General features: G+C 60.5%; 57 protein-coding genes and 1 riboswitch (1 of these 58 cut by a window edge). Of the genes, 31 read left to right on the plus strand and 26 right to left on the minus strand.

Features of this window, described 5'->3' with window-relative positions; translation table 11 throughout:
• The 8 genes from A1WC_RS0125335 to tssE all read left to right on the plus strand — a co-directional run.
• A partial coding sequence (locus tag A1WC_RS0125335; RefSeq protein ID WP_016161741.1) for a T6SS immunity protein Tli4 family protein occupies nt 1-407 on the plus strand: 407 nt, incomplete at its 5' end.
• Nucleotides 408-583: 176 nt separating this feature from the next.
• Complete coding sequence (locus A1WC_RS26645; RefSeq protein ID WP_048268134.1) at nt 584-844, plus strand: PAAR domain-containing protein; 261 nt, start codon at nt 584-586, stop codon at nt 842-844.
• Nucleotide 845: 1 nt separating this feature from the next.
• Nucleotides 846-1,994 (plus strand): hypothetical protein, encoded by a 1,149-nt coding sequence (locus A1WC_RS05320; protein ID WP_016161742.1) that lies wholly within the window; start codon nt 846-848, stop codon nt 1,992-1,994.
• The gene (locus tag A1WC_RS05315; protein WP_016161743.1) at nt 1,994-5,329 is read left to right on the plus strand and encodes an ImcF-related family protein; all 3,336 of its coding nucleotides are present in this window, start codon (nt 1,994-1,996) and stop codon (nt 5,327-5,329) included. The genes A1WC_RS05320 and A1WC_RS05315 overlap by 1 nt, the downstream gene beginning before the upstream one ends.
• Nucleotides 5,330-5,453: 124 nt before the next feature.
• Nucleotides 5,454-7,214 (plus strand): type VI secretion system baseplate subunit TssF, encoded by a 1,761-nt coding sequence (gene tssF / locus A1WC_RS05310; protein WP_009485639.1) that lies wholly within the window; start codon nt 5,454-5,456, stop codon nt 7,212-7,214.
• Complete coding sequence (tssG, locus tag A1WC_RS05305; protein WP_012540697.1) at nt 7,178-8,260, plus strand: type VI secretion system baseplate subunit TssG; 1,083 nt, start codon at nt 7,178-7,180, stop codon at nt 8,258-8,260. The genes tssF and tssG overlap by 37 nt, the downstream gene beginning before the upstream one ends.
• Nucleotides 8,241-8,774 (plus strand): type VI secretion system lipoprotein TssJ, encoded by a 534-nt coding sequence (gene tssJ / locus A1WC_RS05300; protein WP_012540696.1) that lies wholly within the window; start codon nt 8,241-8,243, stop codon nt 8,772-8,774. The genes tssG and tssJ overlap by 20 nt, the downstream gene beginning before the upstream one ends.
• A gap of 3 nt (nt 8,775-8,777) precedes the next feature.
• Complete coding sequence (gene tssE / locus A1WC_RS05295; RefSeq protein ID WP_016161744.1) at nt 8,778-9,203, plus strand: type VI secretion system baseplate subunit TssE; 426 nt, start codon at nt 8,778-8,780, stop codon at nt 9,201-9,203.
• Between the two features lie 225 nt (nt 9,204-9,428).
• On the opposite strand, the gene cobT is transcribed toward tssE, so the two are convergent.
• The 21 genes from cobT to pduF form a co-directional block, all read right to left on the minus strand.
• On the minus strand, nt 9,429-10,484 hold the full coding sequence (cobT, locus tag A1WC_RS05290) for a nicotinate-nucleotide--dimethylbenzimidazole phosphoribosyltransferase (RefSeq protein ID WP_016161745.1): 1,056 nt from the start codon (nt 10,482-10,484) through the stop codon (nt 9,429-9,431).
• 43 nt (nt 10,485-10,527) lie between these two features.
• Complete coding sequence (gene cobU / locus A1WC_RS05285; RefSeq protein WP_016161746.1) at nt 10,528-11,073, minus strand: bifunctional adenosylcobinamide kinase/adenosylcobinamide-phosphate guanylyltransferase; 546 nt, start codon at nt 11,071-11,073, stop codon at nt 10,528-10,530.
• Nucleotides 11,067-12,590, minus strand: coding sequence for a cobyric acid synthase (locus tag A1WC_RS05280; protein WP_012540692.1), 1,524 nt, complete (start codon nt 12,588-12,590; stop codon nt 11,067-11,069). Before A1WC_RS05280 ends, cobU begins: the two co-directional genes overlap by 7 nt.
• Complete coding sequence (locus A1WC_RS05275) at nt 12,587-13,411, minus strand: energy-coupling factor ABC transporter ATP-binding protein (protein WP_012540691.1); 825 nt, start codon at nt 13,409-13,411, stop codon at nt 12,587-12,589. The genes A1WC_RS05280 and A1WC_RS05275 overlap by 4 nt, the downstream gene beginning before the upstream one ends.
• 8 nt (nt 13,412-13,419) lie before the next feature.
• Entirely contained in the window at nt 13,420-14,097 is a 678-nt protein-coding gene (locus A1WC_RS05270) for an energy-coupling factor ABC transporter transmembrane protein (RefSeq protein WP_016161747.1), read from the minus strand.
• Entirely contained in the window at nt 14,084-14,365 is a 282-nt protein-coding gene (locus tag A1WC_RS05265; RefSeq protein WP_008806285.1) for an energy-coupling factor ABC transporter substrate-binding protein, read from the minus strand. Before A1WC_RS05265 ends, A1WC_RS05270 begins: the two co-directional genes overlap by 14 nt.
• A gap of 1 nt (nt 14,366) precedes the next feature.
• Nucleotides 14,367-15,104 (minus strand): cobalt ECF transporter S component CbiM, encoded by a 738-nt coding sequence (gene cbiM / locus A1WC_RS05260; RefSeq protein WP_008806286.1) that lies wholly within the window; start codon nt 15,102-15,104, stop codon nt 14,367-14,369.
• Nucleotides 15,104-15,814 (minus strand): cobalt-factor II C(20)-methyltransferase, encoded by a 711-nt coding sequence (locus A1WC_RS05255; protein WP_012540689.1) that lies wholly within the window; start codon nt 15,812-15,814, stop codon nt 15,104-15,106. Before A1WC_RS05255 ends, cbiM begins: the two co-directional genes overlap by 1 nt.
• A complete protein-coding gene (gene cbiK / locus A1WC_RS05250) occupies nt 15,811-16,605 on the minus strand; it encodes a sirohydrochlorin cobaltochelatase (protein WP_008806288.1) in 795 nt (264 codons plus the stop codon). Before cbiK ends, A1WC_RS05255 begins: the two co-directional genes overlap by 4 nt.
• Before the next feature lie 10 nt (nt 16,606-16,615).
• A complete protein-coding gene (locus A1WC_RS05245) occupies nt 16,616-17,401 on the minus strand; it encodes a cobalt-precorrin-6A reductase (protein ID WP_016161748.1) in 786 nt (261 codons plus the stop codon).
• A complete protein-coding gene (locus A1WC_RS05240) occupies nt 17,398-18,123 on the minus strand; it encodes a precorrin-3B C(17)-methyltransferase (RefSeq protein ID WP_008806290.1) in 726 nt (241 codons plus the stop codon). The genes A1WC_RS05245 and A1WC_RS05240 overlap by 4 nt, the downstream gene beginning before the upstream one ends.
• Nucleotides 18,123-19,178, minus strand: coding sequence for a cobalt-precorrin 5A hydrolase (cbiG, locus tag A1WC_RS05235; RefSeq protein ID WP_016161749.1), 1,056 nt, complete (start codon nt 19,176-19,178; stop codon nt 18,123-18,125). The genes A1WC_RS05240 and cbiG overlap by 1 nt, the downstream gene beginning before the upstream one ends.
• A complete protein-coding gene (locus A1WC_RS05230) occupies nt 19,159-19,932 on the minus strand; it encodes a cobalt-precorrin-4 methyltransferase (RefSeq protein ID WP_004149602.1) in 774 nt (257 codons plus the stop codon). Before A1WC_RS05230 ends, cbiG begins: the two co-directional genes overlap by 20 nt.
• Nucleotides 19,925-20,494, minus strand: a complete 570-nt coding sequence (locus tag A1WC_RS05225) for a decarboxylating cobalt-precorrin-6B (C(15))-methyltransferase (RefSeq protein ID WP_016161750.1) — start codon at nt 20,492-20,494, stop codon at nt 19,925-19,927. Before A1WC_RS05225 ends, A1WC_RS05230 begins: the two co-directional genes overlap by 8 nt.
• Nucleotides 20,484-21,089 (minus strand): cobalt-precorrin-7 (C(5))-methyltransferase, encoded by a 606-nt coding sequence (locus tag A1WC_RS05220; RefSeq protein WP_016161751.1) that lies wholly within the window; start codon nt 21,087-21,089, stop codon nt 20,484-20,486. Before A1WC_RS05220 ends, A1WC_RS05225 begins: the two co-directional genes overlap by 11 nt.
• On the minus strand, nt 21,083-22,222 hold the full coding sequence (cbiD, locus tag A1WC_RS05215; protein WP_016161752.1) for a cobalt-precorrin-5B (C(1))-methyltransferase CbiD: 1,140 nt from the start codon (nt 22,220-22,222) through the stop codon (nt 21,083-21,085). Before cbiD ends, A1WC_RS05220 begins: the two co-directional genes overlap by 7 nt.
• Entirely contained in the window at nt 22,219-22,854 is a 636-nt protein-coding gene (locus A1WC_RS05210; protein WP_012540682.1) for a cobalt-precorrin-8 methylmutase, read from the minus strand. The genes cbiD and A1WC_RS05210 overlap by 4 nt, the downstream gene beginning before the upstream one ends.
• Nucleotides 22,855-22,864: 10 nt before the next feature.
• Nucleotides 22,865-23,824, minus strand: coding sequence for an adenosylcobinamide-phosphate synthase CbiB (cbiB, locus tag A1WC_RS05205; protein WP_008806296.1), 960 nt, complete (start codon nt 23,822-23,824; stop codon nt 22,865-22,867).
• Nucleotides 23,821-25,197, minus strand: coding sequence for a cobyrinate a,c-diamide synthase (locus tag A1WC_RS05200; protein ID WP_016161753.1), 1,377 nt, complete (start codon nt 25,195-25,197; stop codon nt 23,821-23,823). Before A1WC_RS05200 ends, cbiB begins: the two co-directional genes overlap by 4 nt.
• A 92-nt stretch (nt 25,198-25,289) precedes the next feature.
• Nucleotides 25,290-25,468: riboswitch (cobalamin riboswitch) on the minus strand.
• A gap of 280 nt (nt 25,469-25,748) precedes the next feature.
• Nucleotides 25,749-26,660, minus strand: a complete 912-nt coding sequence (gene pocR, locus A1WC_RS05195; protein WP_012967304.1) for a transcriptional regulator PocR — start codon at nt 26,658-26,660, stop codon at nt 25,749-25,751.
• Between the two features lie 202 nt (nt 26,661-26,862).
• Complete coding sequence (gene pduF, locus A1WC_RS05190) at nt 26,863-27,672, minus strand: propanediol diffusion facilitator PduF (protein ID WP_012967303.1); 810 nt, start codon at nt 27,670-27,672, stop codon at nt 26,863-26,865.
• Between the two features lie 523 nt (nt 27,673-28,195).
• On the opposite strand from pduF, the gene pduA reads away from it, so the two are divergent.
• From pduA to A1WC_RS05085, 21 genes are all read left to right on the plus strand, one after another.
• The gene (gene pduA / locus A1WC_RS05185) at nt 28,196-28,480 is read left to right on the plus strand and encodes a propanediol utilization microcompartment protein PduA (protein ID WP_002915737.1); all 285 of its coding nucleotides are present in this window, start codon (nt 28,196-28,198) and stop codon (nt 28,478-28,480) included.
• Nucleotides 28,477-29,289, plus strand: coding sequence for a propanediol utilization microcompartment protein PduB (pduB, locus tag A1WC_RS05180; RefSeq protein ID WP_012540676.1), 813 nt, complete (start codon nt 28,477-28,479; stop codon nt 29,287-29,289). Before pduA ends, pduB begins: the two co-directional genes overlap by 4 nt.
• An 18-nt stretch (nt 29,290-29,307) precedes the next feature.
• On the plus strand, nt 29,308-30,972 hold the full coding sequence (gene pduC, locus A1WC_RS05175) for a propanediol dehydratase large subunit PduC (RefSeq protein WP_016161754.1): 1,665 nt from the start codon (nt 29,308-29,310) through the stop codon (nt 30,970-30,972).
• A 10-nt stretch (nt 30,973-30,982) separates the two neighbouring features.
• A complete protein-coding gene (gene pduD / locus A1WC_RS05170) occupies nt 30,983-31,663 on the plus strand; it encodes a propanediol dehydratase medium subunit PduD (protein WP_016161755.1) in 681 nt (226 codons plus the stop codon).
• A 14-nt stretch (nt 31,664-31,677) separates the two neighbouring features.
• On the plus strand, nt 31,678-32,202 hold the full coding sequence (gene pduE / locus A1WC_RS05165) for a propanediol dehydratase small subunit PduE (protein WP_012540674.1): 525 nt from the start codon (nt 31,678-31,680) through the stop codon (nt 32,200-32,202).
• A gap of 12 nt (nt 32,203-32,214) precedes the next feature.
• Entirely contained in the window at nt 32,215-34,047 is a 1,833-nt protein-coding gene (locus A1WC_RS05160) for a diol dehydratase reactivase subunit alpha (RefSeq protein WP_016161756.1), read from the plus strand.
• Entirely contained in the window at nt 34,037-34,387 is a 351-nt protein-coding gene (locus A1WC_RS05155) for a glycerol dehydratase reactivase beta/small subunit family protein (RefSeq protein ID WP_012540672.1), read from the plus strand. Before A1WC_RS05160 ends, A1WC_RS05155 begins: the two co-directional genes overlap by 11 nt.
• Before the next feature lie 18 nt (nt 34,388-34,405).
• A complete protein-coding gene (pduJ, locus tag A1WC_RS05150) occupies nt 34,406-34,681 on the plus strand; it encodes a propanediol utilization microcompartment protein PduJ (protein ID WP_002915806.1) in 276 nt (91 codons plus the stop codon).
• A gap of 21 nt (nt 34,682-34,702) precedes the next feature.
• The gene (locus A1WC_RS05145; RefSeq protein WP_012967299.1) at nt 34,703-35,170 is read left to right on the plus strand and encodes a BMC domain-containing protein; all 468 of its coding nucleotides are present in this window, start codon (nt 34,703-34,705) and stop codon (nt 35,168-35,170) included.
• The gene (locus tag A1WC_RS05140; RefSeq protein ID WP_008806307.1) at nt 35,170-35,802 is read left to right on the plus strand and encodes a phosphate propanoyltransferase; all 633 of its coding nucleotides are present in this window, start codon (nt 35,170-35,172) and stop codon (nt 35,800-35,802) included. The genes A1WC_RS05145 and A1WC_RS05140 overlap by 1 nt, the downstream gene beginning before the upstream one ends.
• On the plus strand, nt 35,799-36,290 hold the full coding sequence (gene pduM / locus A1WC_RS05135; RefSeq protein WP_012540669.1) for a microcompartment protein PduM: 492 nt from the start codon (nt 35,799-35,801) through the stop codon (nt 36,288-36,290). Before A1WC_RS05140 ends, pduM begins: the two co-directional genes overlap by 4 nt.
• A 3-nt stretch (nt 36,291-36,293) precedes the next feature.
• A complete protein-coding gene (locus tag A1WC_RS05130) occupies nt 36,294-36,569 on the plus strand; it encodes a EutN/CcmL family microcompartment protein (protein ID WP_008806309.1) in 276 nt (91 codons plus the stop codon).
• A gap of 10 nt (nt 36,570-36,579) precedes the next feature.
• On the plus strand, nt 36,580-37,596 hold the full coding sequence (pduO, locus tag A1WC_RS05125; protein WP_016161757.1) for a two-domain cob(I)yrinic acid a,c-diamide adenosyltransferase PduO: 1,017 nt from the start codon (nt 36,580-36,582) through the stop codon (nt 37,594-37,596).
• Nucleotides 37,593-38,978, plus strand: a complete 1,386-nt coding sequence (gene pduP, locus A1WC_RS05120) for a CoA-acylating propionaldehyde dehydrogenase PduP (RefSeq protein ID WP_016161758.1) — start codon at nt 37,593-37,595, stop codon at nt 38,976-38,978. Before pduO ends, pduP begins: the two co-directional genes overlap by 4 nt.
• An 11-nt stretch (nt 38,979-38,989) precedes the next feature.
• A complete protein-coding gene (gene pduQ / locus A1WC_RS05115; RefSeq protein ID WP_016161759.1) occupies nt 38,990-40,102 on the plus strand; it encodes a 1-propanol dehydrogenase PduQ in 1,113 nt (370 codons plus the stop codon).
• Nucleotides 40,099-41,451, plus strand: coding sequence for a 4Fe-4S dicluster domain-containing protein (locus tag A1WC_RS05110; RefSeq protein ID WP_016161760.1), 1,353 nt, complete (start codon nt 40,099-40,101; stop codon nt 41,449-41,451). Before pduQ ends, A1WC_RS05110 begins: the two co-directional genes overlap by 4 nt.
• 2 nt (nt 41,452-41,453) lie before the next feature.
• Complete coding sequence (gene pduT / locus A1WC_RS05105) at nt 41,454-42,008, plus strand: propanediol utilization microcompartment protein PduT (RefSeq protein ID WP_012967293.1); 555 nt, start codon at nt 41,454-41,456, stop codon at nt 42,006-42,008.
• Nucleotides 42,008-42,358, plus strand: a complete 351-nt coding sequence (gene pduU, locus A1WC_RS05100) for a propanediol utilization microcompartment protein PduU (RefSeq protein WP_016161761.1) — start codon at nt 42,008-42,010, stop codon at nt 42,356-42,358. Before pduT ends, pduU begins: the two co-directional genes overlap by 1 nt.
• 4 nt (nt 42,359-42,362) lie before the next feature.
• Nucleotides 42,363-42,803, plus strand: a complete 441-nt coding sequence (pduV, locus tag A1WC_RS05095) for a propanediol utilization protein PduV (protein WP_016161762.1) — start codon at nt 42,363-42,365, stop codon at nt 42,801-42,803.
• Nucleotides 42,800-44,014 carry an acetate/propionate family kinase gene (locus A1WC_RS05090; RefSeq protein WP_016161763.1) on the plus strand — a complete coding sequence of 405 codons (1,215 nt, stop codon included), beginning with the start codon at nt 42,800-42,802 and terminating at the stop codon, nt 44,012-44,014. The genes pduV and A1WC_RS05090 overlap by 4 nt, the downstream gene beginning before the upstream one ends.
• Before the next feature lie 91 nt (nt 44,015-44,105).
• A complete protein-coding gene (locus tag A1WC_RS05085) occupies nt 44,106-44,972 on the plus strand; it encodes an L-threonine kinase (RefSeq protein WP_032691454.1) in 867 nt (288 codons plus the stop codon).
• Nucleotides 44,973-44,975: 3 nt separating this feature from the next.
• On the opposite strand, the gene cobD is transcribed toward A1WC_RS05085, so the two are convergent.
• Together cobD and amiC are read right to left on the minus strand one after the other, a co-directional pair.
• Nucleotides 44,976-46,052 (minus strand): threonine-phosphate decarboxylase CobD, encoded by a 1,077-nt coding sequence (cobD, locus tag A1WC_RS05080; RefSeq protein WP_016161764.1) that lies wholly within the window; start codon nt 46,050-46,052, stop codon nt 44,976-44,978.
• Nucleotides 46,053-46,069: 17 nt separating this feature from the next.
• Nucleotides 46,070-47,323 carry an N-acetylmuramoyl-L-alanine amidase AmiC gene (amiC, locus tag A1WC_RS05075; protein ID WP_008806319.1) on the minus strand — a complete coding sequence of 418 codons (1,254 nt, stop codon included), beginning with the start codon at nt 47,321-47,323 and terminating at the stop codon, nt 46,070-46,072.
• Nucleotides 47,324-47,550: 227 nt separating this feature from the next.
• Between amiC and argA the strand changes: the two genes are divergently transcribed.
• Nucleotides 47,551-48,882, plus strand: a complete 1,332-nt coding sequence (argA, locus tag A1WC_RS05070) for an amino-acid N-acetyltransferase (RefSeq protein WP_004149616.1) — start codon at nt 47,551-47,553, stop codon at nt 48,880-48,882.
• Nucleotides 48,883-49,113: 231 nt separating this feature from the next.
• Nucleotides 49,114-49,434: a hypothetical protein gene (locus A1WC_RS05065; protein WP_016161765.1), complete on the plus strand. Its 321-nt coding sequence runs from the start codon at nt 49,114-49,116 to the stop codon at nt 49,432-49,434.
• A gap of 58 nt (nt 49,435-49,492) precedes the next feature.
• Here A1WC_RS05065 and recD read toward each other — a convergent pair whose 3' ends face one another.
• The 3 genes in view from recD to ptrA are tightly spaced (each overlapping or abutting the next) and all read right to left on the minus strand, a layout consistent with a single transcriptional unit that may run on beyond the window.
• A complete protein-coding gene (gene recD / locus A1WC_RS05060; protein WP_008806321.1) occupies nt 49,493-51,337 on the minus strand; it encodes an exodeoxyribonuclease V subunit alpha in 1,845 nt (614 codons plus the stop codon).
• On the minus strand, nt 51,334-54,870 hold the full coding sequence (gene recB / locus A1WC_RS05055) for an exodeoxyribonuclease V subunit beta (RefSeq protein ID WP_016161766.1): 3,537 nt from the start codon (nt 54,868-54,870) through the stop codon (nt 51,334-51,336). The genes recD and recB overlap by 4 nt, the downstream gene beginning before the upstream one ends.
• Nucleotides 54,867-56,945, minus strand: partial view of a pitrilysin gene (ptrA, locus tag A1WC_RS05050; protein ID WP_016161767.1) — the 3' portion only. Its footprint extends 807 nt past the window's final position; 2,079 of the gene's 2,886 nt are visible here — the last part of the coding sequence; its start codon lies off the right edge, out of view; its stop codon occupies nt 54,867-54,869. Before ptrA ends, recB begins: the two co-directional genes overlap by 4 nt.

The raw sequence follows: 56,945 nt of genomic DNA on the forward strand, positions 1-56,945 counted from the left end.
AGTATGAAACCTCCGTAAGCTATAAAAACGGTAAAAAAGTGTTCGTTGCACTAAAAACAGACAACGACAGTTATATCGGTACACCGCTGCTGGATAAAGACGCCCGGGTGGTGGAAACAGAACACGGAAAAACCCTGTACAAAGGCAAACGTAAGGTCAACGGCCTTGAGATTTCAGAGTGGTGGATTAAAAAACTTGTAGTTAATGACGCAGACCCATCGCTAAGTTATATTTTTTATCTAACTATCCATGAAAATAAAATTAATGGCAGCAAACCACTTGATCTGAAAATGTCTTACCGAATTGATTTCCTAAACCCTGGAGATGTATTAACCGAGAACGAACTGGTAGCGCTGTGGGGAAATATAACCGAAACAATTAAATATTACCCCAGCCAGTGGCAATGACAATAACATGCTTAGCAAGCGTCTGTTTTTTTGAAAATTAAAATACATCAGCGCAATATTACAATACTGTCTACCACAGTAATGAACACGTTGAATATTATAGCCATATCTTCACACCCAGCCCTTTTATAACGCATTATAATTTCTTTTACCAACCGCTCAACAGGATAGAAAATATGTCAGGACTTGTTTGTTTAGGTGATGCTACTACTCATGGAGGTAAGGTCATAACCGCATCTTCAACCATGTTTATTAACGGCGTACAGGTTGCATTGGTAGGAGATTTAGTTTCCTGTCCTAAACACGGGGTTAATCCTATACAGGAAGGTGATTCGACAGCGATGGAACAAGGTAAAAACATCGTCGTGAATAATTGCCAGTGCGCATGTGGATGCCGTGTCATAAGCTCCCAATCGGAAAACAGTATAGAGTCATAATATGGGATGGATGATACCAGTAGTACCGGAAAGAAGCCCTCTTCCTAAACCAAATTACAGACGTTGGATTATATTGTTAATTCCCATGTTAACCATAGGTGGACTGTGCGGGCTATTTTCCTTTAATCTTGTCACATATGGTGACGTATTGATATATGGCATATTACCAGCATTATTCCTCTGGTTATGCATCATGGGCGTTGTGATTAATAAATATGAACAATCCGTTGCCTCCTGCCTGGCGTGGAACACTGAAAAAGAGCAAATAAAAGAACACTGGCGGAAATGGAGTCAAAAACAATTAGCAGTAGTTGGCAATATTATTTACACTCCAGATGGCGAAGGAATAGATTCATTACTGGGACCACTTAAGGATATTCCTGCATATCCACAAAAAGCGAGACCTCTCTCTTTTCCATTGCGCAACACTCTCACTGCAATAACGAGTAACATCCATCAAAACCTGGAGCATCAGTATCCAGGTTATCGCAACTATTTGCAGACAATTTATATATTACAGTCTAAAAACAAAGAGTGTAAAACAATAGAGCAAGCGGTTCTCTCGCAGTGGGATCTGGTTCCAGAGACAGTCAACTCCATTGAATGCATTGAGTCATTCTATGATAATGAAAATTTCGACGGTTTGGTTTTAGTCATTTGCCTACAACGCTGGTCAGGAGATGCCTCTGGCAAACACAGTGAATTAGTTTCTGGTCAGTTAATTTCTTCTTGTTCATTTGCAAAACGACATGCCATCCCCGTTATCGCTGGTATAGGTCGAACCATGACATTAGAACCCGAGGGGCTGGAATCGAATTTAAATACACTAGTTGAATACAATCAATTAAATAAAAACAAGTTACAACACATCTGGGTTTCTAATATTAACAATGAACTAATAGAAAACATTATGCAGTATGCTAACCAATACGAATGGGAACTGCCAAGGAGACAGCCGTTGCACATGATTGACCATTCTTTTGGCCCAGGAAGTGAGTTAGCATTTCCATTATCCCTGGCGATATTAACTGAAGCCACCAGGAAAACGAGCAAAGAACAGTTGGTTATTTGTCAAAAATCACAAAAAATTGAAACAAAGTGGCTTTGCTTAATTACACCAGGCCACTATTTTGAGCGTGAGGAAAAATAATGCATACTGCGCGCTATGGTTTCTGGGGCTATCTTCTTCTTATTATAGGACTGGCAGGAATTTGTGCCTTATTGATTTTCATTAATCAGGATTTGTTGGCAAGGAGAGGAGTATCCGCCCAACAGGCGTGGTCACTATGGGGAGGGATATTTGCAATCCTGTTATTCGGACTGGTGTGTTCACCATTCTGGTGGCTCAGGAAACAAAAGAAAGAGCAGACGATTTATCGGCCTGAAGTGCCGGCCAAAAATGAAAAGCGACTATCTGATGATTTTTACATCCTTCTTAAATCAAAACTTCGGTCCCGCTATGGCCTGCTCTGGCGACATAAAGTCCGCCTGCTATTGGTGATGGGTGAATCGACGCAGGTGGAAGCGATTGCACCAGGATTAACGGCGCAGCGCTGGCAGGAAGGCGAGTACACAGTGTTAATATACGGAGGCTCCGCGTCGGCAGCCCCGGATACGACACTTTTGACATCCCTGAAAAGACTGCGCCATTTCCGTCCGCTGGACGGCATTATCTGGCCGCTGACGGAAAAACAATGTTGCCAGACGGCGCAACTGGATAAAGGTTGGCGTGAGCTGGCTACCTGCGGAAAATTGCTCGGTTTTCAGGCCCCGTTATATCTGTGGCAAGTTTGTGATGACGGTGGTTATCAGGCTGGGCGTACGCTACAAAGCGTCGGTTGCCTGTTGCCTGAACGCTGCGTGCCGGAACAACTGGCGTCGCTGCTGGAAGCGCGGACACTGCAGTTGACCGCACAGGGAGTACAGCAGTTACTGAATAACGACCACCACGATTTCCTGTTACGGCTTGCCCATCAGCTCGCTGAAGGCGGTATTGTTAAATGGAAGACGGCGCTAAAACCGCTCCTTGCCGGTGGCGCGTTTTCTTGCCTGCAACTGCGTGGTCTGATGTTCAGCCCTCCGCTTACCCCCGCGCCAGAGGCCGCGATCCACGCATGGTTGCCATCGCCGGTATGGTTGGGCGTGACTGGCGATAATGCGCGGGGGCGCAGAGTGGGTTTTCCGTGGTGGCGCACTATGTTAGCGATCTGCGCCTGTGTGCTGGCGGTATGGGTGGCCGGAATGATGACCTCCTTTTTCGCCAATCGTGCCCTGATTCAGGAAACCGGGATACAGGCGACGCGGGCGCGTGATATCCGCCTGCCGCTTTCAGAACAACTGGCCGCACTGCATACCTTACAGAGCCAACTCGAGCGTCTGCAGTACCGTATTCGCCACGGTGCGCCGTGGTATCAGCGTTTCGGTCTTGAACGTAACGCGCATCTGCTCAGCGCCGCCTTTCCTGGTTATGCCCAGGCAGCAAACCGGCTGGTGCGCGATGTCGCAGCCGCGTATCTGCAGCAACAATTGAACGCCTTTGTCGCCCTGCCGCCGAACAGTCCGCAACGCACCGCAACGGGAGAACGGCGTTATAAACAGCTTAAGGCGCTGCTGATGATGTCCCGCCCGGAAAAATCTGACGCCGCCTTTTTCAGCACCACGCTGATGGCAGAGCATCTGCGCTATGCAGCTGTACCGGAAGGTACCCGGCAAAGCGTGCTGCCATCGCTGCTGACCTTCTGGATGGCTAATCTGCCGGAGCATCCACAGTGGAAAATCGCCCCGCAGCCGGAACTGACCGGCGCGGTACGCAAAATACTGCTGCGCCAGATTGGGGCTCGCAATGCGGAAAACACTCTCTACCAGAACGTCCTGAAACAGGTCTCCCGTAACTATGCCGATATCACGCTGGCAGACATGACCGGCGACACGCTGGCAGACCCGCTTTTCAGTACCGAACAGACCGTACCGGGAATATTTACCCGTCAGGCATGGGAAGGACAGGTAAAAGAGGCAATAGAACAAGTGGTCACCGCCCGGCGCGAGGAAATCGACTGGGTGCTCAGTGACCGTCGGCAGGACGCATCCGCCGATATCTCGCCTGAGGTGCTGCGCGCCCGCCTGACCACACGCTACTTCACCGATTTCGCCGGTAGCTGGCAGGCCTTCCTCAACAGTATTCGCTGGAAAAAAGAGGACTCGCTTTCCGGCGTGCTTGACCAGTTAACGCTGATGGCTGATGCCCGCCAGTCGCCGCTGATTGCGCTCACGGATACCGTGGCATGGCAGGCGGCAACCGGAAGGGAAAGCGCAGGCCTGTCGGATTCATTGGTAAAGTCGGCAAAAGCACTGTTTAACGGCAAGGAAAATACGTCGCATGTCGTCCGTAAAGATGAAACACCGGCGGGACCAATGGACAAAACGTTTGCCCCGCTGCTGCGACTGATCGGGGATACAACCGGAGGGCGGGGTGATACTCAGCTCAGCCTGCAAACCTGGCTGACCCGCGTCACCCGTGTGCGCCTCAAGCTACAACAGGTGATTAACGCCCCCGACCCGCAGGAGATGACCCAGCAGCTGGCGCAGACCGTATTTCAGGGGAAAACGGTCGATCTTACCGATACCCGCGATTATGGCCGTCTGATAGCCGCCAGTCTGGGTGAAGAATGGAGTGGTTTTGGCCAGTCGTTGTTTGTTAGCCCGGTGGAGCAGGCATGGCGACAGGTGCTGACGCCCGCAGCGGATAGCCTTAACCGGCAGTGGCAGCGCGCTATTGTCAACCTCTGGGAGCAGGATTTTGCCGGGCGCTACCCGTTCAAAGACACAGCGAATGACGCCTCACTTCCCCTGCTGGCGCAGTACCTGCGTGACGACGGGCGGATAAATCAGTTTATTGCCACCAACCTCACCGGAATGTTGAAACGCGAAGGCCGGTACTGGGTGGCTGACACCATGAACACGCAGGGACTGGCGATCAACCCGGCGTTTTTACGCGCCCTGAATCGCCTGCGCGATGTGGCCGACACAGCCTTTGCCAGCGGCGATGCCGGGGTACATTTTGAACTGATGGCAAAACCGGCACGTGACGTGATGAAAACGCATCTGGTGATTGACGGCCAGCAACTGGAATATTTCAACCAGAAAGAACGCTGGCAGCGTTTCAGCTGGCCGCATGAGCAGTGGCAGCCCGGCGCATCGCTGAGCTGGACCAGTACGCAGAATATGGAACGTATTCTGGCCGACTTCCGGGGAAGCTGGAGTTTTATTCGTCTGCTGGAACAGGCGCAGGTCACACAGCTGGACAGCAGCAGCTTTAAGCTGCAGTGGCAAGCGCCGGACGGTCTGCCGCTGCATTACCTGATGCGCGTCGAGCAGGGCAAAGGCCCGTTGGCGCTTCTGACGCTGAAAAACTTCCGCCTGCCAGGGCAGCTATTCCTGACAGAGAAAGGGGCGGCGGACAGGAGGGAATATGGAGAGGATGAGTGACTGACTGCAACTGTAAACCCGCTGGCGGGTAAAGGCCCCTGCAACCAGAAGCCGCCATATGCCTGACAGGGAAAGCCTCCACGACAGGCCATTATCATCACCGGCTATTAAGGAAATGCTCATTATGGATGATTTAACCCAACGCTATTACGAAGCCGAAATGCGCTACCTGCGTGAAGCGGGTAAAGAGTTTGCACAAGCGTATCCTGATCGCGCCGCTATGCTCAATCTCGATAAGCCCGGCGCGCGCGACCCTTATGTCGAACGTCTCTTCGAAGGTTTCGCCTTCCTGATGGGCCGCCTGCGGGAAAAACTGGATGACGATCTACCTGAACTGACTGAGGGGCTGGTGAGCCTCCTGTGGCCTCATTATCTGCGTACAATCCCGTCGCTGTCGGTGGTGGAACTGTTAACCGATCATCGGCAAATGAAGCAGAGCGAAACACTGAGTGATTTTCAGGTGCTCTCGAGGCCCGTCGGCGAACACCGGACACGTTGCTGCTACAGCGCCACGCGGGATATCACCCTGCTTCCGCTGGCTTTACCAGAGGTGTCGTTACAGTACGAACAGGATGGACGCTCGGTTATCCGTCTGCGCTTTGAGTGCAGTCCGCTGGCTGGCGACGGGTCACAGATTGATTTATCGAGACTGCCGCTCTATCTCAATGCGGACAGTCCGCTGGCTTGTGCATTACACCGGGCGCTGACGCTGGGGGTGCAGCAAATCTGGTTTCGCCTGCCGGGGGAGGAACGTCGGACACTGGACGGCTATTTTTCCCCGATGGGGTTCGGTAAGGACGATCCGCTCTGGCCAAAAGGCGAATCGGCCTTCAGCGGCTACCAACTGCTGCTGGAGTATTTCACCTTCCGCGAGAAGTTTATGTTTGTCGCCCTTAACGGGCTGGAGAATGTGGTCTGGCCGGCAGGAATGAGTGGATTCGAAATTGACGTGGTGCTCGCGGAAAGCTGGTCTCACGATCTGCCGTTCAGCACCGAAAATATCCGCCTGCACTGCGTACCGGTGATCAACCTGTTCCCGCTGGAAGCCGATCCACTGCATCTTTCTCCGCTGGAAAATGAATACTTGCTGCGCCCCATGCGTATTCAGGACGGGCATACGGAAATTTACTCCGTCGATAATATTATTTCTTCGCGACACACCGGCAGTCAGGCATATGTGCCCTTTTCCAGTTTTCGCCACCGGGGCGGGATGTTGCGTCACGATTCGCCGGAACGTTATTACCATACGCGGGTAAAACGCGGCCCTTCCGGTTTGCATGATACCTGGCTGATCCTTGGGGGCGACGCATTCGATATCGACCGCCTGCTGGAAGACGAAACCCTGTCCCTGAGTCTGACCGGAACCAACGGTCAGCTTCCGCGTAAAGCGCTGCAGAGCACGGTGCTGGACACCCCCGTCTACGCCACGCAGCATACACTGCGGGTGCGCAACCTGTGCGCGCCGACGCAGCCCTGTTATCCCCCGGCGCGTGACCGTTTCCACTGGCGGGTTCTCAGCCACTTAGGCTCCAACTTCCTGTCAATGATGGACAACGCCGAAATCTTGCGCGGCACGCTGGCGCTGTACGACTGGACGGAAAGCGAAATGAACCGACGCCGTCTGGAGGCAATCGTTGACGTTCAGCATCACCTGATTCAGCGTTTTGAAAAAGGTTTTCTACTGCGCGGCGTGGATATTCAGGTCACGCTGGACAGCAACGGTTTCGCCGGCGAAGGCGATATCACCCTGTTTGGCGAACTGCTGCACCGCTTTTTCGCCCTGTATGCCGACATCCACTTATTTACTCAGTTGACGCTGATTCTGCAACCTACAGGAAAATGTTTGCAATGGACAGAACACCACAGCCAGCGCGTACCGGGCTGACGGAAAGGCTTGCTCCGGACATTAACCGAATTAACTTTTACCGTTTCTGCCAGCTTCTTGAACAAAGCCAACCACAGACGCCACTGCTGGGGAGCACAACCAATCCGGCAGACGATCCCGTCCGTTTTCGTCCACATCCGGGGATGGGGTTTCCGGTCAGCGAACTAAAAAGCGTCGAACAAGATTTGGATCATCCTGACGCGCCACCCACGGTGCGCACCACGTTTCTGGGGCTGTACGGTGTGGATTCACCGCTGCCGACAGCTTATCTCGACTACATCGCGCAGCGCCGGGACGGCCATGAAGCGATGATGGCGTTTCTGGACATTTTTAACCATCGCTTTATCACTCAGTACTATCGTATCTGGCGCAAATATAATTACCCTACGTCGTTTGAACCGGGAGCCGTGGATAATATTTCCCGCTGCCTGCTGGGGTTGATTGGTCTGGGCATTCCCGGCAGCGAAAATCATATCGCCACGCCGGTCTCGCGTTTTCTTGCATTACTCAGCGTGATGCGTCTGCCGACGCGTACAGCAGAAGGCATAACGGCGCTGGTCAGATTACTGGCCCCCCAGACGAAAGCGACAGTTATCCCGCACGATCCACAACAGATTGTCCTGCCTGAACCTGCGGGTTTATCAAAAAGATCGCGTATTTGCCTGAAAACTCGGGCACTGCTGGGCAACACCGGCACTGACGTTAACAGCCAGTTACTGCTGAAGCTATATACCGAAGACGACGGAGAGGCACGCGGCTGGCTGCCGGGCGGGCAACTACATACCGACCTGCTGGTGCTGTTGCGTGTCTATCTAGGCTGGCGCTACCAGGCCCGCCTGCAACTGACTTTGCCCGTCAGTCTGCTGCCTCCGGTACAGTTGGGAAAACAGCGCGTTCAGGTAAGCCGAACGGGCGTGCTGCGGGCGTCTTTTGCTGCCCCAGTCGCTGGTACGGTCACGGTCAGTCTCGGGCGTTATCAGGGACTCATACCCACATCATCCACCCGCAACAGGGAGAGTGTTACTCATGTTTCTTACACCCTATAAACGACATGCTGTCAGCGTACTTGCCGCCGCGACGCTGCTGAGCGGCTGCGGTCTGACCCAGAGAGTGACTGACGGCACTAAAGAAGTAGCATCGGCGATTTTCTACAAGCAGATCAAAACGCTGCATCTCGATTTTGTATCGCGCAGCGCGCTGAATACAGATGCGCAAGACACACCGCTTTCCACGATGATCCATGTCTGGCAACTGAAAACACGTGAGCGTTTTGACGAGGCCAACTATGACACGTTGCTTATGCAGGAAGAAAAAACGCTGAAATCAGATGTACTGGCCAAACATACCGTCTGGATGAAGCCAGCGGGTGCGGTTTCCCTGAATGTCCCTCTGGATAAAGAGACCCAGTTTGTCGCCATCGTTGGTCAGTTTTATCACCCCGATGAACAAAGCAACAGTTGGCGATTGGTACTCAAAAGGGATGAACTGGAAGCTGACAGGCCCCGCACCATAGAGCTGATGAGAAGCGATCTCCGCCTGCTCCCCCTTCAGGATAAGTAACCGATGGCAGCATCTTCTTTATTTGAAATGCTGACTTTCAGCTTCAGTGGTGAGCTGCCGCTGGAGCAGGTCAGCGAGCGGGATCAGCTTATTCTCTCCGTTATGGACAACATGCAGCGCATCATCAACTGCCGGGCAGGAACGCTGGCGCATTTACCGGATTATGGTTTGCCGGACCTCAGCATGATTCATCAGGGAATGACCGCGGGTATTCATGGTTTGATACACCAGATAGAAAAGACGTTACTGCGCTACGAACCCCGCCTGAGCCAGTTGCGCGTGGAGTTGCAGCCGCAGCCCCGTCCGGGGCACCTTAATTATCTTATTTATGCCCAACTTCCCGATACCGGCTGGATACGCTTTGATGGTATATTTTCTGCGGAAGGCCGGATTGTGCTGCGTCATCTCAAACAGCAGGAGCGCATGTGACTTATGTCAGGTAGCGCACCTTCATTGAAGCTTGCAGATTGCGCCAGAAAAGTAACAAGGAAAATCAATTTATTGATTTTCGGCTGATAACCACAAAGGAGGAAAAACCACGCTTTTTCCTTTTTTGCCAGCAACCTGAAACACCCTCAAGGGTGTTTTTTTGTTTCTGCCGCCGGCAAACCTCTGCCGAAAACGGGAACAGCCGTTGCCGCCCCCATCTCCTGCTTACCCCTTAGGTAACATAATATTGCTTGCCGCCAGCATGCCCATGCGATGGTACATCGCGCAGGCTGCCTCGACGATCGGCATCGCCAGCGCCGCGCCGCTGCCTTCTCCCAGACGCATGCCCATATTGAGATACGGTTCGAGGCCCAGGTGCGCCAGCGCGATACGCGCCCCCTTCTCCGCCGAATAGTGGGACGGGATCAGATACGGTTTTACCTCCGGCGCTATCTGGCACGCCGCCAGCGCTGCGGCGTAGGAAAGAAAGCCATCCAGCACCACCGGCAGCCCACAGGCCGCCGCCCCCAGCATCACCCCCGCCATCCCCAGCAGATCGAAACCACCGACTTTGCTCAGCACATCGAGGCCATCCTGCGGGTCGGGCTGATTGACGGCGATAGCCCGCCGCACCACCTCCACCTTGTTGCCAACCTTCGCCAACGGCAGATTGGCGCCAATCCCGACCACCTCCTGCGCATCGCTGCCGGTCAGAACGCTGACGATCGCCGCCGCCGGCGTGGTATTGGCCATCCCCAGCTCGCCGACACCAAACAGAGTAACCCCCTCCTGGGCCAGCGCGCGGGTGTAGCGCATCACCTCCAGCAACAGCTCCTGCCCCTGCTCACGGCTCATCGCCGGACCGCGGGCAATATTGCCGCAGCCCCGCGCCACCCGCATATTCACCACGCCGGGGAGCGGTTCGCTATCGATACCGACATCAATTACATGCACTTTCGCCCCGGCCTGGGCGGCGAGCACGCAGACGCCGGTGGTGCCGCGGGTCATATTTGCCGCCTGGATGGCGGTGACCGCCTTCGGCGAAATCGCCACCCCTTCGTCCCACACCCCATGGTCGGCGCACATCACCAGCAGCGCCTTTTTCGCCACCTGCGGCTGGCCGCCCAGGCCGGGCATTCCCGCCAGCTGAACCGCCAGCGCCTCCAGACGGCCGAGGCTGCCGGGGGGCTTAAGCAAGCCGTCGATATGGTGTTGTGCCCGCACCATGGCGTCAGCGTCCGGCGCGGGGATCGCCCGCAGAACCGTGTTTAAATTTTGCATACAGAATCCCTGCCAGGGCTGGCCCGGTCAGCCAGCGATTGAGTTATTTGATTTTGACGCCGATGCCGGAGACCACCAGCCAGACCGCATCCGCCGCGGCCGCCAGGCGCTGATTGACCCGCCCGGCGATATCGCGAAAATGCCGCGCCAGGCGGTTCTCCGGCACAATGCCCATCCCCACCTCGTTGGTCACCAGCACGACGTGCGCCGGGCAGCGCTGACAGGCGGCAATCAGCACACCAATTTCGTCATCAATAGCCCGCTCCATGGCGGCGTAATCCCAGCCGTCGGGGTCGCTGTCGCCGCCGAGCGCGAACAGCAGGTTGGTGACCATAGTGGTGATACACTCCAGCAGAATCGCCTCCGCTGGGGCGATATCCGGGGTGATCAGTTCATCAAGCTGCTGCCAGCGCTCGGCGGTGCGCCAGTGGGCGGGCCTGCCGTCGCGATGGTGCTGGATCCTTGCGGCCATCTCGTCGTCAAAGATTTGCGAGGTGGCGATATATAACACCTGCGGCGCATCGGCAATCAGCGCCTCGGCATGACGGCTTTTGCCGCTGCGCGCGCCGCCGGTAACCAGAGTCAGCATAGGGGCTCCTGATGTTGGCGCATGATGGCGTAAATTTTATCGATGGCGATATGTTCGCGCATGGCGTCCGCCAGCCGATCAAACTGCCGGGTTTTATAGCGGGCATACTCCAGGGCGCTATCCAGCGGCGCCAGCCCTTTGCGCTGGCGCAGGCCGTTGAGCAGCGCCCGGGTAAAGGCATCGCTATCGAACAGGCCATGGAGATAGGTGCCGAACGCCAGGCCGTCGTCGCTTATCGCCCCGTCCTCTACTGACTGTCCCGCTTTATGCAGCTGCAGCAGCGGCGGGCTGCCGGCCTCGCGACGCGTCTCGCCCATATGAATTTCGTAGCCACTGACATGCAGACCTGCCGCGTCGGCTAACCATTCCGGGAGGTTAGTTCCCAGGGTCGCCTGCACCTGGGTGGTGGTTTTGTGCTGGGCGAAGTGGGTCACGGTCTTCAACACCCCCAGTCCGGGCTGGGTGCCAAGGCCAGACTCCACCTCATCGATAATGGTTTCGCCGAGCATCTGATAGCCGCCGCAGATCCCCAGCAGCGGCACCTTGCGCTGCCGGGCCTGCTCGACTGCATGCGCCATGCCGCTCTCGCGCAGCCAGCACAGATCGCCGAGGGTATTTTTACTGCCCGGGAGAATGACCAGGTCGGCGTCGGCCAGCGCCTGCGGGTCGCGGACATAGCGCACCCGGACGTCTGGCTGCGCCGCCAGGGCGTTAAAGTCGGTAAAATTGGCGATATGCGGCAGGTGAACCACGGCGATGTCGATGTCGCGCCGGTCGGTGCGATGGTATTTCCCGGCCTGCAGCGCGACGCCGTCCTCATCCTCGAGATCCACGTCAAGCCACGGCATAACGCCCAGCACCGGCACCCCGGTCAACGCCTCGATCTGCTCTATCCCCGAGCGCAGGAGCGCCACATCGCCGCGGAATTTATTGATGATCACCCCTTTCACCCGCGCCCGCTCCTGAGGCTGCAGCAGCGCCAGCGTGCCGTAAATCGCGGCAAACACCCCGCCGCGGTCGATATCGGCCACCAGGATCACCGGGCATTGCGCCATCTCGGCCATGCCCATATTGACGATATCGCGGTCGCGCAGGTTAATCTCCGCCGGACTGCCGGCCCCTTCCAGCACCAGCGCCTCATACTCTCCGGCCAGGCTCTGGTAGACCGCGAGGATCTGCTCGCGCAGGCGCGGCTTGTACTGGTGATAGCTCACCGCGTCCATGCTGGTCGCCACCTGCCCCATCAGGACCACCTGCGCCTGACGGTCGCTGGTGGGCTTGAGCAAAATCGGGTTCATGCGGACATCCGGCGCGATCCCTGCCGCTTCGGCCTGGAAAATCTGCGCCCGGCCCATCTCTTTGCCATCCGGCGTAATACCGGAGTTCAGCGCCATATTCTGGGATTTAAACGGCGCGGTGCGCAGCCCGTCCTGATGAAAAATGCGGCACAGTCCCGCCACCAGTACGCTTTTCCCCACGTCGGAAGCCGTGCCCTGTAACATCACTGCCAGCGTCATGACGCCTCCTTTATCGCGCCTATCGCGTTGTTGTGCATCCGCTGAAAAAACTCCGCTTCGGTTTTACACAGCGGCAATCCCAGTTCGCTATGAAGTTTCACCAGCCACGGCTGCGTCAATCCCGCCTGGGCCATGATCGCCGCGCAGGCAAATACCTCGCCGGGATCCCCCGCGGCCAGCACTTCGCCGTGACGCAGAACGTAAACGGCGTCGCTCACCTCATAGATCAGATCGATATCGTGGCTGGAGATCACCACGCGCCGCCCCTGCCCGACAATGCGCCGGATGATGGCGATCATCTGCGCCCGCCCCCGGGGATCGAGGCCCGCGGTGGGCTCGTCAAGCAGCAGGTAGCGCGCCTGCAGCACCAGCGCCCCGGCGATCGCCACCCGTTTTTTCTGCCCATGGCTGAGGCACTGGATCGGCTGCTGGCGAAACCCCTGGGCATCGACGAGGGTCAACGCTTCATCCACCCGGCGGGCGATCTCCTCTTCCGCCACCCCGAGGTTGCGCAGACTAAAAGCGATATCGCTGTCGATATCGGTATAGAAGATTTGCTGATCCGGATCCTGAAACACCGTCGCCACCTGCTGGCGCAGCGCCAGCAGACCGCGCTTGCTGTAATTCAGCGCCTCTCCCTGCCACAGCACCGCCCCCTGCTGCGGGCGCAGCAGGCCGCTCAGGTTCATAAACAGCGTCGACTTTCCGCAGCCGTTGGCCCCCACCAGGCCGGTCACCGCGTGGCGGGAAAAATCCAGCGTCAGCCCTTTGAGTACCGGCTCATCCTGATAGCGAAACCAGAGATCGGTTGTGGCAAGCATACTTATCCTTAGAGGTGAAAATCACCCTGGTACAATTTGATATCCAGCGCCGTGCTCATCTGCTGATAACGAAGGAGGACGCGGGTGAACAGCAGTCCCACCAGCATCGCCAGCGAGCGATAGCCCTGCGGCACGCTACCATAGCCAAAACGCAAAGTTTGCGCGCGGTGAATCGCCATCGCCTCGTCTAACAGAATAAAAATGAAGCGCCAGGTCAGCAGGATCTGCTCCGTCAACAGTCGCGGTACGCGACCGCGCTTGAGCAAGATAATCAGCTGTGGGAAAGGCAGATTAAGCACCAGCCAGAGCGTGGCCGCCATCGCTGCCAGGCTGCGCCAGAAGGTCTCCCCGGCCACGACCAGCCCCGGGGCGGAAATCCCTATAGAGAAAGCGCCCAGTCGGATGCTGGCTAACAGCATCTGCGGGTCGCGGCTGACGCTGAACAGAATGGTCAGCACGCCGACCAGCAAAAAGCCAAAGGGTAGCGCCATCCAGCGGCACCAGCGCCAGAATGAGACCCGCAGCAGCCAGCAGGTCAGCGCGGCGGTCAGCGCCAGCGTCAGCGCCTGGCCCCACGCCGGCAGCGTAAAGGCCAGCACCATCAGCAGCAGCCAGAGCAGAAACTTACGCTCTGGCGCCACCTGCAACCAGCGGCTCTGGTAGCTGAGTCGGTCAAACCCGGTCATCACGGCGCTGCCTGCCCCTCGCATACCCGAGAATGTAAAAAATCACCGCCGCGCCCAGCGAGCCCTGCAGGGTAAACAGCAGGCTCTCAATCTCGCCGCTCGCCGGTTCGTACAGCGGCTGGAACCAGGGTTGATAATCCGGCGCCACCACCTGGATCTGGCTCTCCGCTTCGCCGTCCGAACCGCCAAACTCACCGCCATGATTAATAAAAAAGGGCAGGATCATCAGGGCAACCACCATCGCCAACAGGATCAGGGGCTTTTTCATATTAATGTCCCTCCGCGGCGATCAGCCGCCGTTTGGTCAGTTGATCGTAGATCATCACGGTAAGCAATCCTTCCGCGATGGCGATCGGGATCTGCGTCAGGCAGAAGATCCCCATAAACTTCAGGATCGATCCACCTGCCCCGGTGGCCGGATCGGGAAAGGCCACCCCGAGCTGGACGGAGGTGACAAAGTAGGTCATCAGATCCGCCAGCATGGCGCAGAGAAAGACCCCGACATCGCGACGGATCCCCGCCCGGCAGGCCAGCTTCCACACCAGATAGCCGACCATCGGGCCGATCACCGCCATCGACATCCCGTTAGCGCCAAGGGTGGTCAGGCCGCCATGCGCCAGCAGCAGCGCCTGGAACAGCAGAACGATCGCCCCCAGCACCGCCACCACGCCCGGCCCGAAGAGGATCACCGCCAGACCAACGCCGGTCGGGTGCGAGCAACTGCCGGTCACCGACGGGATCTTCAGCGCCGAAAGAACAAAAATAAACGCCCCGCAGAGGGCCAGCAGCACCTTCTGATTGCTCTCCTCCTGGACGATACGCCGCAGGCGCACCAGGCCGTACCACAGGCAGGGTAAAAACAGCAGCCACCACGCCAGCGCCCACATCGGCGGTAAAAAACCCTCCATGATATGCATGGCGAACGCCTCCTGCGGGACGATGATCAGCAGAACAGCCGCCGCCAGCCCCCCGTACGAAAGCTGCTTCAGCGATTTCACCTGATTCATTACGCCTCCTCCCACTGTTTGTTAACCAGGATGGTCGAGAAATAGGGCAGCGGCTGGTCATCGCTGACCTCGCGCAGACGGCGCCAGCACTGCTCGCCCGGCAGGGTGGCCTCTGACATCATCAGCGCCGCATCCAGCAGCCCCGCCTGCGCCAGCAGCGCCTTAATGCGGGCGAAGCGGCCGTAGACTTTCATCAGCACCAGACTGTCATGCTGGCGCAGCGCCGCGGCAATGTCCGCTTCCGGCGCGGTACAGGAGATCACCGCCAGCGACTGCTGCTCCATAGCCAGCGGGGTTTTCGCCCGCGCGGCAATGGCGGCGAAGGAGGTAACGCCAGGGACAATCTCCAGCCAGTCCGGGCAGCCAATCCGCTGCAGCAGAAAGACCCAGGTGCTGAACAACATGGCGTCGCCGAGGGTGATAAATCCGACCTGCCTGCCCGCCGCCACCTCCTGGGCCAGCGCCGCGGCAACGTCGTTCCACACCGCCTCTTTTTCCGCGCTGTCGGCGCTCATCGGAAAATGGCAGCAGCGGACCTCCGTGTGTGCGCCAAGGTACTCGCGCACGATGGAGAGCGCGAGGCTGTCGCCGCCTTTGCGGCCGGCTGGCGCATACAGCACATCCAACTGGCCGAGGATCCGCGCCGCACGCACGGTGATCAGATCGGCCGCCCCCGGCCCGGTGCTCAGGGCGTAGAGTTTGCCGCTCATGCTGCTTTCTCCATCGCGTTATTCAGCGCCTGCTGCAGATGGGCGACAAACATCGCCCGCACCGCCGGATTTTCCCCTAACCCGTTCAGCCACGGCGTGGCAGGAATACCGGCGGCATTAAAGCGGGTTTTCCACGAATCGTCTTCGTCGGAGGCCATATCATTAATGGCATGATCGCCGGCCACCAGCATCAGGGGCATCAGATGCACGCCGGTCACGCCCTGGCGGGAGAGTTCGTTAATGACGATGTCCACTTCGGGATAGCTTTCCACCGCCCCCACCCGCGCCGGAAAACCCTGCACCGCCATCATATGATCCAGACAAGCGTAGGCCGCGAAGGCGTGGTGGCTGGCGCCGTGCCCCATAAACACCACTCGCTCCGTCGCCGCCAGCGGCGGCATCTGCTGGCGCAGGGCCTGCATCAGCTGAACATAATCGCCATGACCGCTCAGCAGCGGCACGCCCAGCGTCAGGCGCTGAAAGCGCGGGCGCAGGCTCTGCACTTCGCGAACGATCTTCTCGTACTCGTCGCCGTTGATAATGTGCAGGGACTGGATCGCCACATCCTGGTACCCCTGCTCAGCCAGCTTTTGCAGGGCCTGCAGCGGGGTATCGATATGGATACCGTCGCGCTGCCGCAGTTTGCGAATAATCATCCCCGAGGTGAAGGCGCGGAACAGCGTGCGATCCGGACAGCTGGCGGCAAGATCGCGCTCGCAGGCGGTAATGTTCTTCTCGCGGGTGTCGTGATAGCTGGTGCCGAAGCTCACCACCAGAAGTGCTTTTTTCATATCCTGTTCCTCAAGTCGCCGACAGCCAGCGCGTCAGCCGCGTAGCGAAATCGGCCTGGCTTTCCAGTAATTCATCGCCCTTCACCAGCGGCGCCGGGCGGGTAATGACGATGCAGGGGATCCCCGCATCAAGACAGGGTTGTACTTTTTCCTGATAGCCCCCTTCCGCGCCCGAGGCTTTCGTGACCACAACATCAGCCCGGCACTGGCGATAAAAGGCGGCGTTAAATTCGGCGCTGAACGGCCCGCAGAGGGCAAAGATTTCCCCGACGCCAAACCCCAGATCGCTACAGTGCTGAACCACCTCCGGCACCGGCAGCACCCGGGCGAGCAGCGTTTTCTCCGCCAGTCCCGCCCGCCAGGCCGCCAGATCTTTGCTGCCGGTGGTCAGCAGGATCCGCTCCCCGAGGCGACGGGCCAGCACGCAGGCCTCGTTCAGATCGCCGACCACGTGAAGTAGCGGATGGCGCAGATCGCTCAGCTGCTCCGGCCTTTGATAGCGGCTGAGCAGGACCCCGACGCTGGCGCAGGCGCGCACAATATTCTGGCTGACCACTTCGGCGTAGGGGTGAGAGGCGTCAATCACCCAGCGGGTGCGCTGCGCCCTGAGCCACTCCGCCATCTGCTGCCACTCCATGCGCCCGCAGCGTATCCGCCCGCGGATATCGCCGGCCAGCCGCTCGCCGGTGGGGGTCGCCACCGACATGGTGTAGCGCACGCCGGCGGCGTCCAGCTGCTGGCAGATCGCCCGCGCATCGCTGGTGCCCCCGATAACCAGCACGTCGCCGTGGTTCACAGCGCGTAGCCTCGCGGGGTGATCATCAGACCGTTGTCGATGTAAGTCGCTTTGTTGCCGACGATGACCAGACTGGTCATATCCACCGGGGCAAAATCCATCTCTCCGAGGGTGGTCAGCCATTTCTCCTGCTTTTTGCGCCCGGCGGATTTGACTACGCCGACCGGCGTGTCCGGGCTTTTGCTGGCCGCCAGCAGCGCAAAGGCGCGCGCCAGATGCCCTTCGCGGCCGCGGCTGCGGGGGTTGTAAAAACAGATAACGAAGTCTGCTTCCCCTGCGGCGACAATGCGTTTTTCAATCACTGGCCACGGCGTCAGCAGATCGCTGAGGCTGATATGGCAGAAATCATGCATCAGCGGCGCGCCGAGCAGCGAGGCGGCGGCGATACTCGCCGTCATCCCTGGGATCAGACGGACCTCAATGTCCAGCTGCTGCTTATTGACCAGCTCCAGCACCAGCCCCGCCATGCCGTAGATGCCGGCGTCGCCGCTGCTGATCAGCGCAACGTTGTTCCCGGCCTGCGCCAGCTCAATGGCGGCCTGGCAGCGTTCAATCTCTTTGCACATGCCGGTTTTGATCACCTGCTTGTCACCGGTAAAGGCTTTTACCAGGTGGGTGTAGGTCTTGTAGCCCACCACAATCTCTGCCGCCTGCAGGGCCTCCACGGCTTCCATGGTCATCATCGCCTGCGAGCCAGGGCCAATTCCGATTACGCTTAACATCAGTGTGTTACTCCCAAAGTAATGGTCACGCCCTGCTCACGCAGGGTTTCGCCGGACAGGTTTCCCTGACTCAGCAGCCAGGCCACCGGGCCGGAGACGCTGCCGACGCCGACCGTATCCCGGACAAAAGACGAGGCTGGAAAGCGGTGCTCGTGCTCGCGCAGCGCCTCGGCGCTGAAGGTTTCGAACGGCACCCGGCAGCGGTGAGCCAACTGGCGCAACCCCGGCTCGTTTGCCTTCAGGCTCACGCTGCCGATCGCTTTCAGCGCCAGCGGGTCAAGACGCTGAGCGGCAAGCTGGCGATCCAGCAACGTATAGAGCAAGGAACAGGGGGTGTCGCGCCGACAGCCGATGCCCGCCACCACCCGCTGGGGCACCAGCTTCCAGTGAGGTACCGGCAGCGACGGCAGCGACCGGCGCAGGGTGACGCAGATCAGCGCGTCGAGCGCCGGCAAGCGCGCCAGGTCGCTTACCGGGATAAAGCCGCGTTGGTCGCACCGGCTTAGCGCCTCGGTGAATTCGCCGTCGCACCACAGCCCCACCCGCTTGCCGCTCACCAGCATCTGGTTGACGGTTTTCACCGCCGCGCGAAAATCGGTCATCCGGGCGTTCAGCTGGAAGGCCAGCGTGTCGAGGGCGGCCAGCTCGTTGACATCGGTGGCGGTGGTGATCACCGGGTCGGCGTCGAGCATCCCGGCCAGATAGCGGGTCAGCGCATTCGCCCCCCCGGCATGGCCGGAGAGCAGGCTGATGACGTGCCGGGCGCGCTCATCAATCACCACCACCGCCGGGTCGCTGAACTTGTCATTCACCAGCGGGGCCAGCACCCGCACGGCAATCCCGGTGGCGCCGATAAAAATCAGCGCCGAGAAGCTGCTGAATGCCTCGCGGGCTGCGCTGGCAAAGCCGCCGTTGAAGGGGATAAACCCCTCTTCCTGCAGCGCTTCGCTGGTGTAGCAGGTGAGCGGCAGCATGGCCGCCAGCCGTTTTGCCAACCGCACGCCGCCGGGCGTCAGGCAAAACAGGGCAATGGATTCAGGCTTTACGGTATTCATGGCTAAAATCCGCTGCGTACAGTTTTGAGTAGTGATACTCATCGCCGAGGAAGGGACCGACCAGGATCAGCGCCGTTTTGCGGATCCCGGCGTCGCGTACTTTGTCGCCGATGTCCGCGAGGGTACCGCGGACGGTCTGGCTTTCCGGCCAGGTGGCCTTGTAGATCACCGCGACCGGGGTGGTCGCGGGGTAGCCGCCCTCCACCAGCCGCTCCGCCACCCGGTGAATACGCTGCACCGACAGGTAAATCGCCATCGAGGTTTGATGGCTGGCAAAGGCCTCCAGCTGTTCGCGCGCGGGAACCGGCGTGCGCCCTTCCAGACGGGTAATAATCAGACTCTGCGAGACTTCGGGTACCGTGTACTCCACCCCCAGCTCGGCCGCCGCGCCGAGGAAAGCGCTGACGCCCGGCACCACCTGCCAGCGGATCCCGCGGCGGGTCAACTCTTCGCCCTGCTCGCGCACCGAGCCGTACAGCGAAACATCGCCCGTCTGCAGACGCACCACCGTTTTTCCCGCCTTCACCCCCGCCTCCATCAGGTCGAGGATCTGCTCCAGATGCAGCGCGGCGCTGTCGTGGCACTCCGCCTGTGGCGGACAGTAGGCCAGCAGCTCGGTGTTGATCAGCGACCCGGCGTAGATCACCACCTGCGCCTGCTGCAGCAGACGGTAGCCTTTGAGAGTAATCAGTTCACGATCGCCCGGACCGGCGCCGACGAACCACACGCAATGGGGATCAAAAGTCTCAGCCATGGTTTTCTTCCTTCTGACAGGCGATGACAAAAACGGGATTATGGGGTTTGAAATAGTGGCCGCTGCCCAGGGTAGCCAGGGTGGAGACCGCCAGCTGCTGGCAGTCCACCTCGTGGATGCCGCACTGCTGCAGGTGCCCCAGGGCGCTATGAAGGTTTTCCTGCAAAATAAAAGTCATCACCAGCCGGCCGCCGGGATGCAGCTGCGCCAGCGACCAGTCGATCAGCGCCGTCAGGTGGCCGCCGCTGCCCCCCATAAAGATCGCGTCGGCTTTGTCGGCGACCGCCAGCGGCGCAACGCCCGCCACGATAGCGATGTTGTCGCAGCCAAAGCGCTGCCGGTTCTCCGCCAGCAGGCGCAGCGCGTCGGCCTGACGCTCAATCGCCGTCACCCGCAGCGCCGGGTTCTGCAGGGCGGCCTCAATGCTGACGCTGCCGGTGCCCGCGCCGATATCAATCAGGTGGCGCGCCCGGTGCAGCTCCAGCTTCGCCAGCGCCAGCGCGCGCACGGCCTCTTTGGTCATCGGCACCTGGGCGCCGCGCAAAAACAGCTCATCTTTCATCGAGGATCACCACCGCATTCATCTCATATTCGTCCTCCACGGCGCTGACCGGCAGCCAGTGGATCCGCTCGTTTTCCATCGCCAGATTTTCGCCGATCACCATCCAGCGGTGGCCTTTGCCGCGGGCCGTCAGTTGGGCGGCAATCTCCCGCGGCCCGCAGCGGCCGTCGGTCACCATGGCGACTTTCCGGTGGGCGGCCAGCGCATCGACGCTCAACTCCCGGCCATGGCTGCTGGTCAGCCACATGTCGTTCATGTCGATGCCCGCCCGGGCGCAGAGGTACTGCACCGCGCTGATGCCAGGGATCACCTGCACCCGTTCCCGGCCAAAATGGGCAATCAGCCGGGTGCCAATGCCATAGAACAGCGGATCGCCGGAGGCCAGCACCACGACGCGGCGCCCGGCGCGGGCCTCGATCCACGCCAGCAGCGCCGGAATATCAGCCCCCAGCGCAAAGCGCTCGCCGGCGAAGGCGGGAAACTGCCGGAGGTGGCGGCTGCCGCCCACCAGCGCCTCGGCGGCGGCGATCGCCTCGCGCGCGGCCGGGGCCAGCCACTGCAGCCCCGCCGGGCCCATTCCCACGACCGTCAACATGTCAGCTCCCGGGCAATCGCCGCCAGCGGACGGCTGCTGCCCAGCACCTGGTTATCAAAAGAAAACAGAACCGCGTCGCAGGTGGGCGGGTGCTGAGTGAAGCGCAGCATCTCAAGAACACGCTGGCAGATTCGCTCAGCCAGATGGTTATAGAGGCGCTGGTATCCCCAGGCGTCGATATGCTCCATTGCCGCTTCGGTGGTGTCGCACTCGCTGACCAGCGTCAGCAACGGCAGCGGCGCGCCAAGCAGCGCCAGATGAGCGACGAGGGTTTCCATCCGCGCATCGGCGATATGGCTGTGGGTATGAAAGATCCCTGCGGCGATTTTGATCAGTTTGCCGGGGTGGCCGATGAGCACAATCTGGCGGAAACCAAGCCGGACCGCCTCTTCAATCATGTAGCCGACGAAGTTGCTCATGGTGACGACTATCTGCGGGTCGATGCCCATCTGTTCGCGGACAAAGCGCTCACCGTGGTTGCCCGGCACCAGCACTACGCGATCCAGCCCGGCGGCGCGTTTTATCTCCAGCTCGAGGGAGAGCGAGCGCTTCCAGCTCTCTTCCGACATCGGGGTGACGATCCCGGTGGTGCCGATAATCGAGATCCCGCCGAGGATCCCCAGCCGCGCGTTATAGGTTTTTTGCGCGCGAAGTACGCCTTCCGGAGCAAAGATCTCCACCTGCGCGCCGCGGGAAGGGCCAATCGCTTCGCGCACGGCGGTCTCGATGGTGTGCCGCGGAGTACGGTTTATCGCCGGGCTGCCTGTCGGCAGGCCGATCCCTTTGCGGGTCACCGTGCCGATGCCCTCGCCGCCCAACAGGCTAATCTCTCCGCTGTCATTGAGGGTCACCCGGGCAAAAATCAGCATGCCGTGGGTGGCGTCGACATCATCGCCGCCGTCTTTACGGATCGCGGCGACCGCCTGCTGCCCTTCGACGTGCGGAGACTCGACGTTCAGGCACAGGGTGACGCCGGAGGGGGTGACGATCGAGACCTGGTGGATCAGATGCTGGCGCATCACCATCAGCGCCGCCACTTTTGCCGCCGCCGTGGCGCAGGAGCCGGTGGTGTAGCCCTTGCGCAGCGCTTTGCCGTGATGCCACACCGGGGCGTCAAAGGTCTGATCGCTCATTGCGCCTCCCGCAGGTGGTAAAGCAGAGCGTTCACAATCGCTGCCGCCACGTTGCTACCCCCTTTGCGGCCGAGCGCGGCGATGGCCGGCAGGCCGCTCTCGCTGAGCGCCGCTTTCGACTCCGCCGCGCCGACGAACCCGACCGGCACCCCCACCACGCCGCCGATGGCCGTCTCGCGATGTTCCAGCAGGCGAAACAGCGCGGTTGGCGCATTGCCGAAGACGAACACTTTCTCCCCGGGCTCCTGCACCGCAATATCCACCGCCGCCATCGAGCGGGTCATCCCCCGGCTTTGCGCCTCGCGCACCACCCGTGGGTCGCTGATATAGCAGCGGCATTCGCCGCCAAAGCGGGCCAGCAGGTTTTTGTTGATCCCGGACAACGCCATGGTGGTATCGGTATACAGCGTGCAGGGCCGGCTCAACGCCTCGCTCAGCGCGATCAGGGCATCCGGAGAAAACCACAGAATATCCAGCCAGTCGAAGTCAGCGGTGGTGTGGATCACCCGCTTGATAATCGCCTCGTGCAGCGGGCTGGCGAAACGGTAGTCCGGTCGCGTTTCGGCGATGATCTCGCTGATGATGTCGAAGCTTTTCGCCTCGATCGCCTGCGGTTGTTGGATGTACTGCATCAGGTTCTCCTCAGGCCGCGCCGACCAGCCAGTAGCGCACGCCGATAAACAGCGCCAGCGCCAGGCTTGACGCCACCCACATTAATCGAATGGTTCGGGAAATATCGTCCACCGCGATGTCGCGGACGGCGTCGCCTATCCAGGGCTTTTCAACGCGCTGGCCGAAGTAATCGTTCGGGCCGCCAAGGCGGATCCCCAGCGCGCCGGCGACGGTCGCTTCCGGCCAGGCGCAGTTAGGACTGCTGTGCTGATAGCGATCGCGCCAGCCCGTACGCAGCGCCCGGGCGCCATCTTCCCGGCATAGCACCGCGGCAAGGCTGAGCAGCAGCCAGCTCAGCCGGGCGGGAAGGAAGTTGGCTACATCATCAAGACGGGCGCTGACCATGCCGATCGCCCGGTATTTTTCGTGTTTATAGCCGACCATGGAATCGAGGGTGTTGACCGCTTTATAGGCCATGGCCAGCGGCGCGCCGCCCAGCAGCAGGAAAAAGAGCGGCGCGATAATGCCATCCACTGTGTTTTCCGCCACGGTCTCCACCACCGCACGGTTGATCTGCGCTGGCTGGAGCTGAGAGGTATCGCGCCCGACAATCCAGGAGAGCTTATGCCGGCTTTCGGCGAGATCCCCGGCCTGCAGCGGCCGGGCCACCGCCATCGCCGACTGTGCCAGACAGCGTCCCGCCAGCACGGTGAAGATCATCCACACCTCCACCAGCCATCCCAGCCAGGGATGGAGCCCGTGCGCCAGCGCCAGTGCGCCCCAGGCCACGCCCCATGTCAGGCCGGTCACCACCAGCCACATTACCCCGCCGCCGATGCGCAGCGCCCGGTCGCTATGGCAGACGCGCCGCACCACACGCTGGCTGACGGTGATCAGGCGACCTATCCAGCGCACCGGATGCGGCCAGTGCGGCGGATCGCCAATGAGCACATCAAGTATCCAGGCCACACACCAGGCGAGAAGAGTCATTGCGCCCTCCTTGCCGCTCGCAGCCAGTGGTTGAGCATGGTGGGGCGCTGGGCAAAGTGGACATGGAGATAGCTGGCAAAGGCGCTGCCGGACTGCCATCCTCCCGGCCACTGCTGGAGCGTCTTACCGTCTCGCTGTTTACGGCAGGCCAGTACGGCAGGGGTGGCGGGCGAAAAATCGGAGTAATGAAATTCATGGCCGCGCAGCCACTCGCCAGGAGCGGCCAGCAGCGTCTGCTGCTGCGCCTGCGCTTCGCAGTAGCCGAACCGGGTCAGACGCGTCCCCATTCGGCTGTGTCCAGGAATAATATCCGCCATGGCGTAGCGCTCGCCGCCGGTGACTTCCAGGGTCGTGCCCAGATACATCAGGCCGCCGCACTCGGCGTAGATCGCCACCCCGCGCCGGTGCGCCGCGCGAAGCTGCGCCAGCATCTCATGGTTGGCGGACAGCCCGGCCGCATGCAGCTCCGGGTAGCCGCCGCCGAGCCAGATCATCTGGCAGGCCGGCAGCTGGCGATCGCGCAGCGGGCTAAAGCGCACCATCTTCACGCCGCAGCGCGCCAGCAGCGCCAGGTTATCGGGGTAATAAAAATTGAAGGCCTCATCGTCGGCGAGGGCCAGCGTCAGTCCTTCGCCGGCGTCGGCGGCAAGCTGTTCCCCCCACTCGCCCACCGGCAAGGTCGCTAGTTCGCTGATGGCCAGCAGCCGGTCTATGTCGAGGGTGCGCCCCAGTTGGCTGGCAAAATCCCGCCATGCCTGCTGATTGACCACCGACTCGCGGGCGGTCACCAGCCCCAGATGCCGTTCGGGCAGCGCCACGCCTTCCACGCGCGGCACATAGCCGAGCACTGGCACCTGACAGTAGCGCTCAATGGCGCTTTTCAGCAGCTGGAAGTGCGCGTCGCTGTTAACCCGATTGACGATAACGCCAGCGATGTTGAGGGCCGGATCAAAGTGTTGAAAGCCCATCACCGTGGCGGCGATGGAAGTCGACACCGCTTTGCCATCCACCAGCAAAATCACCGGGCAGCCAAGCTGTTTAGCCATCGCCGCGCTGCTGCAGTAGTTGGGGTCGATGCCGTAGCCGTCATACAGGCCCATCACCCCTTCGATAACCGCGATGTCGGCCTGCTGCAGTTGTTCGGCAAACAGCGCGTTGAGTATCGGGGCGGGAAGCATAAAGCTGTCGAGATTGCGGGAGGCGACGCCGCTGATGGCGGTGTGCCAGGCGGTGTCCAGGTAGTCTGGCCCCACTTTACAGGGTTGCACCCGCAAACCGCGCTGTTGGAGCAAGCTGAGCAGGCCAAGCGTAACGGTGGTTTTGCCACAACCGCTGCCGGTACCCGCAAGAATAAACGCACGCCTGGTTGCCATACCCTGTCCTGTTCAGGTGGTCGGGGTATAGCTGCGCGCATGCCTGGTCCTGCGACCACGCACCGCTAAGCCACCCACTTCCCACCGAAGTTGTTGGTCAGTTACCGGCAGGCAGGTCTTCTGGCTTAGCCTCGTTCTCGCCCGCCCTTCCCAATCTTTCGATCAGTGGTTTTTGCGGGGTCGTCAGCATCACAGCAGCGGGGGCTGCGGGGGATTTACACCCCCTTCCCTGACACCAAACTGGTGTCGAACCTGTCGGTTGTATTCGCCGATGCGCCATGCATCCGCGGTTAATGTTTCAAGCTTACTTTTACCGCCTCATCGCCTGCAAAATGACGTCCGCGAGGTGAAGCGGTGTTGTGATATTCATCAGTCTCGTATTAACGGACACTCTATCCCATCACAAAAATAAAAACTGGTGTAGTTTATCCCTCGAATATCACTATTTTGTTGCGCTATGACAATTTATTGCTCTACTGTCGTTTTTTTCATTTTATAATGATGAAGATACTCCGGGATATCAAAAATCGGCAATAGCAAAATATTGTCATTTAAAAAGACTCAGTTTGTGATCCGGCATTAATTTGCTGACGAAATGCCTGCGGCGTTACCTGATAGGTCTGGCGAAACACTTTGCAAAAATAGCTGGTTTGCGAAAAACCTAAATTCCGCGCGATGCTGGCAATGCTCCAGTCGCTGTGGCATAGCAGCTCTTTTGCGCTCGCCATCCGCTGCTGATTGACCCAGGCGTTAAAGCCGATCCCCTGATACTTTTTAAACAGTTTGCTGAAGTAGTACGGGCTGAGATAGACGTGCGCCGCCACGTCCTCCAGACGCAGCTCATCGGAGAGATGCGCGTCGATATAGCGCAGCGCCTTCTTCATTTTGCCATCGTGCGGCGAGGCCGCCCGGCAGGCCTGCGCCGGGTCGTTCTGCGGCGGGTTATCTTTGATAACCACAAAGTTGAGCTGTTTTTTCAGGCAATTCTCGACGATCAGCTTCAGCAGATCCGCCGAAGCGATAACCCGCGAATAGTCCATCTCAGGCACATCGCGAAACGCCTGGACCAGCGCCGGATCGTCCTGCCAGCGGTCATCCACGTTCAGAATATCAACCAGTTCAATATCATTGCTCAGACGCACCTGGCCGCACAGCACGAAGCCAACGAGGTGGCCGGCGATCACCAGCGGGATGGAAAAATCAGTTAACCCCGCGTGACAGCGGTAGATACACAGCTGGTCATTTTTCGAGGCTTCCAGCCCGCCGCAGCGGTCGCTCATGCGACAGCGTCCGCTGTGCTCCGGGTGCTGACGCATGAGTTGGCAAAACGGCGTGAAATTAAACAGTTCAGAAATCTCATCACCGTGAATATTGACGACCACAACCGCCAGACTGGTGGCTTGCGCAAAATCCTGTGCGATTTTATTGATGAGTTCTGAGTTCAGGGTACTCGCAGAAATCATGATAAAACCCCTCAGTTAATTTTTTGTTATAAATAAAACATATTATTCATATTTCCCTTTTTTAGCATCAGATCCCGTCGACGATAAAAAAGTGCATTGACAATAACAAAAGTCTCCCACCCCGGGGAGACTTTTTGAGCGGTTCGTGATATCGGTTCATGAAATAGTTTTGCTATTTCAGTAATACATTTTTCACTGGATGCTAACGCGTATTTTTCTCCTCAACGCAGGTATGACAGGGAAGATTATTAGCGATGAGAAAACGATAAATTGCGGCGCCGAGGCAGGCGCCCAGCAATGGCGCGATGATGGGCACGATAAAATAGGGAATATCCCTTCCGCCAGTCATCGCGATGTCGCCCCACCCGGCGAGCCAGGCAAATAATTTCGGGCCAAAATCGCGCGCCGGGTTCATCGCAAAACCGGTAAGCGGCCCGGTCGAGGCGCCGATCACCGCTACCAGAATGCCAATCAACAGCGGCGCCAGCGGGCCCTTGGGTACGCCATTGCCATCATCGGTGAGCGCCATGATCATCCCCATCAACATCGAGGTGATCACCACCTCCACCAGCGCCGCATGCCAGATGCTGAGCTCAGGCGCCGGGTAGGTACTGAAGATACTGGCCAGCTGCAGGCTTTCCAGGCTGCCACGCACCATATGATGTACCGTTTCAAATTGCGTAAACAGGGTGCTGTAAAGTATCCAGGCCAACACGGCGCCGCCAAACGCGCCGGCGACCTGGGCCACGATATAGGGCAACACTTTTCTGCCCGGGAAGCAGGCAAACAGCCACAGGGCGACGGTGACCGCGGGGTTCAGATGCCCCCCCGAAATGCCGGCCGTCAGGTACACCGCCAGAGAAATACCCAGTCCCCAGATAATACAGATCTCCCACAGCCCCAGGCTGGCGCCAGCCAGCTTCAGAGCACTCAGGCAGCAGATACCAAAAAACAGAAATAGCCCGGTGCCTAAAAACTCGGCGATACATTGCGCACGTAAAGAACCATTCATTGTGACACCTCTTGACGTAGTTCGTGTCCAGGCCAGCCAACCATCCGCTGGCTCGTTGGGTACGGCGAGGCCCACTATAGAAACCGGCGGCAGCAAAGTGTTGGCATCCTGCGGAAAACGGGCGGCGTAAAGTCGCTGAAGAAGAGCAATTTATTGCTATTTGCTCGCGAATCCATGCAGCAATGGCGGGCGTTCAGGGGATATTTTTATTTCCAACTCAATAATAAAAAATTGCAAAAGCGCAGTGCTTATTTTCCAACAAATATCACACCACGCAAAATATCGCATAGCAAAAACAATTTAAAAAATCACGCCCAAAAATGTAAATACGGAACAGCACCCGCAAGATAATCACATTAATAAGTAAAATAAAAACCAATAAAAACAATAATATAAAATAAATCATGACTATTTATTATTATATAAAAACCACTATTTTTCGTTCTACACCATCAACTCAGCCATTCTTTTTCGCCGCCCCGCCATATAGTTCCCTCACTGGAACATACCCTGCGAGGTCTTTATGCAACAAGAAGCATTAGGAATGGTAGAAACCAAAGGCTTAACCGCAGCCATAGAGGCCGCTGACGCAATGGTTAAGTCGGCCAATGTTTTATTAGTTGGCTATGAAAGGATCGGTTCAGGCCTGGTGACCGTCATCGTGCGTGGCGACGTGGGAGCCGTAAAAGCCGCCACCGACGCCGGTGCCGCCGCAGCCCGCCACGTGGGCGAGGTGAAAGCCGTACACGTCATTCCCCGCCCCCATACCGATGTTGAAAAAATCTTACCGAAGGGGAATAGCCAATGAGCAGCAATGAGCTGGTTGAACAGATCATGGCGCAAGTCATAGCCCGTGTGGCGACGCCAGAGCAGCAGGCGCTTCCCGATACCCCCCATCCCACAGGAGAAACGGCTATGGCAGAGAAAAGCTGCAGCTTAACGGAATTTGTCGGGACCGCCATTGGCGACACCCTCGGGCTGGTCATCGCCAACGTGGATGCCGCATTGCTGGAAGCCATGAAGCTTGAAAAACGCTATCGCTCTATCGGCATCCTCGGCGCTCGCACCGGCGCCGGGCCGCACATTATGGCCGCCGATGAAGCGGTCAAAGCCACCAACACCGAAGTGGTCAGCATTGAGCTTCCTCGCGACACCAAAGGCGGCGCAGGCCATGGCTCACTGATTGTGCTGGGCGGGAACGATGTTTCCGACGTCAAACGCGGGATTGAGGTCGCGCTGAAAGAGCTGGACCGTACTTTCGGCGATGTCTACGGCAACGAGGCGGGTCATATCGAGCTGCAGTATACCGCGCGCGCCAGCTACGCCCTGGAAAAAGCCTTCGGCGCTCCGCTGGGCCGCGCCTGCGGGATTATCGTCGGCGCGCCGGCGTCCGTTGGCGTGCTGATGGCCGATACCGCGCTGAAATCAGCCAACGTCGACGTGGTGGCTTACAGCTCACCGGCCCACGGCACCAGCTTCAGCAACGAAGCCATCCTGGTGATTTCCGGCGACTCCGGCGCGGTGCGCCAGGCGGTGATCTCCGCCCGGGAGATCGGCAAAACCGTACTGGGGACGCTGGGCGCCGAACCGAAAAACGATCGCCCCTCCTACATTTAATACCCGCGAGGCTGATTCATGAGATCGAAAAGATTTGAAGCACTGGCGAAACGCCCTGTGAATCAGGATGGTTTCGTTAAGGAGTGGATCGAAGAGGGCTTTATCGCGATGGAAAGCCCTAACGATCCCAAACCCTCTATCCGCATCGTCAACGGCGCGGTGACCGAACTCGACGGCAAACCGGTTGACCAGTTCGACCTGATTGACCACTTTATCGCGCGCTACGGTATTAATCTGGCACGTGCCGAAGAAGTGATGGCCATGGATTCGGTCAAGCTCGCCAATATGCTCTGCGACCCGAACGTTAAACGCAGCGACATCGTGCCGCTCACTACCGCGATGACCCCGGCGAAAATCGTCGAAGTGGTGTCGCATATGAACGTGGTCGAGATGATGATGGCGATGCAAAAAATGCGCGCCCGCCGCACGCCATCCCAGCAGGCGCATGTCACCAATATCAAAGATAACCCGGTACAGATTGCCGCCGACGCCGCTGAAGGCGCATGGCGCGGCTTTGACGAGCAGGAGACCACCGTCGCCGTGGCGCGCTACGCGCCGTTCAACGCCATCGCCCTGCTGGTCGGTTCACAGGTGGGCCGCCCCGGCGTCCTCACCCAGTGTTCCCTGGAAGAAGCCACCGAGCTGAAACTGGGCATGCTGGGCCATACCTGCTATGCCGAAACCATTTCGGTGTACGGTACGGAACCGGTGTTTACCGATGGCGATGACACCCCGTGGTCGAAAGGCTTCCTCGCCTCCTCCTACGCCTCGCGCGGCCTGAAAATGCGCTTTACCTCCGGTTCCGGTTCTGAAGTACAGATGGGCTATGCCGAAGGCAAATCGATGCTTTATCTCGAAGCGCGCTGCATCTACATCACCAAAGCCGCCGGGGTGCAAGGCTTGCAGAATGGCTCCGTCAGCTGTATCGGCGTACCGTCCGCCGTGCCGTCCGGGATCCGCGCCGTACTGGCGGAAAACCTGATCTGCTCAGCGCTGGATCTGGAGTGCGCCTCCAGCAACGATCAAACCTTTACCCACTCGGATATGCGGCGTACCGCGCGTCTGCTGATGCAGTTCCTGCCAGGCACCGACTTCATCTCCTCCGGTTACTCGGCGGTGCCGAACTACGACAACATGTTCGCCGGTTCCAACGAAGATGCCGAAGACTTCGATGACTACAACGTGATCCAGCGCGACCTGAAGGTCGATGGCGGCCTGCGGCCGGTGCGTGAAGAGGACGTGATCGCCATTCGCAACAAAGCCACCCGCGCGCTGCAGGCGGTATTTGCCGGCATGGGTTTGCCGCCTATTACGGATGAAGAAGTAGAAGCCGCCACCTACGCCCACGGTTCAAAAGATATGCCTGAGCGCAACATCGTTGAGGACATCAAGTTTGCCCAGGAGATCATCAACAAGAACCGCAACGGCCTGGAGGTGGTGAAAGCCCTGGCGAAAGGCGGCTTCCCCGATGTCGCCCAGGACATGCTCAATATTCAGAAAGCCAAGCTCACCGGCGACTACCTGCACACCTCCGCCATCATCGTCGGCGAAGGCCAGGTGCTCTCGGCCGTGAATGACGTGAACGATTATGCCGGTCCGGCAACAGGCTACCGCCTGCAAGGCGAGCGCTGGGAAGAGATTAAAAATATCCCGGGCGCGCTCGATCCCAATGAACTTGGCTAAGGGGTGAAAAATGGAAATTAACGAAACGCTGCTGCGCCAGATTATCGAAGAGGTGCTGTCGGAGATGAAATCAGGCGCAGATAAGCCGGTCTCCTTTAGCGCGCCTGCCGCTTCCGTCGCGTCGGCCGCTGTTGCGCCTGTGTCCAGCGACAGCTTCCTGACGGAAATCGGCGAAGCCAAACCCGGCACGCAGCAGGATGAAGTCATCATTGCCGTCGGGCCCGCCTTTGGCCTGGCGCAAACCGCCAATATCGTCGGCATTCCGCATAAAAATATCCTGCGCGAAGTGATCGCCGGCATTGAGGAAGAAGGCATCAAAGCCCGGGTGATCCGCTGCTTTAAATCTTCTGACGTCGCCTTCGTGGCGGTGGAAGGCAACCGCCTGAGCGGCTCCGGCATCTCGATCGGTATTCAGTCGAAAGGCACCACCGTCATCCACCAGCGGGGCCTGCCGCCGCTTTCCAATCTGGAACTCTTCCCGCAGGCGCCGCTGCTGACCCTGGAAACCTACCGCCAGATTGGCAAAAACGCCGCGCGCTACGCCAAACGCGAGTCGCCACAGCCAGTGCCGACGCTCAACGATCAGATGGCTCGTCCCAAATACCAGGCGAAGTCGGCCATTTTGCACATTAAAGAGACCAAATACGTAGTGACCGGCAAAAACCCGCAGGAACTGCGCATGGCGCTTTAACAAAGGATATCCCGATGAATACCGACGCAATTGAATCCATGGTACGCGACGTGCTGAGCCGGATGAACAGCCTACAGGACGGGGCAACGCCCGCGCCAGCCGCACCGACAAACGACACCGCTCGCCAGCCTAAAGTCAGCGACTACCCGTTAGCCACCCGCCATCCGGAGTGGGTCAAAACCGCTACCAATAAAACGCTCGATGACCTGACGCTGGAGAACGTATTAAGCGATCGCGTTACGGCACAGGACATGCGCATCACCCCGGAAACGCTGCGCATGCAGGCAGCGATCGCCCAGGATGCCGGACGCGATCGGCTGGCGATGAACTTTGAGCGGGCCGCCGAGCTCACCGCGGTTCCCGACGACCGGATCCTTGAGATCTACAACGCCCTGCGCCCATACCGTTCCACCCAGGCGGAGCTACTGGCGATCGCTGATGACCTCGAGCATCGCTACCAGGCCCGGCTCTGTGCCGCCTTTGTTCGGGAAGCGGCCGGGCTGTACGTCGAGCGTAAGAAACTGAAAGGCGACGATTAACAGGGGGCAAGCATGCGCTATATCGCTGGCATTGATATTGGCAACTCATCGACAGAGGTCGCCCTGGCGACGGTCGATGACGCAGGTGTGCTGAACATCCGCCACAGCGCGCTGGCTGAAACCACCGGTATTAAAGGCACATTACGTAATGTGTTCGGTATTCAGGAGGCGCTAACACAGGCGGCAAAAGCGGCAGGCATTCAGGTCAGCGATATCTCGCTTATTCGCATTAACGAAGCCACGCCGGTCATTGGCGATGTGGCGATGGAGACCATCACGGAAACCATCATCACCGAGTCCACCATGATCGGCCACAACCCGAAGACACCCGGCGGCGTCGGACTGGGGGTCGGCATCACCATCACACCGGAGGCGCTGCTGTCCTGCGCTGCGGACGCCCCCTATATTCTGGTGGTCTCCTCAGCCTTTGACTTTGCCGATGTCGCTGCGATGGTCAATGCGGCGACGGCAGCGGGCTATCAGATTTCCGGCATTATTTTGCAGCAGGATGACGGCGTGCTGGTCAATAACCGGCTACAGCAACCGCTGCCGGTGATCGATGAAGTTCAGCATATCGACCGTATTCCACTTGGCATGCTGGCGGCGGTCGAGGTCGCTTTACCCGGCAAGATTATCGAAACGCTCTCCAACCCCTATGGTATTGCCACCGTTTTCAATCTCAACGCCGAAGAGACCAAAAATATCGTGCCAATGGCGCGGGCGCTGATTGGCAATCGTTCGGCCGTAGTGGTGAAAACCCCCTCCGGCGACGTCAAGGCACGGACTATTCCGGCGGGGAATCTGCTGCTCATCGCTCAGGGGCGCAGCGTACAGGTTGATGTGGCCGCCGGGGCGGAAGCCATCATGAAGGCGGTTGACGGCTGCGGCAAACTGGACAACGTCGCGGGAGAAGCGGGCACCAATATCGGCGGCATGCTTGAGCATGTGCGCCAGACCATGGCTGAGCTTACCAATAAGCCAGCTCAGGAGATCCGCATTCAGGATCTGCTGGCCGTTGATACGGCGGTGCCGGTCAGCGTGACCGGTGGCCTGGCGGGGGAGTTCTCGCTGGAGCAGGCGGTGGGTATCGCCTCGATGGTCAAGTCGGATCGCCTGCAGATGGCCCTGATCGCCCGTGAAATTGAGCACAAACTGCAGATTGCGGTTCAGGTGGGTGGCGCTGAGGCGGAAGCGGCCATTCTCGGGGCGCTCACCACTCCCGGCACCACGCGCCCGCTGGCGATCCTCGATCTGGGCGCCGGGTCGACCGACGCCTCCATTATCAATGCGCAAGGAGAGATCAGCGCCACTCACCTGGCCGGCGCCGGCGATATGGTCACGATGATCATCGCCCGCGAGCTGGGGCTTGAGGACCGCTACCTGGCGGAAGAGATCAAAAAATACCCGCTGGCGAAAGTCGAAAGCCTGTTTCATCTGCGTCATGAAGACGGCAGCGTCCAGTTTTTTCCGTCGGCCTTACCACCGGCGGTATTTGCCCGCGTCTGCGTGGTGAAACCGGATGAACTGGTTCCCCTGCCCGGCGATCTGCCGCTGGAGAAAGTGCGCGCCATTCGCCGTAGCGCCAAATCACGCGTCTTTGTCACCAACGCCCTGCGGGCGTTACGCCAGGTGAGCCCTACCGGCAACATTCGCGACATCCCGTTCGTAGTGCTGGTGGGCGGCTCGTCCCTCGATTTCGAGATCCCCCAGCTGGTCACCGACGCGCTGGCGCACTACCGGCTGGTTGCCGGGCGCGGCAACATCCGCGGCAGTGAAGGCCCGCGCAATGCGGTCGCCAGCGGATTACTCCTTGCCTGGCAAAAAGGAGGTACGCATGGAGAGTAGCCTCGTCACCCCCGCCATCGTCATTGCGGTCACTGACGAATGCAGCGAACAGTGGCGCGATGTCCTGCTGGGCATTGAAGAGGAAGGCATTCCTTTCGTTCTGCAACCGCGGACCGGCGGCGATCTTGTCCATCACGCCTGGCAGGCGGCGCAGCGTTCGCCGCTGCTGGTGGGCATCGCCTGCGACCGGGAACAGCTCATCGTGCACTACAAAAATTTACCCGCATCAACTCCGCTGTTTTCGCTGAGGTATCACCAGGACAGGCTGGCCCGGCGAAACACTGGCAACAATGCGGCTCGTCTCGTCAAAGGGATCCCATTTCGGGATCGCAATGCTTAATCCACAGGAGAACACAATATGAATAACGCACTAGGACTGGTTGAAACGAAAGGCCTGGTTGGCGCCATTGAAGCCGCTGATGCAATGGTGAAATCCGCCAACGTGCAGTTGATTGGTTACGAAAAAATTGGCTCCGGGCTGATTACCGTGATGGTCCGCGGAGACGTCGGTGCAGTGAAAGCCGCCGTTGACGCCGGGAGCGCGGCGGCCAGCGTGGTCGGCGAGGTCAAGTCCAGCCATGTGATCCCACGCCCGCACAGCGATGTCGAGGCCATTCTGCCGAAATCCGTCTGACCTTGAAACAAGGAGCACTGCGTGAAGCAATCACTGGGATTACTTGAGGTCAGCGGCCTGGCCCTGGCCATCACCTGCGCCGACGCCATGGCGAAAGCGGCCGCCATCACGCTGCTCGCCCTGGAAAAGACCAACGGCTCCGGCTGGATGGTGGTGAAGATCGCCGGTGATGTGGCCTCTGTCCAGGCGGCGGTGATGACCGGGGCCGAACTCGCCGACCGGCAGCAGGGGCTGGTGGCGCAGAAGGTTATCGCCAGGCCCGGCGCAGGCCTGCTGCCAGCCCGCGTCGAAGCGCCTTCACCAGCACCTGACGCTGCTCTGGAAGAGGAGAACGCCACCGTAATGGATGAGCGCAGAGATCCCGCAGACACCCTCCCCCGCCCTGCGGAGCAGGTGACCTGCAACCTGTGCCTGGACCCGCACTGTCCACGGCAAAAAGGCGAACCTCGTTCGCAGTGCCTGCACGCCGGTAAACGAGGTGACGCGTAATGGATAAACAACAGCTGGCTTCAACAGTCAACAAAGTGCTGGATGAGATGCGCCAGCGTCCCATCCCTATCGGTATCTCCAGTCGCCATATCCATTTAGCGGCGGCTGACTACGCCAGGCTCTTTCCCGCTCAGCCCATCCAGCCGAAAAAAGCGCTGCTGCAGCCCGGACAGTATGCTGCAGAGCAGACGGTGACCCTGGTTGGCCCCAAAGGACGATTAAACAACGTGCGCCTGCTCGGCCCTTTGCGCCAGACCAGCCAGGTGGAAATCTCACGCACCGACGCCCGGACCCTCGGTATCGCCGCGCCGCTGCGCATGTCAGGCAATCTGCAGGACACGCCAGGGATCCGCCTGATAAGCCCCTTTGCCGAACTGGAGCTGAGCAGCGGGACGATCGTCGCCCAACGACATATTCATATGTCCCCGCTCGATGCCCTGATCCTGCGCGTCGCCCATGGCGATAGCGTCGCGGTGGCGATCGAAGGCAGCGACAGGCGGCTTATCTTCGACAATGTAGCGGTCCGCGTAGCCCCGGATATGCGTCTTGAGATGCACATCGATACTGACGAAGCCAATGCGGCAGGCGCTGACGCTGCGCAGGCCTGGGCTACGCTGGTGACGAAGCCATGAACCACGCGATGCTGCAGCGTATCGTCGAAGAGGTCGCCGCCCGTCTGCGCCGTCGCGCCCGGAGTACGGCCACGCTCAGCGTGGCCCAGCTCGGCGAAGCGGATATCCACAGCCTGCTGTGCCAGCACGCTTCGCTGCGCATCGTGCAGGTGGATTTACCGCTGCTGGAGCAGCTTACCGGCCAGCGCGCGCTGACGGCCGCCGGTTGCGCGTTGCATGAGGCGATGGCCTGGGGCGTTCGGGTACAGCTAACGCTGCTTCCCGCCCTGCTCCCCGCGCTGGCGGTAAAAAAACTCGCCCGTTTGCCGCTGACGTTCAGCGACCCGCCTGGCCAGCCCGTCAGACTTCACGCCGCGTCGGTGCTCACCTATGCCGATGTAGCCCGTCTCAGGGGAGGTTATCTGGTGCTGCGCCGCCGCCCCATTATCACCGCCCTCGCCCGCGAAGCGGCCGTCGCGCGGCATGTTCAATTGATTAAGCAGGAGTGAACTATGCATCTGGCACGCGTGACCGGCGCCGTCGTCTCGACGCAAAAATCGCCCTCTCTGAACGGCAAAAAACTGCTGCTGGTGCGCCGGGTAAGCACAGACGACGAACATCCATTTCCGCCCGCGAGCGGCGATGAAGTGGCGGTAGATTCGGTTGGCGCTGGCGTCGGCGAACTGGTGCTGCTCTGCAGCGGCTCGAGCGCACGCCACGTCTTTAGCGGCCCGAATGAGGCCATCGATCTTGCCGTTGTGGGCATTGTTGACTCACTTTCACGCTAAGGGGGCGCCTGTGGCTATTTATACCCGAACCGGCGATGCCGGCAGTACATCACTCTTTACCGGCCAGCGGGTCAGCAAGACGCATCCGCGCGTCGAAGCCTACGGCACCCTGGATGAACTGAACGCGGTGCTGAGCCTGTGCGTCTGCGCCGCCGCTGAAGAGGAACATCGCGTCCTGCTCGAAGCCCTGCAGCAGCATATTTTCTGGTTCAGCGCGGAGCTCGCCAGCGACAGCGAACAGCCATCACCGGGTAAGCGCTATATCAGCAGCGAAGAGATTGCCCTGCTGGAGCAGACCATCGATCGCGAGATGGCCCGCGTGCCGGCGCTGCACCAGTTTGTGTTGCCCGGACGGTGCGAAGCCGCCAGTCGCCTGCACCTGGCCCGCACCGTTGCCCGTCGGGCGGAGCGTCGGCTGGTCGAGCTGGCGGCAGAGGTCACTATCCGTCAGATACTGCTGCGTTATCTGAACCGCTTATCTGACTGTCTGTATGCCTTGGCGCGCAGCGAGGATCATGCCGATCACCAGCGCCGGCTCGTGGCGGAGATCGCGGCCCGCTACCTGGCCGCCAGCGGGTCGCCTGCGCCCGACGCGCCCAAAGCCCAGGCCGGGTCGCTCTCCTTTCACGAGCTGCATCAGCTTACCCGTCAGGCCATCGAACACGCCCGCCTGCTGCAGGTGCCGGTGGTGGTGAGCATCGTTGACGCACACGGTACCGAAACCGTGACCTGGCGAATGCCTGATGCGCTGCTGGTCAGCAGCGAGCTGGCGCCAAAAAAAGCCTGGACCGCCGTCGCCATGAAAACCGCCACCCACGAGCTCGCGACGACCGTACAGCCAGGCGCTGCGCTGTACGGTCTGGAGAGCCATCTGCAGGGCAAAGTCGTCACCTTTGGCGGCGGATATCCGCTGTGGCGCGATGGTCAGCTAATAGCCGGTCTCGGGATTAGCGGCGGCAGCGTCGAGCAGGATATGGCTATTGCACAGGCTGCCATGGCGGCCATTAACGTGAGAACACATCAATGAATACAGCAGAACTGGAAACCCTTATCCGCACCATTCTCAGCGAAAAGCTCGCGCCCGCCCCCGTTTCTCAGGAACAGCAGGGCATTTTCCGCGACGTCGGCAGCGCCATCGACGCCGCCCATCAGGCTTTTCTCCGCTATCAGCAGTGTCCGCTAAAAACCCGCAGCGCCATTATCAGCGCGCTGCGGGAGACGCTGGCCCCCGAGCTGGCGACGCTGGCGGAGGAGAGCGCCACGGAGACCGGCATGGGCAACAAAGAAGATAAATATCTGAAAAATAAAGCTGCCCTTGAGAACACACCGGGCATTGAGGATCTCACCACCAGCGCCCTCACCGGCGATGGCGGGATGGTGCTGTTTGAGTACTCGCCGTTTGGCGTCATTGGTGCCGTGGCGCCCAGCACCAACCCAACGGAAACCATTATCAATAACAGTATCAGCATGCTGGCGGCGGGTAACAGCGTCTATTTCAGCCCTCATCCCGGCGCGAAAAAGGTCTCGTTAACGCTTATTGCCAGGATCGAAGAGATCGCCTACCGCTGCAGCGGGATCCGTAACCTGGTGGTCACCGTCGCCGAGCCGACCTTTGAGGCCACCCAACAGATGATGGCCCACCCGCAGATCGCCGTTCTGGCTATCACCGGCGGCCCTGGCATTGTGGCGATGGGCATGAAAAGCGGTAAAAAAGTGATCGGCGCTGGCGCCGGCAATCCGCCGTGCATCGTTGATGAAACGGCCGATCTCGTCAAAGCCGCCGAAGATATCATCAGCGGCGCCGCCTTCGATTACAACCTGCCCTGTATCGCCGAAAAAAGCCTGATCGTCGTCGCCTCCGTCGCTGACCGCCTGATCCAGCAGATGCAGGATTTTGACGCGCTGCTGTTGAGCCCGCAGGAGACCGATACCCTGCGCGCCGTCTGCCTGCCCGACGGCGCGGCGAATAAAAAACTGGTTGGTAAGAGCCCGGCTGAGCTGCTGGCGGCCGCCGGTCTCGCCGTCCCTTCCCGCCCCCCTCGCCTGCTGATAGCCGAGGTGCAGGCGAACGACCCCTGGGTGACCTGCGAGCAACTGATGCCGGTGCTGCCGATCGTCCGGGTCGCCGATTTTGATAGCGCCCTGGCGCTGGCCCTGCGCGTTGAGGAGGGTCTGCACCACACCGCCATTATGCACTCGCAGAATGTCTCGCGGCTCAATCTGGCGGCACGCACGCTGCAGACCTCCATTTTTGTCAAAAATGGTCCGTCTTACGCGGGTATCGGCGTCGGCGGCGAAGGGTTTACCACCTTCACCATCGCCACGCCAACCGGAGAAGGCACCACCTCCGCGCGGACGTTCGCCCGCCTGCGACGCTGCGTGTTGACCAACGGTTTTTCCATTCGCTAGCCGGGGGCGCCATGCACACCTTTTCTCTGCAAACGCGCCTCTACAGCGGCCCGGGCAGCCTGGCCGCGCTGCAGCGCTTTAGCCATCAGCACATCTGGATCGTCTGCGACGGCTTCCTGGCGCGCTCGCCGCTGTTCGAGCGGCTGCGCGCCGCGCTGCCCGCCAGCAACCGCGTCAGCGTGTTCAGTGATATTACACCGGATCCGACCATTCACACCGTGGCGAAAGGGATAGCGCAGATGCAGGCCCTGCGTCCGCAGGTGGTGATCGGCTTCGGCGGCGGCTCGGCGATGGACGCCGCCAAGGCGATCGTCTGGTTCAGCCAGCAGGGCGGGCTGCCTGTCGACACCTGCGTGGCGATCCCCACCACCAGCGGTACCGGGTCGGAAGTGACCAGCGCCTGCGTCATCAGCGACCCGGAAAAAGGGATCAAGTACCCGCTGTTCCATGAGGCGCTCTGTCCCGACATGGCGATCCTCGACCCAACGCTGGTGATCAGCGTACCGCCCACCATCACAGCCCATACCGGACTGGACGTCCTGACCCACGCCCTTGAGGCATGGGTATCGCCGCAGGCCACCGATTTTACCGATGCGCTGGCGGAAAAGGCCGCCAGGCTGGTGTTTCGCGCCCTACCCGTTGCGGTTCGCCAGGGCGACTGCGTTGCGACCCGCAGCAAAATGCACAATGCTTCAACCCTTGCCGGTATGGCCTTTAGCCAGGCTGGCCTTGGGCTCAATCATGCTATCGCCCATCAGCTTGGCGGCCAGTTTCACCTCCCCCATGGCCTGGCCAACGCGCTGCTGCTGACCGCGGTGATCCGCTTCAACGCCGGCGAGCCGCGAGCGGCGAAGCGCTATGCGCGCCTGGCCAGGGCCTGCCGGTTCTGCCCGCCGGAAGCTGGCGAACAGGAGGCTCTCCAGGCGCTGCTTGCCGCGGTGGAAACACTGAAACAGCAGTGCGCCATTCCCACCCTCAAGGGCGCCTTGCAGGAAAAATATCCCCTTTTCTTATCGCGAATTCCCGCCATGGTGCCGGCCGCGCTGGCTGACGCCACCCTGCGCACCAACCCGCGCCCGGTCGATGGTGAGGCCATCGCGCAACTGCTGGAGAGCCTGCAATGAGTGAAGCGATAGTGCCACTACCAGACATTGACGCGGCGGAGATCCGCGAGCGCGTCCGGGCCGCCGGCGTGGTGGGCGCCGGTGGGGCGGGCTTTCCGACCCACATCAAACTGCAGGCCAGGGTGGATACCGTGCTGGTGAACGCCGCTGAATGCGAACCGATGCTGAAGGTTGATCAACAGCTGATGGCGCAGCAGGCTGACCGGCTGATTCGCGGCCTGGGTTACGCAATGACCGCCACCGGCGCCCGGGAAGGGATCATTGCCCTGAAGGCGAAATATACTCCGGCGATTGCGGCGTTAACCCCGCGACTACCGGAATGGGCCCGGCTGCATATTCTGCCTGATGTCTATCCGGCCGGGGATGAGGTGCTCACTATCTGGCTGGCGACGGGTCGTCGCGTGCCGCCTGCCGCGCTGCCGGTCAGCGTCGGCGTAGTGGTCAATAACGTTCAGACGGTACTCAATATCGCCAGAGCCGTGGAGCAGGGCTATCCGGTGACCCGCCGGACGTTGACCGTCAATGGCGCTGTCGCCCGTCCGCTGACGCTGACTGTCCCGCTGGGCATGTCGCTGCGCGAGGTGCTGGCCCTGGCCGGCGGCGCGACGGTTGCCGAACCGGGGTTTATCAACGGCGGTCCGATGATGGGCGCACTCATCACCTCCCTCGAGACACCGGTCACCAAAACCACCGGCGGCCTGCTGGTGCTTCCGGGCAACCATCCGTTGATCCAGCGGCGGCGGCAGGATGAGCACACCCTGCTCGCCATCGCCCGCACCGTCTGTGAGCAGTGCCGCTTATGCACGGATTTATGCCCCCGGCACCTGATCGGCCATGAGCTTTCTCCCCACCTGCTGGTGCGGGCGGTGAACTATCGCCAGGCGGCCACCCCGTCGCTGCTGCTCAGCGCCCTGACCTGCTCGGAGTGCAACGTTTGCGAGAGCGTCGCCTGCCCGGTGGGGATTTCCCCCATGCGCATCAACCGTCTGCTGAAACGTGAGCTGAGGGCGAAAAACCTGCGCTACGAGGGACCGCTACGTCCGGCGGACGAGATGGCGAAGCACCGCCTGGTGCCGGTCAAACGGCTCATCAGCAAACTGGGGCTTGATCCCTGGTATCAGGAGGCGCCGCTGACGGCGGTGGAGCCGGAGGTGGGCTGCGTCACCCTGCCGCTGCGCCAGCATATCGGCATCAGCGCCGTGCCCTGCGTCGCACCGGGAGAGCGAGTAACGCGCGGCCAGCTGCTGGCAGACATCCCTGCCGACGCCCTCGGTGCGCCGGTACACGCCAGTATTGACGGCCAGGTCTCCGCCATCACGGAGCAGGCCATTACGCTTGTAAGAGGTTAATCATGACCCAGGCTATCGGAATTTTAGAACTGACCAGTATCGCCAGGGGAATGGAGCTGGGCGACGTCATGCTGAAAAGCGCGAACGTACAGCTCCTGCTCTGCAGAACCCTTTGTCCCGGGAAATTCCTGCTGATGCTCGGCGGCGACGTCGGCGCCGTGCAACAGGCAATCGCCGCCGGCACGGCGCGCGCCGGGGAGATGCTGGTGGACAGCCTGGTGCTGGCCAACATTCACCCCAGCGTACTGCCGGCGATCAGCGGCCTCAACGTGGTCGAGCAGCGACAGGCGGCGGGGATCGTCGAAACCTGGAGCGTGGCAGCGTGCATCAGCGCCGCCGACCGCGCGGTGAAAGCCGCCAACGTCACCCTGGTTCGCGTTCATATGGCGTTTGGTATCGGCGGCAAATGCTACATGGTGGTGGCGGGTGATATCGCCGATGTCGACAACGCCGTCACGGTGGCCAGCGACAGTGCAGGCGAGAAAGGATTACTGGTTTACCGGGCAGTGATCCCGCGACCGCACGACGCGCTGTGGCAACAGCTGATGGAGGGATAATGGAACCGCAAACCCCTACCGAACGCATGATCCAGGAGTATGTCCCGGGTAAACAGGTCACTCTGGCGCATCTCATCGCCAATCCGGGCAAAGATCTGTTCAAAAAGCTGGGCCTGCCGGACGCGGTCTCCGCTATCGGCATTCTCACCATTACCCCCAGTGAGGCGTCGATCATCGCCTGTGACATCGCCACTAAGTCCGGCGCGGTGGAGATCGGCTTTCTCGATCGCTTCACCGGCGCGGTGGTGTTGACCGGCGATGTCTCCGCCGTGGAGTACGCGCTAAAGCAGGTTACGCGCACGCTCGGCGAGTTGATGCGCTTCACCGCCTGTCCAATTACCCGGACCTGAGCCCATGAAACGCCTGATGCTAATCGGACCCAGCCAGTGCGGCAAAACCTCGCTGACCCAGGTATTGCGTGGCGAAACCCTGCGTTATCAAAAAACGCAGGCCATCGTCTGGACGCCGACCGCCATCGACACCCCGGGGGAATATCTGGAAAACCGCTGCCTGTACAGCGCGCTGCTCACCAGCGCCTGCGAGGCCGATGTCATCGCGCTGGTACTGAATGCCGATGCGCCCTGGTCACCCTTTTCTCCGGGGTTTACCGCTCCGATGAACCGCCCGGTCATCGGGGTGATCACCAAAGCCGATTTGGCCGCCCCGCCCCGTCTGCAACAGGTCCGGGCATGGCTCGAGGCGGCAGGCGCCGAACATATCTTTATCACCAGCGCGTTAACCGGCGACGGGCTTGATGACCTGCTCGCCTGCCTGAACGCAGAGGAATATCAATGACCTATAAAATCATGGCGATCAACGCCGGCAGCTCCTCCCTGAAATTTCAGCTGCTTAACATGCCGCAGGGAGCGTTGCTCTGCCAGGGGCTGATCGAACGTATTGGCCTGCCCGAGGCCCGCTTCACGCTGAAAACGCCGACGCAGAAATGGCAGGAGACGCTGCCCATCGCCGATCACCATGAGGCAGTGACCCTGCTGCTGGAGGCGCTGACCGGCCGCGGGATCCTGAGCAGCCTGCAGGAGATAGACGGCGTTGGCCACCGCGTCGCCCACGGCGGCGAACGCTTCAAAGACGCCGCGCTGGTCTGCGACGACACCCTGCGGGAGATCGAACGCCTGGCGGAGCTGGCGCCGTTGCATAACCCGGTCAATGCGCTGGGCATACGTCTCTTTCGCCAGCTGTTACCCGCGGTACCGGCGGTGGCAGTTTTTGATACCGCCTTTCACCAGACCCTGGCGCCGGAGGCCTGGCTCTATCCCCTGCCCTGGCGCTATTACGCCGAGCTGGGCATTCGCCGCTACGGTTTTCACGGCACCAGCCATCACTATGTCAGCAGCGCGCTGGCGGAAAAGCTGGGCGTACCGCTGAGCGCCCTGCGGGTAGTGAGCTGCCACCTAGGCAATGGCTGTAGCGTCTGCGCCATCAAAGGCGGGCAGTCGGTGAATACCTCAATGGGTTTTACTCCCCAGTCCGGGGTGATGATGGGCACCCGCAGCGGCGATATCGACCCGTCGATCCTTCCCTGGCTGGTGGAGAAAGAGGGGAAATCCGCCCTGCAGCTCAGCCAGCTGCTGAATAATGAATCCGGGCTGCTGGGCGTCTCCGGCGTGTCTTCTGATTACCGCGACGTCGAACAGGCAGCCGACGCCGGCAACGAAAGGGCGGCTCTGGCGCTGTCGCTGTTTGCCGAACGCATTCGCGCGACTATCGGCAGCTATATCATGCAGATGGGAGGTCTGGACGCGCTGATCTTTACCGGCGGCATAGGCGAGCATTCCGCCCGGGCGCGGGCGACGATCTGCCGCAATTTGCATTTTCTCGGCCTCGCACTGGACGACGAGAAAAACCAGCGGAGCGCGACCTTTATTCAGGCGGATAATGCGCTGGTCAAAGTGGCGGTGATCAACACCAATGAAGAGCTGATGATTGCCCGCGACGTCATGCGTCTTGCATTGCCGCAGGCGCGCGAGCTGACGGTGTCGGCATAAACGACGCGCCTCCTCTTGCGGAGAATCATGGTAACCGGCGGGTCGCCATGCCACTATGCGCCCTGGCGAAGGTAAGCGGAAAGGTGAAAACGTGGCTGTTGCACAATGTCCCGCCTCGTGCGGAGAACTTATCCAGGGCTGGATCCTCGGCAGCGAAAAGCTGGTCTCCTGTCCGGTGGACTGGTACAGCACCGTCGAGGTCGAGACCGGGGTACCGCGAAAAGACGAGCGGCCGCTGTCGCGGGCGATGGTCGACCAGTTGCTGGCCCACTGGGGCTACCCCCCAGCGCTGAGCCAGCAGATCCGCATCACCCTGCACTCAACGATCCCGGTGGCCAAAGGGATGGCCAGCAGCACCGCCGATATCGCTGCCACCGCCGTCGCCACCGCCCATCATCTGGGCCATCTACTGGATGAGCCGACGCTGGCGCGCCTGTGCGTCGCGCTGGAGCCTACCGACAGCACCCTGTTTCGCCAGCTGACGCTGTTCGACCATAATACCGCCGCCACGCAAATCGCCTGTCCCCCTCCGCCAGCGCTCGACCTGTTAGTACTGGAGAGCCCGCTGACGCTGCGCACCACCGACTACCACCAGCTGCCGCGCGAGGCGGGTCTGTTGGCTAACGCCTCCCGACTGCAGCTGGCGTGGGAGAAAGTGCAGCAGGCCTGCCACTGCGGCAGCCCACAGCTGCTGGGCGAAGCGGCGACCATCAGCGCCATCGCCAGCCAGCAGCTGTTGCCCAAACCGGGGTTTGACGCGCTACTGCAACTGGTGGAAAGCGCAGGATTGTATGGCCTTAACGTGGCGCACAGCGGCAGCGTCGTCGGCCTGTTGCTGGACCGCCGTCGTCATGACGTCGAATTTCTGCAATGGCGGCTGGCAGAGAGCGACATCGCCGCCCACTGGCCGCAGCAGCATCTGCTGGCGATGGTGCCCGGGGGCGTCACCCTGCAGTAGGCCTCAGGCCAGCACCCGCTGCAGCGCCGCCAGCAGCTGGTCGTTTTCGCTGGCGCTACGGATCGCCACCCGGAAATAACGGCTATCCAGCCCCGGGTAGTTGGCGCAGCTGCGGATCAGCACATGCTGGCGCAACAGGGCGTATTGCAGGTCAAGCCCTTGCCTGTCGCAGCGCAAGAACAGGTAGTTAGCACGCCCGGGCCACACGGTCAGCCCGGTAATCTCTTTCAGTCGTGAATAGAAACGCGCCCCCTCCTCCTGCAGCCACTGCCAGGTGGCCCGCTGATACGCCCGGTCCTGGAGGATGATCTCTCCGGCCAGGGCGGCATAGGCATTGATAGACCACGGCATTTGTCGCTCGCGCAGCCGGGCCACTGCCTGGGCGTCAGCGTTGAGCAGGTAGCCAAGACGCAGCCCAGGAATGGCATAAAATTTGGTGAGAGAACGCAGAACCCAGACGTGCGGGTGCTGCGCCAGCAGGGGAATAAATCCCGGCTGGTCGGGCATAAAATCGAGGAAGGCCTCGTCAAGGATCAGGCTGATGTTCAGCGCCCGACAGCGCTGCGCAATGGCTTCCAGCAGGCCCCGCTCCGGCAGCAGGCCGGTGGGGTTATTCGGGGTGCAAAGAAACAGGCAGTCCAGCGCCGGAGTCAGGGCATCGAGGATGGCGTCGGTCAGCTGCCAGCCATCGCACTCACGCAGGGCATACTCCACCACCTCGCAGTCCACCGTCTGCAGCGCCCGCCGGTACTCCGCGAAACCAGGAATGACGATCATCGCCCGCCGCGGCTTAAGGCCGTGGACGAGGGTGAAGATCGATTCAGTTTCGCCGTTGCAGGCAAGGATATGCGCCGCCGGCAGCTGATGGTGGGCAGCCAGCGCCTGATGCAGCTGTTGATACTCAACGTCAGGGTAGCGCTCGGCGCAGTCAAGACTGGCGACGATCGCCCGCCTGAGCGAGGCAGGCATCCCCAGCGGATTGATGTTGGCGCTAAAATCCAGCAGCTCGCCGGGCGCAATACCCAGCAGGCCGGCGGCCTCGCGGATATTGCCGCCATGGGCGCTTTTCAGTAAGGCCATGTCCCTTTCCTGTGTGGTTATCCGCGACGGGCCAGCGTCGCGCCGTCGGCGAAGTAAGCTTTAATCCCGGCGAGGATCGACTCGGCCACCTCCTGCTGGAATTTGGCCGTTTTCAGCTTCCGCTCTTCTTCCACGTTACTGATAAACGCCGTCTCCACCAGAATGGAGGGGATATCCGGCGCCTTCAGCACCGCAAAGCCCGCTTGCTCTACCCGATTTTTGTGCAGGTTATTGATATTGCCCATTTTCTCCAGCACCGCCTTGCCAAATTTGAGGCTGTCGGCGATGGTGAGGGACTGCACCATATCGAACATGGTGTGGTCGACATAGCGGTCGCCGCTCTTGCTGACCCCACCGATCAGATCCGAGGCGTTCTGCGTCTGGGCGAGATATTTTGCCGCGGTACTGGTGGCCCCCCTGGTGGAGAGGGCAAACACTGAGGAACCGCTGGGCTGGCGGCTGGTAAAGGCGTCGGCGTGAATCGATACGAACAGGTCGGCGCGCTGCTTCTGCGCCTTGGCGACACGCACCTTCAACGGGATAAACACGTCTTCGTTGCGGGTCATATAGGCCTTCATATTGCCTTCTTTGTCGATCAGCGCCCGGAGGCGGCGGGCAATCTGCAGCACCACATCTTTCTCGCGGGTGCGATACTTCCCCACGGCGCCGGAGTCTTCGCCGCCGTGTCCGGGATCGAGCATAATGACAATTGGCCGGTCACGCCCGGCTTTGCCCGGCTGTGGTCCGCTTTGCGCCGGCGGCACCTGACGCTCCAGATCGCCTTTGTTGTAATCCTCGAGCAGCGCCAGCAGCGGATCCTGAACATCGGTGGCGTTGGCGGGGTAGAGGTCCATCACCAGACGCTCTTTAAAGCCGGCCACCGGCGCGAGGGCAAACAGCTGCGGCTTAACGTTCTGCTTGAGCTCAAAAACCATGCGCACGGTTTGCGGATCAAACTGGCCCACGCGGGCGGACTGAATAAAGGGGTCGTCATCGCGGATCTGCCCCCCCATGCCCTTCAGCACAGAGTTCAGGTTAACCCCTTCCAGATCCACCACCACCCGCTCCGGGTTACTGAGGGCAAACTGCCGGTATTTCAGCACATGATTCGATTCTACCGTGACGCGCGTGTAGGTCGATGCTGGCCAGACGCGAACAGCGACCACCCGCGCATCGGCAGCCAGCCCCACAGGGCTCACGCTCATTAACCACATGGCGCCCGCGCCCTGCAGCAGACGGCGACGGCTTAATCCAGAGTTGTTTCCCGACATGCCACTCCCAAGCAATAAAAACGCATTTGTACCCAAAACAAACAGATTGACCAGAAACTTTAACGAAAGGCATATAACCTGTCATCTATAAAAGGGTAAACATTCATTGACACCCTGCGCCGGGTCACATGTTTTTCGTGGCTTAGCCTAAAATTGGCACTTGCGTTTAACAGCAAAACAGAATAAAAATACAATAATTACGAATAATCATGCATTGAGGGTTTGTCATGGTGAAGGAACGTCGCACTGAACTGGTAGAAGGATTCCGCCATTCTGTTCCCTATATTAATGCCCATCGGGGAAAAACGTTTGTCATCATGCTGGGCGGCGAAGCCATTGAGCATGAAAATTTCTCAAATATTGTCAATGACATAGGATTATTGCATAGCCTGGGCATTCGCCTGGTCGTGGTCTATGGCGCCCGCCCGCAGATTGACGCTAACCTCGCCGAGCACCACCACGAGCCGGTCTATCACAAGCAGACGCGAGTGACTGACGCTAAAACGCTTGAGCTGGTTAAGCAGGCGGCGGGGATGCTGCAGCTGGAGATCACCGCCCGCCTGTCGATGAGCCTCAACAATACCCCGCTGCAGGGGGCCCATATCAACGTTGTCAGCGGCAACTTTATCATCGCCCAGCCGCTGGGCGTCGATGACGGCGTCGATTATTGCCACAGCGGACGCATTCGCCGCATTGACGAAGAGGCGATTCATCGTCAGCTCGACAGCGGCGCCATTGTCCTGATGGGGCCGGTCGCGGTGTCGGTCACCGGCGAGAGCTTTAACCTGACTTCGGAAGAGATCGCCACCCAGCTGGCCATCAAGCTGAAGGCGGAGAAAATGATCGGCTTCTGTTCGTCGCAAGGGGTTTACAACCAGGCCGGGGAAATCGTCTCCGAACTGTTCCCTAATGAGGCGCAGGCCCGCGTCGAAGAGCTGGAAGCGGACGAAGATTATAACTCCGGCACCGTGCGCTTCCTGCGCGGGGCCGTGAAGGCCTGCCGCAGCGGCGTGCGGCGCTGCCACCTGATCAGCTATCAGGAAAATGGCGCGCTGCTGCAGGAGCTGTTCTCACGCGACGGCATCGGCACCCAGATCGTCATGGAGAGCGCGGAGCAGATCCGCCGGGCGACCATCAACGATATCGGCGGTATTCTTGAGCTGATAAGCCCGCTTGAGCAGCAGGGCATCCTGGTGCGCCGCTCCCGCGAGCAGCTGGAGATGGAGATCGACAAATTCACCATTATTCAGCGCGATAACACCACTATCGCCTGCGCTGCCCTCTATCCTTTCCCGGAAGAGAAGATCGGCGAAATGGCCTGCGTGGCGGTGCATCCGGATTACCGGAGCTCGTCGCGGGGAGAGGTGCTGCTGGAGCGTATTGCCGCTCAGGCCAGACAGATGGGACTGAGCAAGCTGTTCGTGCTAACCACCCGCAGCATCCACTGGTTCCAGGAGCGCGGCTTCACGCCGGTGGATATCGACCTGCTGCCGGAGAGTAAAAAGCAGATGTATAACTATCAGCGCCGGTCGAAGGTGCTGATGGCCGACCTCGCTTAGGCCCTTCTTCACCCTTTCTAACGGCCCGGGATAGCGCGACGCTTATCGCTTTATCCTGGGCCGGTCTCCCGCCACTCTTCGCGCCAGCGCTCGTCTGCGGTACGCGGGCGAAATTCCTGGTTTCCGCGCAGGCCATTTCTTTCTCGCTGGCTCACCGATATGCTATTGGCTGTCGACAGGACGTCGACTGGCGCCACGGCCGCCATCCGCCCTGCAAGGATCGCTGAAATAATGGAAACCAAACCGAACTGGCTGGTCAGACATATCAACCTCATTACCGCCACGGTCGCCCTCTATCCGTGGTTGCTGATGATATTGCTCCTCTGGGATAACCAGCGCCATCATCAGCATGGTTATGCCGCGCTCGGCGCCGCCATCGCGATATTATTTCTGCTGACCCTGACATCCGGCATGAATGTTCTCATCTCCTCGCTGGTGATTTTTTGTGCCCGCTGTTCCACCCCACCGCTGGCCAGCGGCGCGGCAGTCCGCTTTTGCGCCATGAACTCGATATCGGTGCTCTGGCTCATCCCCCTGGTCTTCAGCTACTGATTTTTCTGCCATTCCGGGCAACGGGCTGCAGCATTTTCCATCGCCCGGATGCGGCCTCTCAGGGGGCTTCGCGCCCGGCGAAAATCTCCGCCAGGCCGCTGCGCCGCTCGGTGCGCGTCACAATGGCCTGGGAGAGCACCTGCTCGTCGGCATAGAGCGACAATCGCTGTTTCGCACGGGTGATCGCCGTGTAGACCAGTTCGCGGGTCACCAGCGGGACGCTGCGCGCCGGCAGGATCAGCGCCGCATGTTCGAACTCGGAGCCCTGCGATTTATGCACGGTCATCGCCCAGGCGGTATCATGCTCCGGCAGGCGACTCGGTTGCACCGACTTGATGGTGCCGTCGGGCATCAGGAACCACACCCGCAGCTCGCCGTTGCGCTCCAGCGCTATGCCGATATCGCCGTTAAACAGCCCCAGCGCGCTGTCGTTGCGCGATATCATGATCGGTCGGCCGTCATACCAGCGGGAGTGGCGCGGCAGGGCGATCGCCCGCTGGCGGTTGAGCCGCTGCTCCAGCCGCTCATTGACGCCGCTCACGCCGTACGGCCCTTCACGCAGCGCGCACAGCAGCTGGAATTCGCTGAAAGCGGCCAGCATGGCCTGCGGTTCGGCCCGCTCGCGGCGCAGCTGCAGGTAGCGTTCATAGCCCTGCTGGGCCGCGCCGAGCATGGCCTCGTACTCTTCAGTCGTGCTGAGGGGATGAAGCGCGATATCGTCAAACGGCTGGCGCAGCGTGGCCTTCACCTCCGCGCGCGCGCCAGCATTCACCGCCCGCGCCAGGCTCCCGATGCCGGAGTGACTGCCGAAGCGATAGCTCTTTTGCAGCAGGCACAAGCTGTCTCTCAGCGCGCCAGCGATAGCCCCCTCGCCCGCCGGCACCGGCGAACCGGTCAGCCGGGTCAGCTCCTGCGCCCGCGCGGCAGTGTAGCCCGAGCTCGCCCAGGCGCAGATATCCCCCAGCACCGCCCCCGCTTCCACGGAGGCCAGCTGGTCGCGATCGCCGAGGAAAATCACCCGCCCGTGGGCCGGCAGCGCGTCGATAAGCCGCGACATCATCGGCAGGTCAATCATCGAGGCTTCATCCACGACCAGCACATCCAGATGCAGCGGGTTGCCGGCGTGATAGCGCATGCGCTGGCTGCCGGGCTGGGCGCCCAGCAGACGATGCAGCGTGCTGGCCTCGGTGGGAATTAACGCTTTCTGCGCATCGGTCAGCGGCAGCTTTCTCAGCGCCGCGCCCAGCGATTCGGTCAGGCGCGCCGCCGCTTTCCCCGTCGGTGCCGCCAGGCGAATACGACAGCGTGGACTGTCGTCAATCTGGATCAGCGCCGCCAGAAGCTTCGCCACGGTGGTGGTTTTCCCGGTCCCGGGACCACCGGAGATCACCGAGATACGGCGGGTCAGCGCCACCGCCGCGGCCACTTTTTGCCAGTCGGTTTCGCCAGTGGCGGGAAACAGCGCATTTAGCGTTGACGCCAGCCGCGCCTCATCCATCTCCAGCACCCGGTTGGCTTCGTTAAAGAAGCGGGCGACGGTCAGCTCGTTGCGCCACATCCGGTTCAGATAGAGCCGGTCGCCGCACAAAATCATCGGCGCCGGAGCATCGCCGCAGCTCACCGCCGACGAAGCGAGCAGCAGCGCGGGCCAGTCCTCCGGCGCGCCGGCTTCGGCCAGCAGCCGATCGCGGATCTCCCCCGCTTTTCCGCTCAGCGCCTCGTCGCCGCTCAACCGCGAGAGCGGCAGGCAAACGTGCCCCTCGCCAGCATCCCGGCTCAGCAAGGCCGCCGCCAGCATGACCGCCGGCGGGTCGTTTTGCGCCACCATCAGGGCAAACTGGACGTCCAGCGGCCGCAGCAGACGCTGCTCCACCGCAGCCAGCAGTAATTGTTCGAAAGTCATGAGGCCTCCTCCTGAGTTTCTCCGGCAAAAAGCTGATCCAGACCGTCAATCAGCGGTCTCACCGGCCGGGTGGTGAAGATCCCCTGCCCTCCCTCCTGCCCGTCCATGCCGCGCAGGAAAAGATAAATCACGCCGCCGAAGTGGCGGTCATAGTCATAATCGGCCAGCCGGTGGCGCAGATAGCGGTGCAGCGCCAGGCTGTACAACTGATACTGCAGATCGTAGCGGTGGGCACGCATCGCCTGCTCCATTGCCGGCCGGGTGTAGGCCTCGCGGTCTTCCCCCAGCCAGTTGGATTTGTAATCCAGCAGGTAATAACGGCCTTCGTGGCGGAAGACCAGATCGATAAAGCCCTTCAGCATGCCACGCACCTGGCGGAAATCCAGCGGTGGCGTGTCGGCGGAGAGGGGATCGTACTGGCGGATAAGCGCGTCAAGGCGCTCCGCCGTCAGCAGCTGAGCGATAGGCAGATAAAACGCCATCTCCACCTGTTTATCCCGCGCCGCAAGCTGATTGAGCGCAATATCCGCTCCCGGCAGGCGAGTCTTCAGCACGCCCCCCAGCCAGTCGGTCAGCACCGGCGCCCACTGCGCGTCAAACCCGCTCAGCTGCAGCTTCTCCGCCATCCACCCGTCCGGCACCGGCTGGGTGAAGTCCAGCTCCTCAAACAGGCTGTGCAGGAAGGTCCCCGGCGCGGCGCCGCGCGGAAACTGGTGCGGAGTCAGCTGCGGCTCTTCCACGACTTCGCCGACGCCGGCGGCATCGACATCCAGACGCGGCAGCAGATCCTGCCCGCCGCTGAAACCATGCTGCTGCAGTCCGGAGTAGCTGGTCACCCGCCAGTCGTCGGCGATGCGGCGCTGCAGCTCGCGCGCCGACAGCGGGGGGATGGTCGCCGCGGGCGCCTGCCACGGGGTCAGATCCAGCTCGCCCGGTCTCTGTAATGCAATATCGCCATGACAGAAGTCCGCCAGCCGCGCGGCCAGCCCGGCGGCGTCCATGGCTTCGCCCGCCTGCAACAGCCGCCCCAGCGCGCTGAGGTGGAAATCGCTGTTGCCGGATTTCCGGCTGCTGAGCGGCGCCACGCCGAGGCTGCAGTGCCAGACCGCACGGGTCAGGGCGACGTATAGCAGGCGCAGATCTTCCGCCAGCCGTTCCGCCTCCGCCAGCTCGAGACTGGCCTCATCCTGGCCCAGATCCAGTACCGCCGCGAACGTCTCGCGATCGTGGTAGAACGCCTGGTCCTGTTTACGAAACCGGGCGATAAACGGCAGCCAGACCAGGGGGTACTCCAGCCCTTTTGACTTGTGAATGGTGACAATTTGCACGAGGTGCTTATCGCTTTCGAGACGCATCTGCTGGCTGGCGGCGTTGCTGTCCGGCTCGGCGATATGCTGCGCCAGCCAGCGCACCAGGGCATGCTCGCTTTCCAGCTGGCTGGCCGCCTCCTGCAGCAGTTCGCTGATATGCAGAATGTCGGTTAAGCGCCGCTCGCCGCCGCGGGTCGCCAGCAGATTCTCGGCGATATGCCGGGCCGTCATCAACGCCCGCAGCATCGGCATCACTCCGCGCTGACGCCAGATCTGGCGGTATTCGCTGAACTCTTCCACCAGCGCGTCCCACGCCTGCTCATCCTGGTTCAGGTTTTCAATATCCAGCGCGGTCAGGCCAAACATCGAGGTCGCCAGCGCGCTGCGCAGGGTATTTTCCCGCTCCGGGGCCAGCACCGCCTGCAGCAGCCAGAGCAGCTCCTGGGCCTCCAGCGTCTCAAAAACGCTGTCGCGGTTAGAGAGGTAGACCGAGGGGATGCCCAGCGTCTGCAGCGCTTCACGCACCTGCGCCGCCTCCAGCCGGTTGCGCACCAGCACGGTGATATCCGAGGCCTGCACCGGGCGCGAGGTTTCCCCGCGCCACAGCAGCGCGCGCCCCTGCTGCCCGGCGCTCAGCCAGTCGCGGATCTGCGTGGCGCAGAGCTGCGCCATAAACGTTTGATAATCGCCAGACCCGACGGTGTCGCCGGGCATCAGCCAGACGTTCATCGCCGGTACGTCCGCCGCGTCAACGGTAAAGCGCAGCCCCTGATTCTTTGCCGCCGCCTTCACCGGCAGAAACGGGATCTCGCGGAACATGAAGGGGTTATCGCTGAGGCTGAACAGCCGATTGACGCTGCCCACCATGCCCGGCGAGGAGCGCCAGTTGGTATCGAGGGTGTAGTGCGCGGCAACGTCGCCGCGCGCTTTCATATAGGTAAAGATATCGGCGCCGCGAAAGGCGTAGATGGCCTGCTTCGGATCGCCGATCAGCAGCAGCGCCGTCTCCGGCTGCTGGCGCCAGATGCGGCGAAAAATCCGGTACTGCTGGGGGTCGGTGTCCTGAAATTCGTCGATCATCGCCACCGGAAAACGCTGGCGAATGGCGCTGGCCAGCGCCTCGCCGCTGTCGCCGCGCAGCGCCTCGTCAAGCCGGCTGAGCATATCGTCAAACCCCAGCTCGCCGCGGCGGCGCTTTTCGCGGGCGACCGCATCGCGGATCTCGACCATCGCTCTCGCCAGCACCAGATCGGTGAGCGTCAGCGAGGAGGCCAGCAGCGACTCCACGGCGCTAAACAGCGGGTGCACCGGCGGTTCGCCACCGGCTTTGGTGCGCTCGAGCAGAAACGACTGGGCAAATTTCTCCAGCGCGTCGGGCAGCTGGTAGCTTAACGTCTCTTCCTGCGCCCAGGCGTTCACTTTCTCAAGCCATTTGCCCTGGTTGCCACGATTGTATTTCCGCCGGTCGAGCCCGGAATTTTCCAGCACGCCTTCGATCTCGCCCACCTGCTCGCGCCACTGCTGCTTGAGCGAGTCAATGCGGGCGATGATCTGCTGATGGCGTTCGGCCAGCGTCTCGTCGGGGGCCGGCGGCGACTTAAGCTGCGGCGCTTCGCCCTGCAGCCAGCGGTCAAGAGACTTCAGCAGATCGCGCGGCCCTTTCCAGACGTCGTGGATCACCGCCGCGATATCGCGGGTCAGCGGATAGCAGTGGCGGCGCCAGAAGTCAGCGCAGGCCTGATAGCGCAGGCGGGATTCATCCTCGATCAGTTGCTGCTCGAACAGCATGCCCGACTCGAAGGCGTTAAGGCTCAGCATCCGTTGGCAAAAGCCGTGGATGGTGAATACCGCCGCCTCGTCCATCTGCCGTTCAGCCAGCAGCAGCGTCTTCGCGGCGTCGTCTTTATCATCGATCTCCGCCAGCAGCGCGCTGTAGAGCGGATTGTCGGATTCGCCGCGCAGGCAGGCGATGCGCAGTTCGTGGATGTTGCTGCGGATACGCCCGCGCAGCTCTTCGGTCGCCGCCTCGGTAAAGGTCACCACCAGCAGCTCTTCAACGCTGATAGCGCGGGAATAGGCGGACTCGCCGCCCAGCCCCAGCAGCAGCCGCAGATACAGCGCGGCGATGGTAAAGGTTTTTCCGGTGCCCGCAGAGGCTTCTATCAGGCGCTCGCCCCTCAGGGGCAAGCGCATGGGATCCAAAGACTCAGCGGTGTCGGTCATTCATTCTCTCGCATCAGGGGTAAGGATTGCTGCAATGCGCTGACGTTTTCCCACACTTTGCCGCCTTTCGGCTGGGCATAGTCCGCTTTGCCATTCTGGCTACCGGAAATCTGGGACAATATCGTCATGCCCTGCGGATCCACCACCGTCTGATGGAAGAAGTCGGCAAGTTTTTGCGGCGTCAGCAGTTTAATCTGAGCCACTACTTTATCACGTGAATCAAAACGCATATTACCGCGATCGAAATCTTTGCTCAGTTTCGAGGCTTCATCGCCCAGCGTCTGCGGCGCCTGCAGCATCTGGCTTATCACCGCCTGCTGGAGCTGAGCAAACTCTTCCGGCTTCATCGCCCGCAGCTTCGCCTCCGCGGTGGGAAAGAAGGCCTGGAACCGCTGCCAGAGGAAGGCCGGCTGCTTATCGCTACTCTGCAGCAGGAAGCCCATGCCCCACTGGCGCCCCACGTTCATCGGGAAGGCAAAGACCGCATAGCCGAGCTGCTCTTCAGTACGCAGCTGGTTGTAGAACCACGGCTGAATAATCTGCCCCAGCAGGGTGCTGGCGGCGGTGCTGCTGAACTCATCCACGTTGGGCGGCGCGAACACCGCGGCCAGCGCGGAGTCGGTGCTGTTGCCCGCTTTGTTGAAGATCGCCAGTTGCTGCCGGTTCACCACCACGTCTTTATTGCGGCACCATTCGTTGCCGTCAGCGCCCAGCTGCTGCTGGATCTGGCGGGCCAGCGTCGTGGCGGCATCGGAGGTCATATTGCCGATCACCATCAGTTCAGGACGCCCCTTGGTTTTCAGGTTGGCGCGGTAGTCGAGCACCTCTTTAAGAGTGATGGAGGGCAGCAGCGCCCGGCGCACTTCGCGCTGGAAGTACGGCACCTGGGAGACCATCTGGATCGGCATTATCGCCTGATCGTAGGCTTTGCCTTTCTCGGCGGAGTCCATCATCTGCGCATACCAGGATTTGGCCTGCTCCAGCTGCTCCTCGGTCGGCGTATAGCTGAAGTATCCCTGCAACAGATCGCTGAACAGTGCCGGAAGGTGCTGGGTATAGCCGTTGGCATTAACCATTAATCCGTTATTAGCGCCGGTGGAGAACGAAATGCCGCCGACCGCCGCCTGGTTACTGAGCTGATCGAGGGCGATGCCGGCGAGATAATCGTTGAGGGCAAACATCACCTGCCGGCGAGCGCTGTCCATCGCCTGGGGATTACGCAGCACCAGGGAGATATCCGCCTTCGGCTCGCTGGCAAAATACTGGCTCGGGGCATACACCACCCGCAGCGTCGGTTCATCAAGGATCAGCTGCGGATGCGGCCAGGCTTTATCGCTTTTGATGAGGGTGAAATCATCCGGAATATAGGGGTTGAGCACCGGCAGCTGCAGCTGGATGGCCTGCGATTTTTGCTGCCAGTCAGCGAACGTCTGCTCGCTAATCTTATCCACCTGATACGGCGCATCGACAAAATAGGCCGTCTTGTTATGCGGCTCCTGGGGGCTGATATACCAGATACGGGCGTTCTGTGGGGTCATCATCGCCAGCCGGTCTTTGATCGCCTGCGGGTCGTACTGGTCGGCAATATTCACCACGTCCAGCGCATGCTCGACCGGCACCCGGATCATGGTATCCGCCAGCCATTCCACGTAGTCCATGTCGCGGTTGATCGACGGATAGCGGAAATCCAGCGCCAGCACATGCGCCAGTTCATCGAAGTACCGTTTGTCGATGCCCTGAGTACGCAGGAGGTCGAGATAGCTGAAAATGGCCGCCGTCACTTCGTCGCGGTGCGTCAGGCCTTTATCGGTGAGGGTGGCAGAGATCGCCAGTACGCCGCTGTTGCCGTTTACCACCGGATCGGAATCGGCGCGGATACCTTCCGCCAGCCCCTGCTTTTGCAGCCAGTCGGAGAGCGTGCCCGGGCTGCGGTTGCCGATAAGATAGGTGACCAGCTCATCGGTTTTACTGCGGAAGCGATCGCTGTTGTTGTCGATGCGAAACTCGACGCGCAGCACTTTGCGCGGCATCGCCGGCACATAGTGAATAATGATGCCTTTTTGCGCATCCGTGAC

Origin of the sequence: Klebsiella sp. KTE92 (assembly GCF_000398905.1) — a bacterium.
GTDB lineage: Bacteria > Pseudomonadota > Gammaproteobacteria > Enterobacterales > Enterobacteriaceae > Klebsiella > Klebsiella variicola.

Coding starts and splice junctions, on each gene's coding strand:
- A1WC_RS26645 (WP_048268134.1), top strand. CDS start 584: ATGTCAGGACTTGTTTGTTTAGGTGATGCTACTACTCATGGAGGTAAG.
- A1WC_RS05320 (WP_016161742.1), top strand. CDS start 846: ATGGGATGGATGATACCAGTAGTACCGGAAAGAAGCCCTCTTCCTAAA.
- A1WC_RS05315 (WP_016161743.1), top strand. CDS start 1,994: ATGCATACTGCGCGCTATGGTTTCTGGGGCTATCTTCTTCTTATTATA.
- tssF (WP_009485639.1), top strand. CDS start 5,454: ATGGATGATTTAACCCAACGCTATTACGAAGCCGAAATGCGCTACCTG.
- tssG (WP_012540697.1), top strand. CDS start 7,178: ATGGACAGAACACCACAGCCAGCGCGTACCGGGCTGACGGAAAGGCTT.
- tssJ (WP_012540696.1), top strand. CDS start 8,241: ATGTTTCTTACACCCTATAAACGACATGCTGTCAGCGTACTTGCCGCC.
- tssE (WP_016161744.1), top strand. CDS start 8,778: ATGGCAGCATCTTCTTTATTTGAAATGCTGACTTTCAGCTTCAGTGGT.
- cobT (WP_016161745.1), bottom strand. CDS start 10,484: ATGCAAAATTTAAACACGGTTCTGCGGGCGATCCCCGCGCCGGACGCT.
- cobU (WP_016161746.1), bottom strand. CDS start 11,073: ATGCTGACTCTGGTTACCGGCGGCGCGCGCAGCGGCAAAAGCCGTCAT.
- A1WC_RS05280 (WP_012540692.1), bottom strand. CDS start 12,590: ATGACGCTGGCAGTGATGTTACAGGGCACGGCTTCCGACGTGGGGAAA.
- A1WC_RS05275 (WP_012540691.1), bottom strand. CDS start 13,411: ATGCTTGCCACAACCGATCTCTGGTTTCGCTATCAGGATGAGCCGGTA.
- A1WC_RS05270 (WP_016161747.1), bottom strand. CDS start 14,097: ATGACCGGGTTTGACCGACTCAGCTACCAGAGCCGCTGGTTGCAGGTG.
- A1WC_RS05265 (WP_008806285.1), bottom strand. CDS start 14,365: ATGAAAAAGCCCCTGATCCTGTTGGCGATGGTGGTTGCCCTGATGATC.
- cbiM (WP_008806286.1), bottom strand. CDS start 15,104: ATGAATCAGGTGAAATCGCTGAAGCAGCTTTCGTACGGGGGGCTGGCG.
- A1WC_RS05255 (WP_012540689.1), bottom strand. CDS start 15,814: ATGAGCGGCAAACTCTACGCCCTGAGCACCGGGCCGGGGGCGGCCGAT.
- cbiK (WP_008806288.1), bottom strand. CDS start 16,605: ATGAAAAAAGCACTTCTGGTGGTGAGCTTCGGCACCAGCTATCACGAC.
- A1WC_RS05240 (WP_008806290.1), bottom strand. CDS start 18,123: ATGTTAAGCGTAATCGGAATTGGCCCTGGCTCGCAGGCGATGATGACC.
- cbiG (WP_016161749.1), bottom strand. CDS start 19,178: ATGAATACCGTAAAGCCTGAATCCATTGCCCTGTTTTGCCTGACGCCC.
- A1WC_RS05230 (WP_004149602.1), bottom strand. CDS start 19,932: ATGGCTGAGACTTTTGATCCCCATTGCGTGTGGTTCGTCGGCGCCGGT.
- A1WC_RS05225 (WP_016161750.1), bottom strand. CDS start 20,494: ATGAAAGATGAGCTGTTTTTGCGCGGCGCCCAGGTGCCGATGACCAAA.
- A1WC_RS05220 (WP_016161751.1), bottom strand. CDS start 21,089: ATGTTGACGGTCGTGGGAATGGGCCCGGCGGGGCTGCAGTGGCTGGCC.
- cbiD (WP_016161752.1), bottom strand. CDS start 22,222: ATGAGCGATCAGACCTTTGACGCCCCGGTGTGGCATCACGGCAAAGCG.
- A1WC_RS05210 (WP_012540682.1), bottom strand. CDS start 22,854: ATGCAGTACATCCAACAACCGCAGGCGATCGAGGCGAAAAGCTTCGAC.
- cbiB (WP_008806296.1), bottom strand. CDS start 23,824: ATGACTCTTCTCGCCTGGTGTGTGGCCTGGATACTTGATGTGCTCATT.
- A1WC_RS05200 (WP_016161753.1), bottom strand. CDS start 25,197: ATGGCAACCAGGCGTGCGTTTATTCTTGCGGGTACCGGCAGCGGTTGT.
- pocR (WP_012967304.1), bottom strand. CDS start 26,660: ATGATTTCTGCGAGTACCCTGAACTCAGAACTCATCAATAAAATCGCA.
- pduF (WP_012967303.1), bottom strand. CDS start 27,672: ATGAATGGTTCTTTACGTGCGCAATGTATCGCCGAGTTTTTAGGCACC.
- pduA (WP_002915737.1), top strand. CDS start 28,196: ATGCAACAAGAAGCATTAGGAATGGTAGAAACCAAAGGCTTAACCGCA.
- pduB (WP_012540676.1), top strand. CDS start 28,477: ATGAGCAGCAATGAGCTGGTTGAACAGATCATGGCGCAAGTCATAGCC.
- pduC (WP_016161754.1), top strand. CDS start 29,308: ATGAGATCGAAAAGATTTGAAGCACTGGCGAAACGCCCTGTGAATCAG.
- pduD (WP_016161755.1), top strand. CDS start 30,983: ATGGAAATTAACGAAACGCTGCTGCGCCAGATTATCGAAGAGGTGCTG.
- pduE (WP_012540674.1), top strand. CDS start 31,678: ATGAATACCGACGCAATTGAATCCATGGTACGCGACGTGCTGAGCCGG.
- A1WC_RS05160 (WP_016161756.1), top strand. CDS start 32,215: ATGCGCTATATCGCTGGCATTGATATTGGCAACTCATCGACAGAGGTC.
- A1WC_RS05155 (WP_012540672.1), top strand. CDS start 34,037: ATGGAGAGTAGCCTCGTCACCCCCGCCATCGTCATTGCGGTCACTGAC.
- pduJ (WP_002915806.1), top strand. CDS start 34,406: ATGAATAACGCACTAGGACTGGTTGAAACGAAAGGCCTGGTTGGCGCC.
- A1WC_RS05140 (WP_008806307.1), top strand. CDS start 35,170: ATGGATAAACAACAGCTGGCTTCAACAGTCAACAAAGTGCTGGATGAG.
- pduM (WP_012540669.1), top strand. CDS start 35,799: ATGAACCACGCGATGCTGCAGCGTATCGTCGAAGAGGTCGCCGCCCGT.
- A1WC_RS05130 (WP_008806309.1), top strand. CDS start 36,294: ATGCATCTGGCACGCGTGACCGGCGCCGTCGTCTCGACGCAAAAATCG.
- pduP (WP_016161758.1), top strand. CDS start 37,593: ATGAATACAGCAGAACTGGAAACCCTTATCCGCACCATTCTCAGCGAA.
- pduQ (WP_016161759.1), top strand. CDS start 38,990: ATGCACACCTTTTCTCTGCAAACGCGCCTCTACAGCGGCCCGGGCAGC.
- A1WC_RS05110 (WP_016161760.1), top strand. CDS start 40,099: ATGAGTGAAGCGATAGTGCCACTACCAGACATTGACGCGGCGGAGATC.
- pduT (WP_012967293.1), top strand. CDS start 41,454: ATGACCCAGGCTATCGGAATTTTAGAACTGACCAGTATCGCCAGGGGA.
- pduU (WP_016161761.1), top strand. CDS start 42,008: ATGGAACCGCAAACCCCTACCGAACGCATGATCCAGGAGTATGTCCCG.
- pduV (WP_016161762.1), top strand. CDS start 42,363: ATGAAACGCCTGATGCTAATCGGACCCAGCCAGTGCGGCAAAACCTCG.
- A1WC_RS05090 (WP_016161763.1), top strand. CDS start 42,800: ATGACCTATAAAATCATGGCGATCAACGCCGGCAGCTCCTCCCTGAAA.
- cobD (WP_016161764.1), bottom strand. CDS start 46,052: ATGGCCTTACTGAAAAGCGCCCATGGCGGCAATATCCGCGAGGCCGCC.
- amiC (WP_008806319.1), bottom strand. CDS start 47,323: ATGTCGGGAAACAACTCTGGATTAAGCCGTCGCCGTCTGCTGCAGGGC.
- argA (WP_004149616.1), top strand. CDS start 47,551: ATGGTGAAGGAACGTCGCACTGAACTGGTAGAAGGATTCCGCCATTCT.
- A1WC_RS05065 (WP_016161765.1), top strand. CDS start 49,114: ATGGAAACCAAACCGAACTGGCTGGTCAGACATATCAACCTCATTACC.
- recD (WP_008806321.1), bottom strand. CDS start 51,337: ATGACTTTCGAACAATTACTGCTGGCTGCGGTGGAGCAGCGTCTGCTG.
- recB (WP_016161766.1), bottom strand. CDS start 54,870: ATGACCGACACCGCTGAGTCTTTGGATCCCATGCGCTTGCCCCTGAGG.